This is a genomic window from Rhodococcoides fascians A44A, from assembly GCF_000760735.1.
Taxonomy (GTDB): Bacteria; Actinomycetota; Actinomycetes; order Mycobacteriales; family Mycobacteriaceae; genus Rhodococcoides; species Rhodococcoides fascians_E.
Genome location: NZ_JMEX01000008.1, coordinates 1,410,041 through 1,453,927, shown reverse-complemented (window position 1 = coordinate 1,453,927; position 43,887 = coordinate 1,410,041). Strand labels below are relative to the sequence as shown.

At 65.8% G+C, this 43,887-nt stretch carries 31 protein-coding genes (1 of these 31 running past the window's edge); 20 read left to right on the top strand and 11 right to left on the bottom strand.

The genetic code is table 11. From position 1 onward, the window contains the following. Positions 1–235 precede the first annotated feature (235 nt). Genes BH95_RS19110 through BH95_RS19100 form a run of 3 tightly spaced genes read left to right on the top strand, consistent with a single transcriptional unit; the run spans position 236 to position 16,670 of the window. Entirely contained in the window at positions 236–14,923 is a 14,688-nt protein-coding gene (locus BH95_RS19110) for a non-ribosomal peptide synthetase (protein WP_037183549.1), read from the top strand. A gap of 23 nt (positions 14,924–14,946) precedes the next feature. Continuing rightward, complete coding sequence (locus BH95_RS19105; RefSeq protein WP_037185224.1) at positions 14,947–15,921, top strand: alpha/beta hydrolase; 975 nt, start codon at positions 14,947–14,949, stop codon at positions 15,919–15,921. A gap of 44 nt (positions 15,922–15,965) precedes the next feature. Further along, entirely contained in the window at positions 15,966–16,670 is a 705-nt protein-coding gene (locus tag BH95_RS19100) for a glycoside hydrolase family 25 protein (RefSeq protein WP_037183547.1), read from the top strand. A 12-nt stretch (positions 16,671–16,682) separates the two neighbouring features. On the opposite strand, the gene ggh is transcribed toward BH95_RS19100, so the two are convergent. Beyond that, a complete protein-coding gene (gene ggh / locus BH95_RS19095; protein ID WP_019665105.1) occupies positions 16,683–18,020 on the bottom strand; it encodes a glucosylglycerate hydrolase in 1,338 nt (445 codons plus the stop codon). A 118-nt stretch (positions 18,021–18,138) separates the two neighbouring features. On the opposite strand from ggh, the gene BH95_RS19090 reads away from it, so the two are divergent. The 5 genes from BH95_RS19090 (at position 18,139) to BH95_RS19070 (ending at position 21,671) form a co-directional block, all read left to right on the top strand. Beyond that, positions 18,139–18,663 carry a DinB family protein gene (locus BH95_RS19090; protein ID WP_037183545.1) on the top strand — a complete coding sequence of 175 codons (525 nt, stop codon included), beginning with the start codon at positions 18,139–18,141 and terminating at the stop codon, positions 18,661–18,663. 94 nt (positions 18,664–18,757) lie between these two features. Next, positions 18,758–19,435 (top strand): SDR family oxidoreductase, encoded by a 678-nt coding sequence (locus BH95_RS19085; RefSeq protein WP_037183543.1) that lies wholly within the window; start codon positions 18,758–18,760, stop codon positions 19,433–19,435. Between the two features lie 42 nt (positions 19,436–19,477). Continuing rightward, positions 19,478–19,969, top strand: coding sequence for a GNAT family N-acetyltransferase (locus BH95_RS19080; RefSeq protein ID WP_033189475.1), 492 nt, complete (start codon positions 19,478–19,480; stop codon positions 19,967–19,969). An 18-nt stretch (positions 19,970–19,987) separates the two neighbouring features. Beyond that, a complete protein-coding gene (locus tag BH95_RS19075) occupies positions 19,988–20,413 on the top strand; it encodes a pyridoxamine 5'-phosphate oxidase family protein (protein ID WP_037183541.1) in 426 nt (141 codons plus the stop codon). Between the two features lie 19 nt (positions 20,414–20,432). Continuing rightward, on the top strand, positions 20,433–21,671 hold the full coding sequence (locus BH95_RS19070; RefSeq protein ID WP_019665100.1) for a glutaminase: 1,239 nt from the start codon (positions 20,433–20,435) through the stop codon (positions 21,669–21,671). Here BH95_RS19070 and BH95_RS19065 read toward each other — a convergent pair. Beyond that, positions 21,659–22,531, bottom strand: a complete 873-nt coding sequence (locus tag BH95_RS19065; protein WP_037160675.1) for a LysR family transcriptional regulator — start codon at positions 22,529–22,531, stop codon at positions 21,659–21,661. The genes BH95_RS19070 and BH95_RS19065 overlap by 13 nt on opposite strands. A gap of 31 nt (positions 22,532–22,562) precedes the next feature. Here BH95_RS19065 and BH95_RS19060 point away from each other — a divergent pair, with 31 nt between their 5' ends. Then, on the top strand, positions 22,563–23,867 hold the full coding sequence (locus BH95_RS19060) for an MFS transporter (protein ID WP_037183539.1): 1,305 nt from the start codon (positions 22,563–22,565) through the stop codon (positions 23,865–23,867). On the opposite strand, the gene BH95_RS19055 is transcribed toward BH95_RS19060, so the two are convergent. Both BH95_RS19055 and BH95_RS19050 read right to left on the bottom strand, forming a co-directional pair. Continuing rightward, a complete protein-coding gene (locus BH95_RS19055; RefSeq protein WP_019665097.1) occupies positions 23,798–24,439 on the bottom strand; it encodes an SGNH/GDSL hydrolase family protein in 642 nt (213 codons plus the stop codon). The genes BH95_RS19060 and BH95_RS19055 overlap by 70 nt on opposite strands. 25 nt (positions 24,440–24,464) lie before the next feature. Next, complete coding sequence (locus BH95_RS19050; protein ID WP_020112207.1) at positions 24,465–24,908, bottom strand: Lrp/AsnC family transcriptional regulator; 444 nt, start codon at positions 24,906–24,908, stop codon at positions 24,465–24,467. Between the two features lie 80 nt (positions 24,909–24,988). On the opposite strand from BH95_RS19050, the gene BH95_RS19045 reads away from it, so the two are divergent. The 3 genes from BH95_RS19045 (at position 24,989) to BH95_RS19035 (ending at position 26,904) form a co-directional block, all read left to right on the top strand. Next, a complete protein-coding gene (locus BH95_RS19045) occupies positions 24,989–25,663 on the top strand; it encodes an AzlC family ABC transporter permease (protein WP_037183537.1) in 675 nt (224 codons plus the stop codon). After that, complete coding sequence (locus BH95_RS19040) at positions 25,656–25,982, top strand: branched-chain amino acid transporter permease (protein ID WP_037109883.1); 327 nt, start codon at positions 25,656–25,658, stop codon at positions 25,980–25,982. Before BH95_RS19045 ends, BH95_RS19040 begins: the two co-directional genes overlap by 8 nt. A gap of 238 nt (positions 25,983–26,220) precedes the next feature. Further along, positions 26,221–26,904 carry a thioesterase domain-containing protein gene (locus tag BH95_RS19035; RefSeq protein ID WP_037183535.1) on the top strand — a complete coding sequence of 228 codons (684 nt, stop codon included), beginning with the start codon at positions 26,221–26,223 and terminating at the stop codon, positions 26,902–26,904. 15 nt (positions 26,905–26,919) lie between these two features. On the opposite strand, the gene BH95_RS19030 is transcribed toward BH95_RS19035, so the two are convergent. Then, entirely contained in the window at positions 26,920–28,734 is a 1,815-nt protein-coding gene (locus BH95_RS19030; RefSeq protein WP_037183533.1) for an AfsR/SARP family transcriptional regulator, read from the bottom strand. Between the two features lie 57 nt (positions 28,735–28,791). Between BH95_RS19030 and BH95_RS19025 the strand changes: the two genes are divergently transcribed. Then, positions 28,792–29,583: an SDR family NAD(P)-dependent oxidoreductase gene (locus BH95_RS19025; protein ID WP_244165038.1), complete on the top strand. Its 792-nt coding sequence runs from the start codon at positions 28,792–28,794 to the stop codon at positions 29,581–29,583. Here BH95_RS19025 and BH95_RS19020 read toward each other — a convergent pair. Together BH95_RS19020 and leuS are read right to left on the bottom strand one after the other, a co-directional pair. Further along, positions 29,580–30,842, bottom strand: a complete 1,263-nt coding sequence (locus tag BH95_RS19020; protein ID WP_033189467.1) for a lipase family protein — start codon at positions 30,840–30,842, stop codon at positions 29,580–29,582. The genes BH95_RS19025 and BH95_RS19020 overlap by 4 nt on opposite strands. A gap of 86 nt (positions 30,843–30,928) precedes the next feature. Beyond that, a complete protein-coding gene (gene leuS / locus BH95_RS19015; protein WP_371828064.1) occupies positions 30,929–33,739 on the bottom strand; it encodes a leucine--tRNA ligase in 2,811 nt (936 codons plus the stop codon). Positions 33,740–33,842: 103 nt separating this feature from the next. Between leuS and BH95_RS19010 the strand changes: the two genes are divergently transcribed. The 3 genes from BH95_RS19010 to BH95_RS19000 all read left to right on the top strand — a co-directional run bounded on the left by BH95_RS19010 (position 33,843) and on the right by BH95_RS19000 (position 36,481). Then, positions 33,843–34,244, top strand: coding sequence for an SdpI family protein (locus tag BH95_RS19010; RefSeq protein WP_019665088.1), 402 nt, complete (start codon positions 33,843–33,845; stop codon positions 34,242–34,244). Between the two features lie 22 nt (positions 34,245–34,266). Then, the gene (locus tag BH95_RS19005; RefSeq protein WP_371828063.1) at positions 34,267–35,238 is read left to right on the top strand and encodes a DUF1648 domain-containing protein; all 972 of its coding nucleotides are present in this window, start codon (positions 34,267–34,269) and stop codon (positions 35,236–35,238) included. Positions 35,239–35,395: 157 nt separating this feature from the next. Further along, complete coding sequence (locus tag BH95_RS19000; RefSeq protein WP_020112236.1) at positions 35,396–36,481, top strand: GGDEF domain-containing protein; 1,086 nt, start codon at positions 35,396–35,398, stop codon at positions 36,479–36,481. An 80-nt stretch (positions 36,482–36,561) separates the two neighbouring features. Here BH95_RS19000 and BH95_RS18995 read toward each other — a convergent pair whose 3' ends face one another. Next, complete coding sequence (locus tag BH95_RS18995) at positions 36,562–37,791, bottom strand: esterase/lipase family protein (protein WP_037183529.1); 1,230 nt, start codon at positions 37,789–37,791, stop codon at positions 36,562–36,564. Between the two features lie 201 nt (positions 37,792–37,992). Beyond that, positions 37,993–38,832, bottom strand: coding sequence for a LysR family transcriptional regulator (locus BH95_RS18990; RefSeq protein WP_033189461.1), 840 nt, complete (start codon positions 38,830–38,832; stop codon positions 37,993–37,995). 84 nt (positions 38,833–38,916) lie between these two features. On the opposite strand from BH95_RS18990, the gene BH95_RS18985 reads away from it, so the two are divergent. Together BH95_RS18985 and BH95_RS18980 are read left to right on the top strand one after the other, a co-directional pair. Further along, entirely contained in the window at positions 38,917–39,933 is a 1,017-nt protein-coding gene (locus tag BH95_RS18985) for a bile acid:sodium symporter family protein (protein WP_037183527.1), read from the top strand. 21 nt (positions 39,934–39,954) lie between these two features. Next, the gene (locus tag BH95_RS18980; protein ID WP_019665082.1) at positions 39,955–41,358 is read left to right on the top strand and encodes a glutamate decarboxylase; all 1,404 of its coding nucleotides are present in this window, start codon (positions 39,955–39,957) and stop codon (positions 41,356–41,358) included. Between the two features lie 23 nt (positions 41,359–41,381). On the opposite strand, the gene BH95_RS18975 is transcribed toward BH95_RS18980, so the two are convergent. Both BH95_RS18975 and BH95_RS18970 read right to left on the bottom strand, forming a co-directional pair. Beyond that, positions 41,382–41,990, bottom strand: a complete 609-nt coding sequence (locus tag BH95_RS18975; protein ID WP_019665081.1) for a YqgE/AlgH family protein — start codon at positions 41,988–41,990, stop codon at positions 41,382–41,384. A 47-nt stretch (positions 41,991–42,037) separates the two neighbouring features. Next, positions 42,038–42,745 carry a TetR/AcrR family transcriptional regulator gene (locus tag BH95_RS18970; protein ID WP_037183525.1) on the bottom strand — a complete coding sequence of 236 codons (708 nt, stop codon included), beginning with the start codon at positions 42,743–42,745 and terminating at the stop codon, positions 42,038–42,040. Positions 42,746–42,892: 147 nt separating this feature from the next. Between BH95_RS18970 and BH95_RS18965 the strand changes: the two genes are divergently transcribed. Both BH95_RS18965 and BH95_RS18960 read left to right on the top strand, forming a co-directional pair. Further along, entirely contained in the window at positions 42,893–43,825 is a 933-nt protein-coding gene (locus BH95_RS18965; protein WP_037160655.1) for an NAD-dependent epimerase/dehydratase family protein, read from the top strand. Between the two features lie 25 nt (positions 43,826–43,850). Next, positions 43,851–43,887, top strand: partial view of an MFS transporter gene (locus tag BH95_RS18960; RefSeq protein WP_019665078.1) — the start only. Its footprint extends 1,247 nt past the window's final position; the window shows 37 of its 1,284 coding nt (coding positions 1–37); its start codon is at positions 43,851–43,853; its stop codon lies off the right edge, out of view.

Below are 43,887 nucleotides of genomic sequence, written 5' to 3'. Positions count from 1 at the left end.
CCTTCCGCATTGTTAGGTCTCATTCAAAAAATTGACTGCATCTGTGAATTCTCTTCACAGTCCCGGCCAGGGGCGAGGTTCGGTTGACCTTGGGTAACGGTTGTGTAAACCTCGAATTCTCAGACCTAGCGGGTGGGACCTTCGTCACAGAGCGAGCGGCGTTTCGGGGCAGCGCACGCCACGTCCGGTTCCGAGCCTCCGCCAACCACGCTCCTTCGACCGAGAGAGCACTACTGTGGATTCGGCTGATTCAGTTGCGCTGAGCAGGACCGACACCGGGCACACTGTGACGTCCGCGCCGTTCCCGCTCACTGCTGCACAACGCGGGCTGTGGTTCGCCCAGCACTTGATGCCGGACGTTCCGATCACCATCGCGAACTACATCGACGTCCACGGCGAACTCGACGGTGACTTGATGCGTGGGGCGGTGGAGCAGGCTGCGGCCGAGCTCGGTGCGGGCTCGCTACGCCTGGTGGAAATCGACGGTGAACCACACCAGTACATCGACAAGTCGACCCGACACGAGTCGACGGATCTCGATTTCACTCAGGAACCCGACCCCGAGGCCGCGGCGATCGACTGGATGCAGGCCGCCTACTCCCGACCCATCGACATCATCGAGGGCCCGCTGATCCGAGCTGCGACGCTGCGCGTCGGCGCCGATCGAACGTTCTGGTACTCGCACGTCCATCACATCGCTCTCGACGGGTACGGCGCGGTCCGGCTGATGAACCGTGCCGCGGAGATCTACACGGCGGTTCAGGCCGGTGAGTCGCCGTCGGTCTCGAAGGCGGGCGCACTCGAGGACGTCTACGCAGCCGAGGACGACTACCGCTCTTCGTCGCGCTTCGACAAGGACCGCGAGTACTGGCGGGAGAAGACGAGCGCGCTGCCGGCTCCGGTGTCGCCGTCGGGCATCGTCGCCCCACCGGCATCGCGGTCGCGGATCTGCGGGGAGCCGCTACCGGAGACTCTCGAGAAGGCACTCACCCGCGCCGCGGACAGGCTCGGATCGGCGTTCGCACCGTTGGCCGTGTCCGCGGTCGCTGCGTTCCTGTCCCGTCTGACCGGCAACGACGACATCGTTCTGTCGCTGCCCGTTGCCGGACGCACGACGGCGGTGCTGCGACGCTCCGGCGGCATGGTGTCCAACGTCCTCCCGATCCGTGTGCGCATCGTGCCGGGGACGACCGTCGCGAGCCTCGTCGACGCTGTGCAGCTGGAACTGACCGGTGCTCTGCGGCATCAGCGTTACCGCGCCGAGGACATTCGACGCGACGCCGGTGCCAGCCAGGAGCATCGCGGGTTCTTCGGTACCGCCATCAACATCATGGCGTACGAACGTCAGGTGCAATTCGGGCGCGAAACGGGATACTTCAACGTCCTGTCCACGGGCCCGGTCGAGGATCTGTCGGTCAACATCTACCCACCTGTCGACGGCGGTGGCTCCCGTATCGACTTCGAGGCCAACCCCAACGTCTACAGCGCCGAGGCGACCGAGGACCTGTACCGCCGCTTCGTCCGGCTTCTCGCGCAGTTCCTCCACAGCGATCCGGACTTCGCAGTCACCGATCTCGACCTCCTCGATGACGCGGAGATCGACGCCGTGGTCCCCGCGCGCGGCGGACCGGATGCACCACCGATGCTGCTTCCGGACATCCTCGCGGCCGGTGTGGCACGGAACCCGGACGGAATCGCTCTCGTCGACGGCACCACCGAACTCTCCTACACCGAACTCGATCGGCGCAGCAACACCATCGCCCGGGCGCTGATCGCCCGCGGCGCGGGTCCGGACTCGGTGGTGGCCGTCGCGCTTCCGCGTTCCATCGACTCGGTGGTCGCGTTCTGGGCCGCCGCGAAGTCGGGTGCGGCCTTCGTGCCGATCGATCCGACGTATCCGCCCGAGCGGATCGGCCACATGGTCACCGATTCCGGTGTCCTGGTGGGCCTCAGCACCACAGCGTTGGCGGACTCTCTTCCCGACGCCGTGCACTGGCTCGGGATGGACGACCCGGGCTTCGCCAGCGAGCTCGGGACACGCTCCGACGCACCGATCTCCGACGCGGACAGGCGGTCTCGACTCGGTCTCGACCACACGGCCTACATGATCTACACGTCGGGATCGACGGGGACACCGAAGGGCGTGCTCGTCGGCCACCGCGGTCTCTCCGTGTTCACCGCCGCTCAGCGCCCGGAACTCGCCCTGACGACGGACTCCCGTGTCCTGCGGTTCTCGTCGGCCAGTTTCGACGCCTCGGTGTTCGAGATGCTCGCCGCGTTCGGGGCCGGTGCCACGATGGTCGTCGCGCCTGCGGATGTTCACGGCGGCAGCGAACTGACGGAGCTGCTCACGCAGCACGCCGTCACACACATCGTCACTGCTCCTGCATTGCTGTCCACCGTCGAGGTGGAGAAGGTCGAGTCGTTGACGTCCGTCGTCGTCGGCGGTGACGTCTGCCCCCCGGACCTGGTGGACAGGCTGCGGTCGCGAGCAGAGCTGCGGAACAGCTACGGCCCTACCGAATCGACCATCGTGATCACGATGACCGAACCCCAGAAGGATCCGCGGGCGATCACCATCGGCCGGCCCTTGCAGGGTGCGACCGCCGTGGTGCTCGATCGGTGGCTTCGACCCGTACCGGTCGGCTCGAGTGGTGAACTCTACGTCGGCGGACCAGGTCTGGCCCGCGGCTACCACAACCGTGAGGGGTTGACGTCGACCCGCTTCGTCGCGGATCCGTACGGCTCGGGTCAGCGCCTGTACCGCACCGGAGACGTGGTTCGGTGGCGTGGATCGGACACAGTGGGTGTGGATCTGGAGTTCCTCGGCCGCAGCGACTTCCAGGTGCAGCTTCACGGCCTGCGTATCGAACTCGGCGAAGTCGACGCCGTTCTGTCCTGGCATCAGTCCGTGGACTTCGTCGTCTCGACGATGGCCCAACGCGGCGACCGATCCACCCTCGTCGCCTACGTCAAGACCAAGGCCGGTCACGAGTTCGATCGCGACGCCCTCATCGCATTGGCATCGGAATTCCTTCCCCGGCAGTCGGTTCCCTCCCTTCTGGTCGAGATCGACTCGGTTCCGATCACACCGTCGGGCAAGGTAGATCGATCTGCTCTGCCGGATCCGCTCGCCCACGTCGAAGCCGCGCCGTTCCGCGCCGCGAGCGATCCTGTCCAACAGATCATCGCCGACGCGATGGCGGAGGTGCTCGGCAAGGACTCCGTCGGCGTCGACGACTCGTTCTTCGCTCTCGGCGGCGACAGTATCGTTGCCATTCAACTTGTTTCGCGCGCCAAGGCGTCCGGGGTGGTGTTCACACCGCGGGACGTCTTCGAGCGTCGCACGGTCGCCGGCCTCGCCGACGCCGCAGTCAGCGACACCGACCGAGTCCGGCTCGAGGAACTGCCCGGCGGCGGGGTCGGTGACCTGCCGCTGCTGCCCATCGCCGCGAGCGTCCTGGCGCGGGCCGAGCAGCCGTCGGACCTCGACAACTTTCATCAGGCTCTCGTGCTGGTCGCGCCGTCCGATCTGAACACCGAGGATCTGGTGGCCGCGCTGGCAGTGCTGATCGATCACCACGATGCGCTGCGGGCACGGCTCGTCGACGACGGTCTCGTGGTCGGGCCCACCGGATCCGTGGATGCTGCGGCCTTGGTGTCGACGGAGTGCTCGACTGTGGATTCGGGGGGCGAATCGGGGATCGATCTCGAGGGCATCATTGCTCGCGCCGGTGCGCGTCTGCGGCCGCGGGATGCAGTGATGCTCCAGGTGGTTCACGTCACCGACCCCGACTGCCCGCGGATCGTGCTGGTCGCCCATCACCTGGTCGTCGACGGTGTGTCGTGGCGGATTCTGCTCCCGGATCTCGTCACGGCGTACGCGCTGCGCGAGTCCGGACCGACCCTCCAGCCGGTGGAGACCTCGTTCCGCCGGTGGGCTCATGCTGTCGACGACCTCCCGTCGCACGGGGCCGACGCGTGGCGCGCACTGTTGAGCGGTGACAACGCCCTGCTCGGGTCACGTCCACTGGACGCACGGGACACCGGAGCCACGACCCAGGTCGCCCAACTGGCCGTGTCGTCCGACATCACTCAGGCGCTGTTGGAACAACTGCCGAACCGCTATCGGATGGGTCCCGAGGACGCCCTGCTCACCTCCCTGGCCATGGCCCTGCGGACGTGGAGGGACCCGGCGTCGCACCTGGTGTCGATCGAAAGCCATGGCCGCGATACCGATTCGGTTCTCGGTGCGGACCTCACCAGGACCGTCGGATGGTTCACCTCGACACATGCTGCGCGTATCGAGGCGCCGTCCGGTTCCGATGCAGCCTCGATCGTCAAGGCGGTCAAGGAACAGCTGCGGAGCATTCCCACCGAACCCCAGATGTTCGGTATCCTCTCTGCGCGTGGTGAATTCGTCGATTCCCCAGAGCCACGGATCAGCTTCAATTATCTGGGCAAGGTGCCGGGGGGATCGCTGGATCAACCGTGGACACCCGACCTGACCGTCGGTAACGACGTCGGCAGCGGATCTGCCCTGCGGACCGCGTACGAGCTGGACATCAACGCACTGGTCCGCGACGGCTCGTTGGTCGTGCGCATCGGATTCCCGACGGGTGTGCTCGACGCCGCCGATGTCCGTCGTCTCACCGATCTGTGGTCCGATGCCATCACCGAGCTCGCGGAGCACGGCCGGTCCGAGGGCGTGGGGGAGTTGACGCCGAGCGACGTCCCACTGGTGACCGTCGACCAGGCTCGACTGAACCTGTGGCACAGCGAATTCGGGAACGTCTCCGACGTGTGGCCGCTCACCCCGTTGCAGCGGGGACTGATGTTCCACGCCGATCTGATGCGCGACGGGGTGGATCCGTACACCGCGCAGATCGTCTTCGATCTGTCCGGCGTCGTCGACGGTGATCGACTCCATCGTGCCGCGCAGCGTCTGCTCGACCGTCACGAGAACTTACGCACCGCGTTCGTTCACGATGCCTCGGGTCTTCCTGTCCAGCTGGTGGTCGACGATGTGGTCGTCCCGTGGCAGGAGGTGCAGACGGACGATGTCGCTGCGACCGTCGCGGCGGAACGCAGCCGACGCTTCGATCTCGCTGACGCACCGCTCATCAGGTTCGCCCTGGTGCACGGGCCCGCGAGTACTCGCTTGGTGGTCACCAACCATCACATCCTGTTCGACGGTTGGTCCATGCCGATCCTGATCAAGGAACTGCTGGTCCTCTATGCAGCCGACACGCAGATCGGGATTCCGGTCCGTCGGTACCGGGACTTCCTGGCGTGGTCGAGTGCTCGTCGCTCCGACTCGGATGTCGACCGCTGGGCTGCGCACCTCGCAGGCGTCGACGGCCCGACGTTGCTCGCGGGCCCACACGTTCCCAGCGGTCGGTTGCCGGAGGACGTCGACGTCCGCATCGACGGCTCCGTCCTGGCGTCGATCGCACGTGCGTCGAACGTCACCGTCAACACCGTGGTGCAGGCCGCGTGGTCGATCGTGCTGTCCACCGTCCTCTCGCGCGACGACGTTGTGTTCGGTGCCACCGTGTCCGGCAGGCCAGGTGATCTCCCCGGTGCCACCGAGATGCTGGGGCTGTTCATCAACACACTGCCGCTCCGCGTCTCGATCGACGTGCAGGACACCGTCGAATCGCTGACCGAGCGGGTGCAGCGCGAGCAGGTGGAACTGTTGGACGTCCACCACGTCGGACTCGCCGAGATCCACGCGGCGGCCGGGCGGAGCGCGGACTTCGACACCCTCGTGGTGTTCGAGTCCTACCCCGTCGATCACAGCGCACTCGACGCCGCGACCGACATCGCGGGCATGGCGGTCCGCGGTATCGACGTCTCCGATTCCACGCACTATCCGCTCACTCTGGTGACCGTGCTCGAGCCGACTCCGACGATGACGTTGCGCTTCTCGCCCGACGCCTTCTCCCGCGGTCAGGTGGCGACGTTCGCCGACCGTCTCCAGCGGGCCATCCGGGCCATGGCCGAGCGGCCCGAGGGGCGCGTTCTGGACATCGACGTGCTCGGCGAACTGGAGCGTCAGGCCGTCACGTCGGACTGGGTGGCGACCGAGGTCGACTGCGGCACGGACACTCTCGTGGATCTGCTCGGCCGGTCCTCGACGGTGTACGGCTCGTCCACGTGCGTGGTGTACGACGGCCACTCGTTGACGTACGACAACTTCGCCGCCCGCGTGCACTGCCTGGCGCGCTACTTGATCCGGTGCGGAATCGGCGCCGAGTCCGTGGTCGCGGTGTCTCTACCGAGGTCGATGGACCAGCTCGTGGCGATCCATGCCGTCGTGCATGCCGGTGCGGCGTATCTGCCGCTCGACGACACCTTGCCCGCGTCGCGTATCGCCTACATGGTCGATACTGCCTCTCCTGCACTGATTCTCGGTACCGATATCGAGACATCGGTGCCCTGTGCAGACCCGCGCACCCTGGATCTGTCGGCGTTCGCCACCGGTCCCATCGCCCAGCACGAGCGCCCCACACCGGTTCGCCCGGGCAACACCGCGTACGTCCTGTTCACCTCCGGCTCGACCGGACGACCCAAGGGCGTCGCGGTCTCGCACGCGGCCATCGTCAATCGGTTGCTGTGGATGCAGGACACCTATCCGTTGGACACGTCCGACGCCGTCCTGCACAAGACCCCGGCCACGTTCGACGTGTCGGTGTGGGAACTGTTCTGGCCCCACATCACCGGGGCGAGGACGGTAATCGCCGAACCCGGTGGCCATCGCGACCCCAAGTACCTCTCGCGCCTCGTACGAGACGAGTCGGTCACCACCGCCCATTTCGTGCCGTCGATGCTCGACCTGTACCTCGACCACGGCGATCACGAGGACACCGGTTCACTGCGCCGGATCTTCGCCAGCGGTGAAGCGTTGAGCCGCCGAACCGTGCAGCGTTCCCACAGCACTCTGACCGCCGAACTGCACAATCTCTACGGTCCCACCGAGGCCGCCGTCGACGTCACCTACCACCGCACCGACGCCGCCGAGACCGGGCCGGTACCCATCGGGGTTCCGGTCTGGAACACCGGAGTCCGAGTGTTGGACCACGCGCTGCGGATCGTCCCGATCGGAGCTGTCGGTGAGCTCTACCTCTCCGGTGTGCAACTGGCACGCGGCTACACCGGCAGAGCAGCCCTGACCTCCGAACGGTTCGTCGCCGACCCGCACGGCGACGGCCGGTTGTACCGGACGGGCGACCTCGTCCGCTGGACCCTCGACGGTGAGCTGCACTATCTGGGCCGCAACGACTTCCAGGTCAAGCTTCGCGGTCAGCGCCTCGAACTCGGTGAGATCGAGGAAGCCCTGTTGCGCGCCGAAGGTGTCACGGCTGTCGTGGTCACCGTCCACGGCGAGGGGACCTCGGAGAAGCTGGTCGCCTACGTCTGCGGTGACGCCGAGACCGATGCCGTCCGGGCACACGCCGACGGCGAACTACCCGCGTTCATGGTTCCCACGGTGTACGTGCCACTGGCTCGTCTTCCCCTGGGCCGCAACGGAAAACTCGATCGGAGTGCGTTGCCCGAGCCGTCCGTCGGCCAGGCCGAGCACGTCGCACCCGACGGTGCAGCCGAGACGGCCGTCGCGCAGATCTTCGCCGACGTGCTGGGAGTCGACGGTGTCGGTGTGACGGCGAGCTGGTTCGAACTCGGCGGCAACTCGCTGACCGCCACGCAGGTGGTAGCGCGCATGAACGCGGAACTGCAGGGCGATCTCGGTGTCCGGGACCTGTTCGAGGAACCGACCGTGCGCGGCCTGACGACACGGCTGAACCGCCTCTCTCGCAACGGCGGTGGTGGTCCCGCGCTCGTCCGTCGGGATCGGCCGGCGCACGTTCCACTCGCCCCCAATCAGCACCGGATGTGGCTGCTCAATCGGTTCGACCCGGTGTCCGGTGCGTACAATATCGCCGGCGCCGTCCGGCTGACCGGTGTGCTCGACGCCGAGGCGCTCGTCGAGTCGGTGTTCGATGTCGTCGATCGTCACGAAGCGCTCCGAACGTTCTACCCCGACTCCGAGTCAGGGAAGACCACGGCGACGGACGGCCCACGTCAGGTCGTCGTCGACTCGGATTTTCTCGACGTGAGCATCACGACCACGACCGAGGCCGGGTTGCCGGGCGCCGTGGCCGGGCTCGCGGTCCGCGGCTTCGACGTCACCGAACGACCACCCGTGCGCGCGGCGATTCTGCGTCTCGCCGCAGACGATCACGTGCTCGTCGTCGTCACCCATCACATCGCGGCCGACGGATGGTCCATGCGGCCCCTGGCACGTGACGTGATGATCGCGTACACCGCACGTGCCGCAACAACTGCACACCGAAGCTCGACACCCCGAAGTTCAACACCCCGAAGTTCAACACCTAAGTGGCCGGCCCTCGAGGTTCAGTACACCGATTACGCGCTGTGGAAGATCGAGTCGCTCGGTTCCGAGCAGGATCCGGATTCCGTTGCTTCGCGTCAATTGTCCTTCTGGCGAGAGGAACTCGCCGGTGTCGCCGATCACTTGCCGCTACCGATCGATCGGCCTCGCCCGCCGACCGCGTCGCATCGAGGCGAGACGGTCACGTTCGCGGTGGCCCCCGACACCCGACGCGCACTGACCGAGCTTGCCCGGCACTCCGGTGCGACCGAGTTCATGGTTCTCCATGCAGCGTTGGCGATCATGCTCGCGAGAGTGTCCGGGACGTCCGACATCACCGTCGGAACACCGGTGGCAGGCCGTGGAGAACGCGCTCTGGACGATCTCGTCGGAATGTTCGTCGGCACGCTGACTCTGAGGTCGGACGTGGATCCGGCCGCACCGTTCACCGATCTGCTCGCGTCGGTACGCGACCGGGATCTGGCCGCCTACGGCAACGCCGACATCCCCTTCGATCGTGTCGTCGAGGAGCTCACCCCCGTCCGGTCCACCGCGCATCATCCGCTGTTCCAGGTGATGCTGTCGCTGGAGGATCCGGTACCGACGGTCGAGCTGCCCGAGCTGACGGTCGCACCTCTCGCTCCGGTGGGCGCCGTGGCGAAGTTCGATCTGCAGCTGGCGTTCGAGTCGGAAGATCTGACGGGAACCCTGACCTACGCAACGGATCTCTTCGACGCCGGTACCGCTCGGTCCTTCGCCGAGCTGTTCCGGACGGTCCTCGACGCGGTGGTCGCCGATCCTCGAACGATCGTCGGAGACATCGACCTGGTGTCCGTCGATCCGCTTCGCGGTACGCCGTCACTGCGACACCGCACCCTGCCCGACGCACTGTCCGCAGCCGTCGTCTCGTCCGCCGGCGGTACCGCGGTGGTCTCCGGCTCCGTCTCCATCGACTATCCGGCGCTCGACGACGCCTCGACCCGCATCGCCCGTCAGCTCATCGCGCGCGGAGCGGGCCCCGAGACCGCGGTGGCGATCGCGCTGCCGCGCGGAATCACCGCGATGACGATGCTGTGGGCGGTGGCCAAGACCGGCGCCGCGTTCGTGCCCGTCGACCCGCGCTACCCGCACGACCGGATTCTGCACATCATCACCGATTCCGGCGCACGGCTTGGCATTTCGGACATGAACGGTATCTCGGAAACATACGGAAGCTTCGGTTCGGAGTCGGTCGGTGTCGACTGGATTCATCCCGACGAACTCGACCCGACGCTCGGTTCAGCGTTTCCGATCACCGACCGCGAACGCAACGCCGCACTGAGCCCCCACCATCCGGCCTACGTCATCTACACCTCCGGGTCCACCGGAACACCGAAAGGTGTGTCGGTCACCCACGCCGGGTTTGCCGACCTCGGCGCAGAATTGGTCGAGCGCCTCGGTCTCCACAGAACCAGTCGAACACTGCATTTCGCGTCACCCAGCTTCGACGCGTCGATCCTCGAACTGCTCCTCGCGATCGGCAGCGGCAGCACGATGCACATCGCCGATCCCCAGATCTATGGTGGCGCCGAGCTCGCAGCGGCTTTCGACGGCGTCACCCACGCCTTCCTGACGCCCGCCGCTGCCGCAACGATCGACCCGGCGTCGGTACCGGACCTGCGTGTCCTCGTCGTCGGCGGGGAAGCTTGCGGTCCCGATCTGATCTCCACCTGGGCCGATCGGGTCTCGTTGTTCAACGCGTACGGACCGACGGAAAGCACCGTCGTCGCGACGATGTCCGATCCGATGACAGTCGGTGCGCCGATCCGAATCGGAGCACCCACCCGAGGAATCGACGCGTACGTGCTCGACGCGCGCCTGCACCCGGTACCGACGGGAGTCGTCGGCGAGCTCTACCTCGGCGGCGGCGCACTCGCCCGCGGATACCACGCTCACCCGGCAACGACGGCTGCGTCCTTCGTCGCCAACCCGTTCGACCCGCGCGGGCATCGGCTGTACCGCACCGGCGATCGGGTGCGGCGCGTCGGAGACGCCCTCGAGTACCACGGGCGAATCGACCACCAGGTCAAGATCCGCGGATTCCGCATCGAACTCGGTGAGGTCGACGCCGTCCTGACCCGCCACCCCGGCGTCGAACAGTCGGTGTCGATCGTGCACGCCGACAGCGTGGTGAGTTACGTCGTCGTCTCCGGCGCAGTGTCCGGAGGACATACAGAGCCATCCGAGATCATCGAGCACGCTCGGCGGTCGCTGCCGGCTCACATGGTGCCGCAGGCCGTCACGATCATCGACCGGGTGCCGCGCACGCCGACGGGCAAGACCGACCGGACCGCACTGCCGGCACCGGTGTTCGCGACCCGTGAGTTTCTCGCTCCTCGAACGCCCACGGAAACGGTGGTGTCCGAGGTGTTCGGGGCGGTGTTCGGCGCCGCACGCGTCGGTGTCGACGACGACTTCTTCGACCTTGGAGGCAATTCGCTCGTCGCCACTCGGGTCATGGCGCACGTCAACGAGCGGGTTGGCCGGGCACTGCCGGTGCGCGCGCTGTTCGAGGCTCCGACGCCTGCGCAGCTGGCCGTGGTCGTCGACGCCTCGGAATCGTCGGCGCTGCCTGCGCTGCGTCCAGGACCGCGGCCCGAGGTGATCCCGCTGTCCGCGGCGCAACGCCGAATGTGGTTGTTGAACCAGGCCGAACCGGCTTCGGCGGCCTACAACATCGCGTTCGCCGTGAGATTGAGCGGAGAACTCGATGCGGATGCCTTGGCCGCAGCCGTGCGTGACGTACTCGATCGGCACGAGTCACTTCGGACCGTCTACCCCGTCTCCGGCGACCCACATCAGGTGATCCTTCCGGCCGACGACGTCGAACTCGATCTCGCTCCGCAGGACATCGACGAATCGGCCGTTCTGGCCTCGGCTGCAGCGGTCCTCAATCGCGGATTCGACGTGACAGCAGCAGTACCGCTGCGCGGCAGTGTTCTTCGCACATCCCCGACCGACTACGTACTGCTTCTCGTCGTTCACCACATCGCTGCGGACGGGCTGTCCATGGGCCCGCTCGCCCGAGACGTCGTCACCGCGTACGCGGCCCGAACACACGGCGCACCGGCGCCGTGGGAACCGCTGCCGGTGCAGTACGCGGACTTCGCGCTGTGGCAGGCGAACGTTCTGGGTTCCGCGGACGATCCCGAGTCCGTCCTGTCCACGCAGCTCGACTACTGGCGTACCCGGCTGGACGGCCTTCCCGACGTGCTGGATCTGCCCACGGACCGGCCGCGGCCTGCTGTCTCGTCCCAACGCGGGGCCGAGGTGGCGTTCGATATCGGCCCGGCCGTCGCGTCGGCGATCAGGTCGCTTGCCCATCGCCACAGTGCCTCGGTGTTCATGGTCGCCGGCGCCGCTTACGCAGTCCTGCTGGCCCGGTTGTCCGGTACCACCGACATCCCGATCGGCACCACCGTGGCGGGTCGAAGCGCAGGCAGTCTCGACGACGTCGTCGGCATGTTCGTCGGAACCGTCGTTCTGCGCAACGAGATTCGGCCGGGGGAAAGCTTCGCCGATCTCCTCGACAGGGTGCGCAGCACCAACCTCGAAGCCCTGGAGAATGCCGACGTCCCGTTCGAGCAGGTCGTGGAAACACTGCGGCCGACACGCGCGACATCCCACTCCCCGCTGTTCCAGGCGCTGCTGGCGTTCGAACCGGATCGTCCGTCGACGCTCGAACTGCCCGGCCTCACGGTCTCGGAATTTCCGTACGAATCCGGCGTCACGCGATTCGATCTCGCTCTGACGCTGCGGGAAACAGCAGACGGCCTCGGTGGTTCCCTGCGCTACAGCACCGACCTGTTCGACGCCGCCACCATCGAGGGCTTCGTGGACCGGTTCACTCGGATTCTCACGGCAGCAGTGGAGAACCCGGCGCAGGCCGTCGGCGACATCGACATCCTCGCACCGTTCGAACGAGAACCCGTCCGCGGCCCGGACGCGGTCAGCCCCCGTACCCTCACTCAGTTGATCGGACAGGCCGTCGCGCAGAATCCCGACGGGGTCGCGATCCGCTGGAACGGGGAGGACCACACCTACCGCGAGGCCGACGACGCGTCGACCCGATTGGCTCGGGTACTGCTCGGATACGGAATCGGCCCCGAGACCGTCGTCGCGATCGGGCTTCCCCGCTCGGTGGATTCGGTTCTGACCGTGTGGGCCGTGACGAAGACCGGCGCCGCCTACGTGCCCGTAGACCCCGCATATCCGCAGGATCGACTGCAGCACATGGTCTCCGATTCCGGTGCAGTCATGGGCATCACGCTCACCTCGCACCGCAGTGCGCTGCCGGGCGACATCACCTGGCTCGAACTCGACGACCCGGAGATCCGCAGCGAAGTGGAGCGGGCACCGCGTCACGCCGTCGCAGCGGAAGAGCTGAACGGCGTCGCCGGACTCGACAGTGCGGCGTACATGATCTACACCTCCGGTTCCACCGGCCTGCCCAAGGGCGTCGTCGTCTCGCACCGGGGACTCGCGAACCTCGCCGAGTCCAGGCGCGAGGTGCACCGCATCGAACAGTCGTCGCGGTTCCTGCACAACACCTCACCGAGTTTCGACATGGCCGTCGGGGAAATGGTGTCCGCCCTGTCCGCAGCCGCAACACTGGTGGTGTCCCCACCGGAGATACTGGGCGGCGACGAACTGGCCGCGTTCCTGCGCGACGAGTCCGTCACCCACACGCTGACGACCCCCTCCACTCTGTCCACGCTCGATCCGAGCGGCCTGGACACCGTGCAGGTCGTCTGCGTCGGCGGCGAGGCGTGCAGCCCCGAACTGATCGCGCGGTGGGCGCCGGGCCGAATCATGGTGAACGGCTACGGACCCACGGAAGCCACGGACATATCGACACTCGGCGAGATCACCGCCGACGCCCCCATCGACATCGGCAGGCCCGTCGCCGGCCTCGTCGCTCACGTTCTCGACGGACGCCTCCACCCGGTGCCCGACGGCGCGCCCGGCGAACTGTACGTCGGCGGCCCCGCCGTCGCACGTGGCTATCACGGCCGGCCAGGGCTGACGTCGACACGATTCCTCGCGGATCCGATCAGCGGCGGCCGCATGTACCGGACCGGGGACATCGTCCGCCGCACACCCGACGGTCGGCTCCGATACAGCGGGCGCAGCGACACACAGATCAAGATCCGCGGGTTCCGCATCGAGCTCGGTGAGATCGACGCCGCACTGTCGACTCACCCCGGCGTCGACTTCGCGGTGACCGTCGGCCACGGCATGCCGTCGGGCGAGACGGTGCTCGTGTCCTACGTCCTCGGCAACCGAGACGCGGTGCAGGGTGACGCGGTGCAGGGTGACGCACTGCAGGGTGACGCACTGCGGAGCTACCTACGGAAACGGCTGCCCGGATACATGATTCCGGCGTCCGTCACATATCTGACGACCGTCCCCCGCACACCGACCGGAAAGCTCGACGCCGGTGCGCTTCCACCACCCGACTTCGGCCGCGACACCGGCCCGAACAGACTCCCGTCCACGGCGACCGAACGGCTCGTCACAGAAGCATTCTCGGAGGTACTGGCAGTGAACGACATCTCGGTGACAGACGACTTCTTCGACCGAGGCGGGTCCTCGCTCACGGCGATGCGGGTGCTCAGCAAGCTGAGGGCATCGACCGGCACGGCTCTGTCCCTGCAGGCACTGCTCGCCGAACCCACGCCGGAATCGATTGCGACACTGCTGGACTCCGGATCCGACGGCAGCTCGTCGTTCGACGTGGTGTTCCCGATCCGCACCACAGGCGACGGGGTACCACTGTTCTGCATCCACCCGATCGTCGGACTGTCCTGGTGCTACAACGGACTCGACAAGTACACCGACCGGCCGATCTACGGCATCCAGACCCCAGCGCCGTCCGACCTGCCGGACAGCCTGGACGCCCTCGCACAGCGCTACATCGACGAAATCGAGAAGATCCTCCCGGACGGCCCCTACCACCTGCTCGGATGGTCACTCGGCGGAACGATCGCCCACGCCATGGCCGTCCGCCTCCGGGCCCAGGGCAAAACCGTCGGATCCCTGGTGCTGCTGGACAGCCATGCAGTACAGAACCAGGACGTCTGGGAGACAGAGCTTCCCGCCGCGGACCTGCTCGACGCCGTCGGAATCACCATGCCCGGTATCGACGGATTCGGACCGGGCGGGGGGCAGCGCATCCGCCTCGATTCGCTCCCGTCGCTTGTCGCGGGATCGGGCATCATCGAGACGCACGAGGTGGAACGGCTGATCGCTGCCGCACGACACAACCACGAGTTGGCCGTCGGGCACACCCCCGGCGTCTACGACGGTGACGTCCTGTTCGTCAGCGCCGGGCACGAGGAACTGCACGGACTCGCGACGTGGCACCCGTACGTGACCGGCGATATCTCGAACTTCTCGGTGTCGCACACGCATTGGCAGATGACGTCGCCGTCGGCGCTACGCGCTGTCGGTCCGCTCGTGGCACGGCACCTCGAGGTCGGCGCGTGAGGGTGTCTCTCCGTCGGGCCCTCGTGGTCACCGCCGCCGCACTCCTGCTGGGACCGACCTCGGTCGCCGTCGCCCAACCGGAGACGCCCGGGGCGGTGAGCTCCGTCGACCACATCGACAAAATCAGCGATCGACGGTGGGACGTGCACGTCTACTCACCGTCGATGGATCGCGTGATCCCACTGCAGGTCCTCCGACCCGCGGACACCTCGGCACCGCGGCCGACGCTGTACATGCTCAACGGAGCCGGCGGCGGCGAGGACGGCGCAAACTGGCTGAAGCAGACCGACATGCCGGAGTTCTTCGCGGACAAGAACGTCAACGTCGTCATCCCCGTCGGCGGTTACCTCAGCTACTACACCGACTGGGAGCACGACGACCCCGGACTCGGGCGGAACAAGTGGCAGACCTTCCTGACCGAGGAACTGCCTCCCGTCCTCGACGACGCACTCGGGGCCAACGGCGTCAACGCGATCGGCGGCTTGTCCATGTCCGCCGGTAGCGTCCTCGATCTCGCGATCCAGGCACCCGGCCTCTACCGCGGGGTGGCGTCGTACAGCGGGTGTGCGCAGACGTCGGATCCAGTAGCACGCAATTTCATTCGCACTCTCATCGCCGTACGCGGCAAGGGCGACACCGACAACATGTGGGGTCCCGACGGTGATCCTCGCTGGGTCGAGCACGACCCGTACGTCAACGCCGAGGGGCTGCGCGGTCTGGAACTGTTCGTCTCCAACGCAACCGGTCTTCCCGGCCCGCACGAGCTGCCGAACGCCGTACGCCCGGTCGGTTCACCCCCACTGCAGGAGCAGATTCTGCTGGGCGGGGTGATCGAAGCCGTCGCCAACGGGTGCGCCGAACGGCTGCAGCAGCGGCTCGGCGAACTGGGTATTCCAGCGCAGTTCGACCTGGGACATCCAGGAACGCACTCGTGGCTGTACTGGCAGGACGCTCTCCGTGCATCCTGGCCGACCCTGGAGCGCGCGCTGGCCGGCTGACGCCCTTTCACGTGCAAAATACATATTCTACGAAAGCTGTGAGCATGACCCGTGCGTTGAAATCTCTCGTCATCGCCGGCGCACTGATCTGCGGCATGCCCGCAGTGGCGTCGGCCAACCCACAGACACTGGGCGCGCAGGGGCCGGACGTCTCCTCGTGGCAGCACATCGACGGCACCAAGATCGACTGGCACAGCGTGCGAAAGTCCGGCCACGACTTCGCGATGGTGAAGGCAACCGAAGGGCTCGACTACATCAACCCGTACTTCGTGCAGGACTGCCTCGTCATGCGAGCAGCCGGAGTGGCCCGCGGCGCGTATCACTATGCGGACGTGCGGCTTTCACCGGAAACGCAGGCCGCTTACTACTCGACGGTGGTGCTCGGAATCAACGGGCCCGGCGACCTGCCTCCGGTGCTGGACCTCGAACACTCGCACGGACTGCCGCCCGAGCACCTCATCGACTGGACCCACCGGTACCTGAACACGGTGCACCTGCTCACCGGACGTCAGCCGATCATCTACACCTATCCGAACTTCTGGCGCACCGCGATGGCGGACACCCACGAGTTCAACCACTACCCACTGTGGATCGCGGACTACAACGACACCCTCGGACCACTCCCCGGCGGGTGGACGAACTGGTTGTTCTGGCAGTACACCGACAGCGGCCGAATCCCCGGCATCGATGCACCGACGGACATCAACCACTACTCCGGCGACGACATCCGTCCGTTGGCGCGCTGGTAACCCCCATGTGAGTCAGCCGAGCCAGTCGAGAACTGCTGCAGCAGTCCAGGATTGCTGCATGCTGCCGAGTGGCTCACCCGTGAACGGCTCGTAGTACTCGGCGAACGTACCGTCGCTGGCCTGCCGCAAGCCTTCCTCACGCAGGTCCAGTGAACGCTCCGCCCAACCCCGGCGCGAGAACGCCCACGAGAACAACCACGTCATGACGGGCCACACCGGACCGCGCCAGTATTCGCGCGGGCGGAAATCTCGCGACACCGGCGACGTCGACGGCGGTACCGCGTAGCGAAGGTCGGGGTGCCCACAGAAACGTGTTCCCTCGAACAGCCGCAGCAGCGTCCGCTCCTGCTCACGCGGTAGTCCACCGCACAACAGCGGCGCGAACATCGCGATGGTGTCGGTGGTGATCCAGCGCCGAGCCCGCAGATCGTAATCTCGTGCCGCACCCGACCGGCTGTCCGTCGTGGCGATGACGCCTGTGCGAAACTTCTCGGCCCATCCACGCAACTCGCGCACATCGGAATTCGGTTTCGAATGCTCCTCGCCGATGGTCGCCAACACATCGCACGCCATGGCGAAGATCGCGCTGACGAACACGTCCTCGACCGCGAAGCTCATCTTCTCCTTGAGCGCAGCGTCGTCGTACCCCGCCTGCTTCATCTCCTCGACGAGCCAGATGTAGCGGTCGTACTCGATATTGCTCGGCCGCTGCGACGCGTCGGTCACGACCGTGTCGTCCTTGCGCACGTACGGCGGCATCTCCCCGGGCACGACACCCCGGTACGACGCGTCCCACCGCGGAGAGTTGTCCATCCCGGATTCCCAGCCGTGAAACAGGGTGACGCGGCCGTTGTCCGCGATGTCGCGCGCCTCGGCCAACCAGCGATGCCACCGCACCAGGTTGTCCCACCGGCGGTCGAGGAACTCCTCCGCGACCGCTCGGGTGGTGCGGCCGTGACGACGGGAATGATCGAGAATTCTCTGCACCGCGATCGCGTGGACGGGTGGCTGGGTGATGCCCGACGTCTGGGGCCCCAACGGAGCGTGCACCGCCAGTTCCGACGTCTCCCACCTCGCCGGACCGGGGAAGTACCCGTCGACACCGTTGGCGAACACGATGTGCGGAATCATCCCGTTCTTCCACTGCGCCGACAACAACGTGTCCAACTCGACGACCGCGCGTTCCACGCTCAGCGGCGCCAACCCGACCGACACGAACGCCGCGTCCCAGCTCCACATGTGCGGATACAGCTTCGGGGCGGCGCTCGTCATGGTGCCCAGGTCGTTGCCGCGCAGAAGGTAGGCAGCCCGCGCGGCCAACTGTGTCGAAGTGAATCCACGGTCGCCCATCCCTCTAGTTTGCGACCCTTCCGTACTTTCCGCCCATCGAGACTCGAGTTCTTTTCAGGACCGTAACTGTCCGCAATCGTCTCTACTGTCGTTCTCACCAGCAACGAAAGGGAACACCATGACTCTCACCGGTGAAAAAGCCGACATTGCGCGAATGCTCGCCGATCAGCGCAAGAACTTCCTGTACACCGTCACCGGCATCACCGACGACCAGGCCCGCACCCGAACCACCGTCAGCGAACTGACCCTCGGCGGCCTGCTCCACCACGTCGTCAGCAACGAGCGCGGCTGGATGAAAACCATCGCCGACATGGACGAGAACGCAGAATTCGACATGTCCCGTATGGGCACCGAATACGTCATGGGTCCCGACGAGACCGTTGCCGGACTGATCGCCGACCTCGCCCGCGTCGCCGCCGACACCGAAACAGCACTCGCCACCATGGACCTCGACGCCCAAATCCCACTCCCGACGGCACCCTGGGCTCCCGAACGCGCATGGCAATCGGCACGGTTCACCCTGCTGCACATCCTGCGCGAAATCGCCCAGCACGCCGGCCACGCCGACATCATCCGCGAATCCCTCGACGGCGCCAGCACCACCATGTCCATGGCCGCCGAAGCGGGCATGACATTCGACTGAGCCCGATCCGTCGGACCGAATGAACCGTTCGGTCACTCCAAGTGACCGAACGTCACGTTCGGTCCGGCACAGTGCACGGATCTAAGGTGGAAGCATGACATCCACTGCGCTGGTGACGGGTGCGAGCCGGGGACTCGGGGCGGAGATTGCCCGGGTATTGGCGTCGGATCACGAGGTTCGACTGGGCGGACGGTCGGCGGACTCGCTGGCGTCGATTGCGTCGGTACTGCCGGGTTCGACGCCGTGGCCGGTGGATCTTCTCGATCACGACGCTGTGGCCAGGGCGGCGGAGGGCATCGAGTCTCTCGATGTGCTGGTGCACAATGCAGGCGTTGCGGCGCTGGGGACGGTTGCCGAGTCCTCGATTGCGGATTGGCGCGCCCAGTACGAGTCGAACGTTCTCGCGGTCGTGTCCCTGACGAAGGCTCTTCTGCCGGCTTTGCGACGGGCAGGCGGCCACGTGGTACTCATCAATTCCGGGGCGGGTCTGCGTGTCAATCCAGGGTGGGGCGCGTACGCCGCGTCGAAGTTCGCGTTGAGGGCCTTCGGCGACGCGTTGCGCGCGGAGGAGCCGACGCTTCGGGTCACGTCGATTCACCCCGGACGCATCGACACGGACATGCAGAGGGCGATCGTCGAACACGAAGGGGATCACTACGAGCCGTCGCACTTCCTGCGGGCATCCACCGTCGCACAGGCAGTCCGCAATGCAGTCGACACACCGGCCGACGCTCATCCGACCGACATCGTGCTCAAGCCGATTCCCCGCTGAGCAATCGGAACACCGATGAACGGCAGCCATACTCGGGCGGTGATGATTCGACGCGAACGTCCAGCCGACCGCCCGGCCGTGCTCGGCGTCGTGCGGGCAGCATTCCGCCAGGACGACGCCGAACCTGTCGAAGTCGGGTTGACCGAGAAGCTGTTCGCCGACGGGTACGTCCCCGAGTTGTCGCTGGTCGCGGTCGTGGACGGGACAATCGCGGGGTACGTCATCGGTAGCCGCGGCGTCGACTTCGGGGTCGGGATCGGACCGCTCGCCGTGCTCCCGGAGTTCCAGGGCACCGGCGTCGGGAAAGCGTTGATGTACGCGCTGATCGGCGCGTCGGAGGCACTCGACATCCCGGTGCTGGCCCTGCTGGGCGACCCCGGTTACTACAGCCGGTTCGGGTTTCGCGCGGCCTTCGATGTCGGCGTCGAATCGCCCGACCCCGCGTGGGGCCACTTCTTCCAGGCCCTCCAGCTCGGTGCAGGCCCGGTGAACGGGAGCTTTCGGTATGCGAAACCCTTCGACGAGCTGGAGTGACGGACCTAAACTGAGCGCATGCCACTGTCGAAATCGGAACGAGAAGAGTTTCTGTCCGAGCCGCACATCGCGGCCCTGTCGGTCTTCGCCGGCAACGATCGAGGTCCACTGACCGTACCCATCTGGTACCAGTACACCCCCGGCGGCGAAGCCTGGGTGCTCACAGGGAAGACTTCCAAGAAGGCCGAGTTGATCCGTGCTGCAGGGCGATTCAGCTTGATGGTCGAGCAGGTCGAACCCAGCATCAAGTACGTCGCGGTCGACGGGCCTGTGCTTCGGGAGGAGCCCGGCACCCTCGAACAGCTTCGCGAGATGGCCGAGCGTTACCTCGCGCCCGACAAGGTGGAGGGATACCTCCAGTTCGCCGCGTCCGATCACGGAGACCAGGTTCGGTTCTCCCTGAGCACCGAGCACTGGATCGGCGCGGATCTGGGGTCGATCTGAACCAGGTACATTTCGTACCGTGAAGTCACCTGTTCCCGATTACCTGCGGGAAGTACTGGACAGCCTGTCGAGCAATACGGACGGCGAGGTCGCGGACTACATTCCCGATCTCGCGCATGCGAACCCCGACGTGTTCGGGATTGCGGTGACGACGGTCGACGGACGGACTCATTCCGTCGGCGACGACGAGACCGAGTTCTCGATCCAGTCGATTTCCAAGCCGTTCGCGTACGCGGCCGCGCTGACCGACCGGGGCTTCGACGCCGTGCTCGACACGGTCGGGGTGGAGCCGTCGGGCGAGGCGTTCAACGAGCTGTCCCTCGAAGGTGACACTCGCCGGCCGAAGAATCCGATGATCAACGCAGGCGCCATCGCCACACATTCTCTGCTGGGTTCGTCGGTCGAGGAAAGAACCTCTCGCGCACTGAGTTTCTTCTCGACCCTCGCCGGACGGCAGTTGTCCGTCGACGAGTCCGTCTGCCGGTCCGAGCTGGACACTGCGGACAGAAACCTCGCCATCGCGCACATGCTGCGCAACTACGGCATTCTGCCCGACGAGGCCCATGCCGTCGTCGAGGGCTACACGACGCAGTGCTCCATCAACGTCACGGTCCGAGACCTCTCGCTGATGGGAGCCACGCTGGCGTCCGGCGGGGTTCACCCGACGTCCGGCGAACAGGTCGTCAGCCGGGCGGTCGCCCGGCAGACCCTGTCGGTCATGGCAGGAGCGGGCATGTACGACGCCGCCGGCCACTGGTTGACGTCGGTGGGTATTCCCGCGAAAAGTGGTGTGGCGGGCGGTCTTCTGGGTTCGCTTCCGGGCCAGGTGGGTATCGGCGTCCTGTCACCGAGACTCGACTCGCACGGCAACAGCGTCCGCGGCGTGCAGGTCTTCGAGCGGCTGTCCGACGACATGGGCATGCATCTGATGGACGTCGAGCCCTACGGTTCGTCGGTCCTGCGGAGCATCCGCGAAGAGGACGGCGAATCGACGGTCGAGCTGCAGGGCGTCGTACAGTTCGGTGGTGCGGAGATGCTGCTCGACGCCTTGTCCCGCGACACATCGTCGGGCACAATCGTTTTCGACGTCTCCCGGGTGAACCGGTTCTCCGACGTCGGCCGACGAATGACTCTCGAGGGTATGCGACGCATCGCGCTCGATGGCCGAGACGTCGCGCTCATCGATCCCGACGGTGTTCTGCCGGACCCGAACCTGGGCGACGGCACTTACCCCCGGATCCGGACTCAGGACGCCTGATTCAGCAGGATCTCGGTGAATGCTGTTGTCACCGAAGTGATGTGCTCGGGGTGGGTGATCACCGAGACAGTGCGCGTCGGTGCGTCGACCACGTCGATCCGATGAAGCCGAGGAAACAACTCGGCCAGTGACGACGGCAGCAGTGTGACACCCAGCTGCGCCTCCGCCAGCCCGGTGACCAGTTCCGCCGAGTCCGCTTCGATGACCGGGCCCCGCTCGACGGACGACTGCGTGAACGCGTGATCGGTCTGCATGCGGGCTTCGCTCCCCGCGGGCCGGTCGATCATCGGCACTCCGCCCAGTTCGGCCAGGCGCACCGTCACCCTGCCTGCCCACTCGTGACGGGGGGAGACGAACAACGACAGCTTCTCCGTCCACAGCGCAGTCGACGTCAGACCGACGTGCGTCCGGCCCGGCGCGAGGCCGATGATCCCCAGGTCGAGGGAACCGTCGGCGACACCTGCGACGGTATCCGCGCTGCCCCTCGGCAACAGCGACACCGTCGTGTTGGGATGCGAGATTGCCAACGCGGCGACGGCCGCGACCACATCCACCCGAGTCAGGGGAACGATCATCCCGACGCGGAGGCGTCGGACTTCGGTGTTCGACGGCGAGACGTCCGAGACGAGGCGCGCCACCGCACCCAGCACGCCGTAGGCGCGTTCGAGGAAGATCTGGCCCGCCTTGGTGACGGTGACGCTACGGCTGGTGCGAGTGAACAGCTCGACGCCGAGCTCTCGCTCGAGGTCGCGGATCTGACTGCTCAGAGCGGATTGCGCGACGTGCAGGCGGGCGGCAGCTCGGCTGAAGTGCTGTTCCTCGGCCACCGCGACGGCGTATTGGATATGACGGAGTTCCACCCACTCAATCTATCGCTTAGCGCGATCGATGGTGCTGATCGATCTATTGGACAGCATGATCGATCAGGAGAAGGCTGTACCCGTGAACACGACAACGTCGAACAAAACCGGGATCGGGACTCCCGTCGTCGCCCTCATGGCGGTGGCAACGGGACTGAGCGCCGGCGGCAACTACCTCAACCAGCCACTGCTCGACCTCATCGCCGAACACTTCGGAGTCTCGCAGTCCGCGGCCGCAGTGTCGGTCACCGTCGCGCAGATCTCCTACGCACTCGGTCTGCTGTTCCTCGTTCCGCTCGGCGATGTGGTCGATCGACGGAAGCTCAGCGTCGGACTGATGGCGCTGGCTGCCGTCGGGCAGGCTCTCGCCGGCTTCTCGCCCGGACTCTCGTGGTTGCTCGTCGGGACCGCCATGGCCGGATTGTTCTCCGTTGCCGCGCAGGTCATCGTTCCGTTCGCAGCCTCGATGGCCGACCCGTCGGAGTCGGGCCGAGTCGTCGGAATCGTCATGGGCGGTTTGCTGACGGGAATTCTGCTGGCCCGCAGCATCTCCGGCCTACTGTCCGACGTGACCGGATGGCAGGGGGTGTACCGGCTGGCCTCGGTCCTGATGTTGATCGCGGCAGCGGGCTTGTGGCGGGTACTGCCGCGACACTCGGGGACAGCAGGTGTGTCCTACCTGCCCGCGCTGGCGTCGATGGGCGTGCTCGTCCGTCGGTACCCCCGGTTACGTGTTCGATCCGCCCTCGGTGCCTTGTCCTTCGCGTCGGTCAGCGCAGTGTTCGCCACGATGACGTTGCTGCTCACCACCGAATTCGGCTTCTCCGCAGCTCAGATCGGGCTGATCGGGCTCGCCGGCGTGGCCGGTGCGCTGATGGCGTCGGTCGCCGGCCGTCTGGCCGACCGCGGACTGGTTCAGTGGGGAACCGGAATCGGCGTCGTACTGCTGATCGCCGTGTGGCCGCTGTTCATGATCGGAAGCCACGTCTGGCTCGTGTTCGTGCTTGCCTTCGTCCTGGTCGATTTGGCACTGCAAGGCGTGCACGTCAGCAATCAGAACGTCGTCTACGCCTTGGAACCCGAAGCACGGGCGCGCATCAACTCGATCTACATGACGACGTACTTCGTCGGAGCTTCGGTGGGGTCCGCCGTCGGCACGCTCGCCTGGAAGCACTACGGCTGGACCGGAGTCTGCGTCACCGGAGTGGTGTTCGCCGGTCTGTCGCTGCTGGTGTGGCTGCGCGATCTACACCTCGGCCGTACCGATCACCCGCAACTACCGCCGACGCCGAGGCCGGACAGCGCGGAGAACAGTCGGTCCGCCAATCGAGCGTGACCACCGTCGTTCGGGTGAATTCCGTCGGGCGCGTAGTCGGTGGCCGGGTTCAACCATCGCTCCGCCTTCGGATCCAGGAACGTCACGCCTGCCACCCCGGCCGCATCGCGGAGGTGGCGTCGGATCTCGTCGATGTTGCCGTGTTTGGCATTGGGGGCACCGGTAGGCCCGACGACGATGATCCGCGCTTGGGGTGCCACCACGCGATAAGTGAGATACAGGCCGGTGGCCGCCGCGAACAACCTGCCGTCGCCGCGGTCGTTTCCGCTGCCCTGCACGATGATCACGTCCGGAAGCGACGTCGCGACGGCCGCTACCCGCGGGACACTGACGAACGGGTCGGTGCTTGCCGCGTACCCACTGCCGGACCGCGCCACCAGATTCAGATCCCAGCAACCCCTGGCCCCGAGCAGAGTGGCGTAGCCGCCGTAGCCGCTGCTCGCGCCGATGCCCGCGCTGAAGGAATCGCCGACGATCGCCACCCTCAACGGACGTGGTTGCGCGTGCGCGGGAACGTTCCCGACGAGCAGTGCGGCAACGACGATCGCACACAACGCAATCAGCTTTCTCACGAGAACGATGGTAAGTCAGCGAGACTCACGGAGCATCGGTCTTGAGAATTTTCATGGTGATGCGCGAGTCCACCCGCGCGATGGCCGGATCACCCATAAGTTGTGTCGTGAGCCATTTTTCGAACGCTGCAAGGTCCGCCACACGAACACGAATGAAATAGTCGGGGATGCCGAACATCCTGCGCAACTCCGCGACCTCCGACATCCCGGCCATGCGTTCCTCGAACGCGGCCACCGTCCGGAAGTCCTTCGCGACGAGGTCGGCATGAATGATGACTTCGAACCCCCGCCCCATGCGTGTTCGGTCGACTATCGCGGAGTAACCGGTGATGACGCCGTCCTCCTCCAACTTGCGGACGCGCCTCAGGCACGGCGCAGGCGTGAGCCCCACCTGCGCAGCCAGCTCTTGATTGGTCAACCGGCCGTTCTCCTGCAGCAGCAACAAAATGTGCTCATCGATGGCATCCACATCTCTGATATTGCGCGCATCTCGGGCTTTACACAAGAAGCGGCAACAAAATCGCGCGACGTATTTCCTATCATTGCCGCATGACCACGCTCGCCCCCACCCAGCTACGCTCCCCGTTCCGCGACGCCACCCGATCAGCAGGCGTCGTATGGCTCGGATTGTTCGTTCTGGGAATCGGTTTCGGGGTGATCGTCACCGCACACGATCTCCCGTGGTGGCTCGCGCCCATCATCTCCGGCGTCCTCTTCGCCGGCTCCGTCGAATTCATTCTGGTCGGGCTCCTGGCCGCATCCGCGCCCCTCGCCGCGATCGCCATCACCACACTGCTGGTCAACTCACGGCACCTGTTCTACGGTCTCACCTTTCCCCTGCAACGCGTCGACGGCCGAATGGCCAAGCTGTACAGCATCTTCGCGCTCTGCGACGAAGCCTTCGCCCTCGCATCCGCCCGACTACGAGGCCGACAGATCCTGTGGACCCAGTTCGGCCTGCACTCGTCGTGGATGGTCGGATCCCTCGTCGGCGCCGGTGTGGGCAGCTCCCTGCTCGCCGGACTCGAAGGACTCGACTTCGTTCTCACCGCACTGTTCGTCGTGCTGTTCCTCGACGTCTACCGCGAAAATCCCGACCGGGTGACGCTGATGTTGGCCGTCGGCGCCGGGATTATCGGGTGGGTGCTCGCACCTGGATCCATGCTGGTCGTGGCAATGTGCGTGTTCACCGCAGCCCTGATCATCAGGCACCGGCGTGGTTGACTACTGGTACATCGCCGCAGCCCTGGCCGTCGCCGTCGGAATCACATTCTCGCTGAGAGCAATTCCGTTCCTCGTCCGATCGTCCCTGCGAGAATCCGCCCTCCTCGACTCACTCGGTAAATGGATGCCCCTCGGCGCCGTCGCCATCCTCGCCGTCTACGCCCTGTCCTCCATCGACCTCACCGGCGCCGCCCACGGCATTCCGCCCCTCGCCGGCGTCACCGTCACCATCGGCCTGCACCTCTGGCGCCGCAACATCGCCCTCAGCATCCTCGGCGGCACCGTCACCTGCGTCGTCCTGCAGAACTGGGTGTTCTGAACCCGTCGAATTCGCACTTGTGCAGGTCCTCACCGGCGTGTCGTCTGCACAAGTGCGAACTCGAGATGGACTGGATGAATCCCGAATCCCACCAGTGTCATTCCGGGGCTCGACCGAATCGTAATATAACGAGTCTGTGACGCGGGTAACAGTGTTGGTTGAATGCGCGACATACTCCTCAGGCGGCACAAGAGACCCACTGAAGACATTCCGACAGACTCGACCCTGGAGGCACCGCATGACCGTAGTGAACGATTACTCGAAGTTGGCCTTCACCGATTACGCCGACACTGCGGTCACCAACTACGCAACGCCTGCGGTTCTACCCATTCGCACCACCGGCACCCAGGCTCCAGTATTCTGCATCCACCCGATCGAGGGGCTGACCAGCTGCTACGCCGAGCTCGTGGAGCATGTCGGCGAAGATCGGCCCGTCTACGGGGTTCAGGCCATCAGCACCACGGCCGAGTCCCTGACATCGCTCGCCGCGCTCTACGCCGACGAGATCGTGGCGGTCCAGGCGTCGGGCACCGTGCATCTTCTCGGTGTCTCCTTCGGCGGCGTTCTCGCCCACGCGATAGCCGTCGAGCTCCAGCGCCGGGGCGTGAGCGTCGGGCAGCTCATTCTGGTGTCGGCCGAACCACGTCCGCAGGCCGCCGACACGGGCCGCGAACTCCTGGCACGAATGGGCGACGTCATCGACCGCAGCCGCGCCGAGGAACTCCTGGCCATCGCCGCACACAACGGCACACTGGCGGCTCGGCATTTCCCCGGCGTGTTCGTCGGGCAAGCAGTGGTAGTTGCCGACGAGTTCGGCGGCGGCGCCTGGCACCCGTTCATCAGCGGAACGGTCACCAAGTACCTGATTCCCGACGCACGCGATCTCTCCCTCGTCGGCGAATTGGCCGACCGCTTCTTCTGACCGCGAACCGCGGAGTCACTCCAACGCCGTGATCAACGGGCCGATCGGGCCGAGATCGAGTGCTCCGGACCCCGCCGCGCGCTCGTCGACTGCAGGGAGCAGGGCCGTGTGTGCGCGTCGAGCAGCGCCGTGATGCCCGACGCGGAGGGCAGCTGTACCGACCAGGTACCAACAGATTTCGGCCATCAGATCGTGCGGCGGATCGGGGACCGTCTCGAGCATGCCCGACGCCTCCGCGTCGGTCGCGAGGAGCGGTTGGGCCCACGGCGCATAGGGGCCGAAGTCTCCCCTGGGTAGTGCAGTGTCGTTCCGCAGAGCCGTGGTCAGCGCGGACATGGCGGTCAATCCGGTTCGGAATCCAGGCATTTCGTCACCGTCCGGTGGAGGTGGTCCGCCGGTGAAGGTGTAGCGGAACCACGCGGTGAACACCGACGCGAGGGGGCGATCGAATCTGGCGGCGATTCCGTCCACGAGGTCTGCCTCCATCGAGGCTTCGTCGATGTCGTCGAGCGCGCACAACGCTTGCATGCGGATCAGTCGACCGGCGATGTCGAAGGTGGGCAACTCGGATGCCACGGCGATGTCGATGATGTCGGCACCGATGCGTTCACGATCGCGGGCCAGGCCGGTCCTCCGACACGTCTGCAGATAGCGTGCGCTCAGCGCGAGGCAGAGTAGCGCCGGGTCGGCGAGGGTCCGCGCCAGCCGCTCGGCCTCTCGTGCCTCGTCCATCCGGCTGTCCACGCCACGAGATTCCATCGCGATCGTCGCCAGCAGACGGGCCCGTACCCGGGTCGATGCCGTCGGCGGGAGGATCGCCAGAGTCCGGTCGGCGGCCTCGACGATGGCCGCTGATTTCGCCGGATCGTCGGACCGCGTCCAGACTCCCGGAACGTCGTAGCCCACGATGACGCGTGCCGTCAGCTCCGGATCACCGAATTGCTCGGCAGCGCGGATCGTCGCCACGCGCTGCTCGGTGGCGGCGTCGACCGATCCGGACTGGGCAAGAAGCGGCAGAAGCGCTGTAGCACTTTCGATCTGCGATCGCGCTCCGCCGCGAGCCTGCGCTGCCGCAGTCTGCATCAGGACAGAGCTACCGTGAGAGAGCAGCCCAGAATCCCGCGTCAGAATACGCTGTTCCAGACTTGCCAGGCGATCACTCGGATCGAGGCCCAGCCCACGAACGAACGTCTCGCGAGCACGCCGCAGAACCTCGAGCGCGTCACCCTGCCGACCCGCCCCGTACAACGCGACAGCCAACAGACGCCACCCCTCCTCACGCCACGGGTGCTCGTCGACGTGGCGGTCGAGTGACGCAATGATGCTGTCCCCCTTGCCCTCGGCGATCCGCGCCTCCGCACGTCGCTCCACGGCACCGGCCCTGAGCTCTGCGATTCGCGCGCGTTCTCCCGTTGCCCACGCACGATCCGCGAACTCCTCGAACGTATGTCCGCTCCACTGCTCGAGTGCATGCTCGGGCTCGTCGTCCCGAACCAACTGCTCCGCGCGCCACAGATCCACCGCGTCGGCGGCCAGAACGAGTGCGTATCCGGCACCCCTGGTCACCAACGTCGTCGGGGGAGTGCGCGCCGGCCTGCCAGGCTCCAGGATCTTCCGAAGCTCACCCACGAAGGTCTGCACGATGCCGAGTGCACCCGCAGGTGCGTCCTCCCACAGATCGTCGACGAGACTCGACGTGCGCACCGTCCTACCGCGAGCGATCACCAGCAGGCAGAGCATCTCGCGTAGCCGCGGCTTCGAGATGCGCACCGGCATACCGTCGATCTCCACCTCCACCGGGCCGAGAACGCGGATCCGAAGCTCGCTCACGCTGCGATTCTAGTTCGCGCTGATCGGCCGCTGATCGACGTGCACGACGATCGACGCATGTACATGAACCTCACCGGAAAATCGGCATTCGTCAGCGGTTCCACCGAAGGAATCGGATACGCCGTCGCGCGGGCGCTGCTCGCCGAAGGCGTCGACGTGACGATCAACGGCCGCGACACCGCGCGGCTCGATCGTGCCGTCGAATCACTGCAACACCACGCCCCCGACGCCACCGTCCGCGGAATCGTCGCCGACTTCGCCGTGGCCACCGACGTCGAACTCCTTCTCGACCGGCTCGGGGACGTCGACATCCTCGTGAACAACGTCGGTCTGTTCGAACTCACACCCTTCACCGACATCTCCGACGACGACTGGCAGCGATACTTCGACGTCAACGTCATGAGCGGAGTGCGTCTGGCCCGACGCCTCATGCCCGGCATGCTGGGGCGTGGCTGGGGACGAATCCTGTTCGTCAGCAGTGAATCCGGAGTCGACGTGCCGCCCGACATGATCCACTACGGCACGACCAAGACCGCGATGCTGTCCCTGGGGAACGGGTTGGCCAAGCTCACGAAAGGCACTGCTGTGACCGTCAATTCGGTCCTCGGTGGCCCCACCTACTCCGACGGAGTCGCACGGACCGTCGACGCTCTCGCCGCGGCGCGGTCCATCCCCGTCGACGACCTGAAATCTGCCATCGCGAGCTCCAACACGACGTCCCTGCTGCAACGTTTCATCGAACCGGCCGAAATCGCGAACATGGTGACGTTCCTGGCCAGCCCGGTCGCCTCGGCCACCAACGGCGCAGCGGTCAGAGTCGACGGGGGAGTCCTACCCACGCTGCTCTAGGGCACCGGCGTCGGCGCGAGGCTGTTGCCCGGGGGAATCGTGGCGCAATTGCTGTGCGTCGGAGCCCCCGAGAAACGCTCGGTCATGAACAGCAGCCCCTGGGCCTCGAACGGCGGAAAAGCCTCGCCGTGCGTCAACCCGTCGTACTGCGAGTACTGGACGTCGACGCCCTGGCTGCAGTACTGGTGTGCAAGCGCCTGAACGTCGGCAGTGATCATGATGGTGTCACCGATCGGATCCGCGTGGCCAACGGCCAAGAACATCGGAACACGCGGTGTACCTGCGGTGCCCATGATGTTGTCGTTGATCGCCTCGACTACCTCCGGCACATCCAGAAGTGACGTGTACGGCGCCTTCACCATGTCTGCATCGGTGAGGGTGGGGTAGTCGTCGGCGAACTGCGCGATGCACTCCTGATCCACCTGGTCCATCACCTGCAGCCCGTAGTCCGAGACGAATTCGCTCGTGTTCAGTCCGTACGCCCGCTGGTACGCGACGATGAGTGCCGGAATCACACCCGCCCACTGCGCGCTTCCGCTGACGTAAGGAAGATTGTGCGCGAGGTCGACCGGGAGACCACCCGCCGCGACGCCGACAAGGTTGAGCTCCGGAGCGTAACTCGGTGCAACCTCGGCACCCCACTGCGTCGGAACCGAGCCACCCGAGTATCCGATCATCCCAACGGGAGTCGACGTCGGCACCTGCAGGAACTGCTCGGCCGCGCGAATACCGTCCAGCGCCGCGTATCCGGACTGTCGTCCGATCGTCCACTCTAGTTCTTCACCTTCGTAATCCGGCGCGACGACGGTGTATCCCGCAGCGAGGTAACCCGCGATCACTGCCTGCTCCGCCTCGGCAATAGGACTCGTCGCACCACCGCTGAGGGTGTAGGACGGGTCGCACTGCGATCCGAGAGCGTCGTACGCCATGTGGTACGAGACGATCTTGGTCGGGCCGGGAATCAGCGGTCGGAGAACGGCCGCCGCGGTGACCGCGCCGCGACCCTGTTGATCGGTGGTGCGGAACAGCACCTGATCCCCGGTGATCGGCGTGGTCAGGGTCGGCGTTGCGAACACCATCGGCCGACTCCGCAGCACCGTGCCCGGCGCAACGTCGAGAGACCCGTCGTAGCTGTAGAACGGATCGTTCGCCGGAATGGGCGACCCGGGCCCCGGATCCGCCTGGGCAACGAACGCACTCGACCCGACGACCACGGCAGCGACCACGCCGACCAAGAAGCCTTTACCAACTCGTGACATGAGACAGATTAAAGCGCACCCATGCCCCCTGTGGCACCGCTGATCGCAAGTCTCATCCTCAAAGGATGGGTCCACTCGGTAGGGGATTACTTCAGAACGATATTGACCATGCGCCCCGGAATGACGATGACCTTCGTCGGCGCCTTTCCGTCCAGCAGGGCTGCGATCTTCTCGTCCTCCAACGCGATTTTCTCGACGTCGGCCGGAGCTGAATCGGCAGGTACGGAGACACGGCTACGGACCTTGCCGTTGACCTGGATCGGATAGTCGACGGTATCCGCGACGAGCCACTTCTTCTCCACCCGCGGGAACGGCCCGTGGGCGAGAGAACGATCGTGGCCAAGCAGCTTCCACAGCTCCTCGGACAGATGCGGAGCCATCGGCGCGAGCATCAGGACCAGCGGCTCCACGACACCGCGCGGTGCACCGTCCGGATACGCCTTCGTGAGATGGTTGGTGAGCTCGATGAGCTTGGCACCGGCCGTATTGTCGCGCAGCGCAGTGTAATCCGCCTCCACACCGTCGATCACCCGGTTGAGGACGCGCAACGTGTCCTCGGTGGGCTTGTCGTCGGTGACGCGCACAGCGCCGGTCTCCTCGTCGAGCACCAGACGCCACACACGCTGCAGGAAACGCTGCGCGCCGACGACGTCCTTGGTCGCCCACGGACGCGAGGTGTCCAGCGGACCCATCGACATCTCGTACACACGCAGGGTGTCGGCACCGTACTCGGTGAAGATGTCGTCGGGCGAGACCGAGTTCTTCAGGCTCTTGCCCATCTTCCCGTACTCGCGGTTGACGGGTTCGCCCTGGTAGAAGTACCCGCCGTCGCGTTCTTCGACCTCCTCGGCCGGAACGTAGACGCCACGCGCATCGGTGAACGCATAGGCCTGGATGTAGCCCTGGTTGTAGAGGCGACGGTACGGCTCGCTCGAGCTGACATGCCCCAGATCGAACAGCACCTTGTGCCAGAACCGCGAGTACAGCAGGTGCAGCACCGCATGCTCGACGCCGCCGACGTACAGATCGACGCCGCCCGGATCGTTCGGGCCGTGGATCTCCGGACGCGGCCCCGTCCAGTACTTCTCGTTCTCCGGGTCCGCGAACGTCTCCGAGTTGGTCGGATCGATGTACCGCAGCTGGTACCACGAGCTACCCGCCCACTGCGGCATCACATTGGTGTCGCGGCGGTACGTCTGCAGCCCGTCACCGAGATCCAGCTCCACCTCCACCCAATCCGACGCCTTCGCCAGGGGCGGGGACGGCTCGGAGCTTGCGTCGTCCGGGTCGAAGGAGACCGGTGCGTAGTCTTCGACCTCGGGAAGCTGAACGGGGAGCACACTGTCCGGGAGTGCGTGGGCATTGCCGTCGGCGTCGTAGACGATGGGGAACGGTTCGCCCCAGTACCGCTGACGGGCGAACAGCCAGTCCCGCAGCTTGTACTGGATCTTGCCGGTGCCCGTGCCGTCGGCTTCCAGCTTCTTCACGATGGCGGCCTTGGCGTCGTCGACCGAAAGCCCGTCCAGGAAGCCGGAGTTCACCAACGGGCCGTCGCCGGTGTATGCGGCTTCGGTGACATCTCCGCCCGAGATGACCTCGCGGATGGGCAGCCCGAACTTCGTGGCGAATTCCCAGTCGCGTTGGTCGTGGGACGGCACCGCCATGATCGCGCCCGTGCCGTAGCCGGTGAGGACGTAGTCCGCGATGAACACCGGGACCTGTTCACCGTTGACGGGATTGACGGCGTAGGAGCCGGTGAAGACACCGGTCTTCTCCTTGTTCTCCTGACGCTCCAGGTCGGACTTCGCGGCGATCGAAGAGCGGTACGCTGCAACGGCTTCCGCGGGAGTCGCGGCGCCGCCGGTCCAGATCTCCGACACACCGTCGGGCCACGAAGCAGCCACCAGACCGTCGACCAAGTCGTGTTCGGGCGCGAGCACCACGTAACTGGCACCGAACAGCGTGTCCGGCCGCGTCGTGAACACCGTGATGTCACCGAACGACACCTCGGCGCCGCGCGATCGACCGATCCAGTTGCGTTGCATCGTCTTGACCTTGTCCGGCCAATCGAGGTACTCGAGGTCGTCGATCAAGCGGTCCGAGTACGCAGTGATACGCATCATCCACTGCTTCAGGTTCTTTCGGAACACCGGGAAGTTGCCACGGTCGCTGCGACCGTCGGCCGTGACCTCCTCGTTCGCCAGCACCGTACCCAAGCCGGGGCACCAGTTGACCAGCGAATTGGACTCGTACACGAGGCGGAACGAATCCAGCACCGCAGCCTTCTCCGCCGCCGACAGAGCCGACCACTCCCGGCCGTCCTCGAGCGCCCGCGAGCCGTCGGCGAACGACGATTCCAGCTCCGAGATGGGGCGCGCCTTCTGCTGCTCCTCGTCGTACCAGGAGTTGAAGATCTGCAGGAAGATCCACTGCGTCCAGTGATAGAAGTCGACATCCGTCGTCGCCAGGGATCGACGCCGGTCATGACCGAGGCCGAGGCGTCCCAGCTGGCGACGCATGTTCGCGATGTTCGCCTCCGTCGTCGTCCGCGGATGCGTACCCGTCTGGACGGCGTACTGCTCCGCAGGCAGACCGAAGGCGTCGTATCCGAGCGCGTGCAGAACGTTGCGTCCGTGCATGCGGTGGAAGCGCGCGAACACGTCCGTCGCGATGTACCCGAGCGGGTGACCGACGTGAAGGCCACTGCCCGACGGGTACGGGAACATGTCCTGAACGAAGAGCTTGTCCTTCGGGACGTCACCGGCAAGCGCACCGACCGGGTTGGGAGCGTCGAACGTGCCCTGCTCTTCCCACAGGTCTTGCCATTGCTTCTCGATGCGCGCGGCCACATCCGCGGTGTAGCGGTGCTGGGGCGTTGCGTCCACTGGAACAGTCACCCACGCAGTTTAGTCGTAGCCACCTGCTGCCCTTGTGAGCGGGAATCCGCCCAGCTCAGATGCGCGTACTACGGGCGCGCGCAGAAGACGTATCCTTACCAGCGTGATCGTCGTGTCCATACTCATGTTCGTCCTCGCGCTCGTCGTCGGCTCCGTTGCCACGGCCTCGCTGACAGGCAAGCTCCCCCGCAACCGGTGGGCGGGAGTCCGAACGGCGGAGTCCATGCGCGACGACGAGACCTTCGTCATGGCCAACAAAGTCGCAGGCCCCACCACGGCAGCGTCAGCGCTACTGCTGCTCATCGGCGGTGCAGCGGCACTGATGCTCGGCGGCGCATTCTCGGTCATCGCCGTCGTCGCATGCCTGGTCGCCGCGTTCGTCACCGCCGGTGTCGGCGGATCCATCGGTGCGCGTGCGGCCGCCGCCACACCTGCCCCGGAGACGGGTGGGTGCGGTCACTCCTGCATCTCGTGCAGCCTCAAGGACGCGTGCGCCCCGAGCTGAGCTCAGGAGCGGAGCCTGCGGAGTGACCAGACCGACAGCAGTGAAGCAGCGGACGTTCGACCCGGCTGGAGTGATCTTCGGCGTTGTCGTGCCGATCGCTGCGGCCGCACTCGGACTCGTGGCCGTGCAGGTCTGGCGCACCCGGCTTCCGGATCAGATCGCCACCCACTGGTCGGGCACCGAACCGGACGGATTCATGAGTCCGTCGACGAGCGCCTGGACTCTCGCGATCGTCATCGTGCTCGTCGGCGGTGGATGCAGCGCCGTTGCAGCGCTGTCCCACGCCCTGCTCATCCTGCGCCGGACGATGCTGATGATCGGCCTCACCGTCGTCGGCCTCATCACCGTCCTGCAACTGGCGATACTCGCCAAGCAACTCGATGTCACGACCGTCACCAACGTCGAGATCCCCGGCTGGGCGATCGGAGTGGGAACGCTCGTCGGATTCGCCGTCGGACTCCTCGGCGCGACCCAGCTGCGTGACTACCGAGACCGTGTCGACGCCACTTCACCGCCGCCGGCGACGTTGCCGCGCGCGAGGGCCGAACTCCCCATCGTCGAACCCATCGGCGCGAGCCGCACATCCATCGCGATCGTGTTCACCATCCTGGCCGCGGCAGCCGCACTGACCTGCTGGCTGTCCGAGTCCTGGTGGCCGGTCGCCGTCTTCGCACCGATCGCGGCGTTCACCTCGTCGCTCATGCGGTACGAGCTGATCGTCGACAAACTCGGCATCCACGTCCGCAGCCTCGGCATGCCCGCCTTCGAATACTCCATCGGCGAAGTCACCGGGGCCTCGGTTCGCGAGGTGGACCCGTTCTCGGACTTCGGCGGATGGGGCCTCCGCGTCAAAGGCCGCGGCAACTACGCGGTGGCCACCCGTAAAGGTCCCGCCGTATTCCTCACCTTCGCGAACGGACAGAAACTGACCGTCACGGTCGACGGCGCGGACGCAATCGCGGGTACCGTCAACTCGCTGGCGTCCGAGCGTTGAATTGCGCTGAAACAAACCGATCGCCGCTTTTTACATCTAGGCTGTGATCGTAAAGGGGTAAGGGCTGGAGGCCGGCACGGACGACACACGATCATCAGCGGACGACAAGCCCGGATCGGTCCGCACCGGCAACCACAGGAAGCCGTCGACCGATACCGTGTGGACCACGCTGCAGGAGTGGTATCAGCAGCCGTTCGATTACGAGTGGATCATTCACCACCGCTCCACGCGGGGCCTGCACCGATCGCTTCAGAACATGTTCGGCGCGGCCACACTGCTGTACGCGGCCGCGTCGATCCTCATGCTGTTCAGCTCACGCGGACCACAGGGACTCTTCGCCCAAGCCTGGGTCGGCCTCGTTCTGCTCCTTCAGGTCGCCGTCGCACTGCGCTGGTTCTTCGGCCCGCTGCCCACACGCCGAGACTTCATCGCCTTCGCCATCTTCGGTGACGTCGGCCTGACGTCCGTGCTCGTGCTGTACGAGCCGTTCGGTGCACTCATCGGATCCGGCTTGTTCGTCGTCACCGGCGCATTGTGCACCTACTTCCTCAGCCAACGCTGGCTGCTCGCCCACCTCGCCTGGTGCGTCGTGTTCGTCTCCATCACGGCCGTCAGAGCAATGTTCACGGGGTCCGAGGACGTACCGACAGCCCTGGCCGGCGGACTCGTCGCCATCGCCATCAACTCCGCGATACCCCTGCTCGCCCACATCGCGTGGACCGCGATCGGCCGAGATGCCCGACGCTCGCTGCTCGACCCACTGACCGAACTGCTCAACCGTCGCGGCGTCGACGACGCGGCCCTGACCCTGATGTCGCGCAGCCACGCACGAGGTCACTGCCTGGTGGTCGTCGTCGTGGACATCGACCGATTCAAAGCCGTCAACGACTACTTCGGCCACGATGCAGGCGACGACGTCATCGTCACCGTCGCCCACCGTCTACGAGAACTCTTCGAGGACGACGGCGTCGTCGCCCGCACCGGGGGCGAGGAATTCCTCGTCGTGTTCACCGGCACGATCGAACATGCCCACGACATGGTGCACCGAATCGGCCACAGCCTTTACCGCGGCGACGATCGGATCCCCATCACGGTGAGCGTCGGAGCCGCCGTGGTGTCGAGCCCGTCGGACCTGTGGAACGACAATGCCGCCACCATCACCAAGGCCACCCGGGCCGCCGACTCGATGATGTATCGAGCCAAGTACGACGGCGGCAACCGCACCGCCTCGATTCAACTCTGACACCCCGAACCCGGACGACCCCCGCAGAGAGCCCGGACTTCACCGTGGAAGCCCGGGCTCGGTTCTGATTGCCGGCCGGCCTAGCCTCCCGTGACCGGAGCGTTCCACACGCACGGGACGTCACCGACCGGGAAGCCGTCCGGGTCGAGTGCGTTCTTGATGTACCCGATGGTCCGCGGGGACACCGACATCGACAGATGATCGGACAAGTCGACGCCGCAGCCGTCCTGCAACAGAACGTTGTTCACCGTTGCATCGGGTCCGGCTTCGAGGAACGTCGTCCGGAACGGAGTCACCACCTCGTCGAACCGAGTGGCGATGGCCGTGTAGTCGACACCGCGCTCGGTGTCACCGCCCGCCGTCAATGCCTTGATGAGGTCGGAGTCGACGACCTGGTCCGACGCCGCGGGCCCGGCGACAGCACCCACGAGCCCGAGCACGTTCAAGCCGAGATTGTTGATGGTCCGCCCCAGAGTTCCGATTCCGACGAGGGTCGTCCCGTGATTGGACCCACCGAGGCTGACGATTCTGCCGACCTTGTTCTTGCTCGGATCCGACGGATCGGCACCGCCTTCGAATCGCATGTACTGACGAGACGCCAGGCTGCCCTGGGAATGACCGACGATGTCGACCTGTTCCGCGCCGGTCCGTTCGAGGACCGCATCGATGTAGAAGGCGATCTCCTTGGCGCTCTCGGTGATCGGGCCCGTGCCTCGCAGTGCCTTCACGTGTCCGAGTGCGCTCGAATCCTTGTCACCGGTGTTCGGCGCGAAGACACAGTAGCCCTCCGCCTTCAGTGCCGGGGAGATTCGAGCGAAGTTGTTGTATGCGTTCTCCCATGTTCCGTGCAGCAGGACAACGGGATTGGGGTGCTCCTTGGTCGGCTTGCAGTTCCAATCGTTGGCACCCGGCGGTGCGACATCCGGCTTGACGATGCTGTAGAGGAAACCGGCGAGGAAGTTCTTCTGCTCGGGCCCGTACCCGATGGTCTCGGTCTCGGGACCGTCGGTCACCCGCGCCGGCGCGGCGTCGGCGACATCGGGTTTCTCGATGCCCTGCTCTTCCGCCTTCGGCCGCTCCGCCTCCGACCCCTCGGGAGGAATCACCTCCGTGCCGTCGTCGCTGATCGTCGCGGGCAGCGCCGACGCGGAGGGCCCGGTGGGCTCGCTCGGCTCGGCGGGTTGCGCGGACGCAACCGACATCCCGGCGAACACGACCGCCGCGGACAACGCCGCGAGGGTCGCCGTCCGTCGTGCTCTGCCCCGTACTCGTGAATGGTCGATCGACGTCGACCGAAGCTGTTGAACCATGCGCGTCCCTCTTCTTCTTCGGCATCGCTGACGAGAAGGTCGTGACTCGGTTACAGCGCGATGCTGTTCGCTGAACCACAGCAGACGGTAGAAGTGACACCGATCACTTACCACACCCGCGCCACACGTCTGGAAACGTGGTCGTCCGACGGCAGCGACATTTGGGTCCAGTCACAACCCAGCAACAGCCGTCCGCGCCGATCAGCGGCCGAGACGCGTCATGATCGCGTCACGCAACGCTCCACGAGGCGACCGGGCCGTGTCCTTCGTCAGCAGCACGAACTCGATACCTCCGAGCTCCGGAAGATCCTGGCCGTCCAGCGCGACCACGCCGTCGGGAAGCGTCGACTCCGCATGCACCAGGTAGCCGAGGCCCGCCTGAACGGCTGCACGCAACCCCAGCTCGCTGTCCGTGACGCAGGTGAACCGCCAGCCCCTACCCTCCCGACCGAGTGCAGCCAACGCCGCGGACCGCGTGATGCTCGGTGGTGGATACGTCACGAACGGCACCGGGCCCGGTTCCACCCGCGTTCCCGGAATACCTGCCCAGACCAACCGATCCGCCCACACCAGATCACCGTGCGTCTCACCTGGGCGACGCTTGCCGAACACCAGGTCCAGCTCGCCGCCGTCGAACTTGGACCGCAATGTCTCGCTCAACCCGACGGTCAGCTCGAGGTCCACGCCGGGATGCGCCCGACGGAAGTCGTAGAGCACGTGCGGCAACTCGGTCGAGACCAGGTCGTCGGACACCCCGAGCCGGAGCCTGCCCGCCAACGGGGCTTCGGCGAAGTAGTGCTCCGCCTCCGCGGTGGCGTCGAGGATGGAGCGAGCGAATCCGATCATCGCGGTGCCGTCGGCCGTCAGCTCCATGTTTCTGGTGTCCCGGAGGAACAACTCGCGCCCGACGGCCTTCTCCAGCCGCGTGATGTGACCGCTGACCGTCGACTGACGCAGCCCCAGCAGCTCGCCGCCTGCGGTGAAGCCGCCTTCCCGTTCGACAGCGAGGAAGGTTCGAAGCAGAATCGGATCAAGATTCACCCGTCTTTCCTATCACGATTCACGTTCACAGTTAACGCAGCTATCGACTTTCGCGATCAATCGCCGACCGATATCGTGAGTTCAGTGAACTTTCTGCGGCAGATCCGGCCCGACGGCTTCGTCCTGAGCATCATCGCGATCGCGGTACTGGCCAGCATCTTCCCGGCGTCGGGTACCTCGGAAACCGTCCTCACCTGGGTCACCCGAATCGCCATCGGACTGCTGTTCCTGATCTACGGCGCCCGCCTGTCGCCGCAGGAAGCATGGCAAGGCGTCAAACACTGGCGGCTCCACTCCGTCGTGCTGGCCACCACGTACCTCGTGTTCCCCCTCGTCGGACTCGGCCTCCGCGTCCTCGAACCGACAGTCGTCACAGCGGACCTCTACACCGGCATCCTGTTCCTGTGCCTCGTGCCGTCGACGGTTCAGTCCTCCATCGCCTTCACCTCGATCGCACGCGGCAACGTCGCCGGAGCAGTCGTCAGCGCCTCGTTCTCCAACATCATCGGCGTGTTCGTGACACCGCTGCTGGTGATTCTGTTGATGAACACCACCGGGGACGCGCACGTCGACGCATCGTCGATCCTGAGCATCTGCGCTCAGCTGCTCCTGCCCTTCCTCCTCGGGCAGGCCCTCCGACCGCTCGTGAAAGGCTGGCTCACCCGACATTCCGGGCCGACGAAAATCGTCGACCGCGGCTCGATCCTGCTGGTGGTCTACGCCGCCTTCAGCGAAAGCATGAATCAGAACGTCTGGTCGTCCGTGACGCCCCTGCAGATCGTCGCGGTCGTCCTCGTCTGCATCGTCGTCCTCGCGCTGATTCTGGCGTTCACGTACTGGATCGGCCGCGCCATCGGCTTTTCCGTCGAAGACCGCATCGTCCTCCTGTTCTGCGGCTCCAAGAAGAGCCTCGCGAGTGGACTACCCATGGCCTCGGTCCTCTTCGTCGGCGGGCCCGTCGGCCTGATCGTCCTTCCTCTGCTTCTGTTCCACCAGATCCAACTGATGGTGTGCGCCGTACTCGCCCAGCGATACGCGCGCCGAGCCGAAGCCCGGCTATCGCCTGACAAGGATGATGCGCAATCCGCCCTGGCGGATTAGCGTCGGCACCACAGACGACGAATGTGGAGGATCGACGTGCGGAAAGAGTTGTCGAAGCCAGGCAAACACCCAGGCGGAGTCATCGCCGCGGCATACACCGGGAGACTCGCCACCGATCCCATCCCCGCACTTCGGCTCCCCGACGAGCAACTCGACCCCGAAGCCGCGTACCGCTTCATCCACGACGAACTGATGCTCGACGGCTCCTCTCGCCTCAACCTCGCGACGTTCGTCACGACCTGGATGGACCCGCAGGCCGAGAAGTTGATGGCCGAGACGTTCGACAAGAACATGATCGACAAGGACGAGTACCCGGCGACGGCGTCGATCGAGGAACGCTGCGTCAACATGGTCGCGGACCTGTTCCACGCGCCCGGACTCGACCCGGAGGATTCCAAGTCCGCGACGGGAGTGTCGACGATCGGATCGAGCGAAGCGGTCATGCTCGCAGGCCTCGCCCTGAAATGGCGTTGGCGCGAAGGCCGCAGCGACACCTCGCGTCCCAATCTGGTTCTCGGAAGCAATGTTCAGGTCGTATGGGAGAAGTTCTGCCGCTACTTCGACGTCGAACCCAAGTACCTGCCCGTCGAACCGGGGCGGTACGTCATCACCCCGGAGCAGGTTCGAGATGCCGTCGACGACAACACCATCGGCGTCGTGGCCATCCTCGGAACCACCTTCACCGGCGAACTCGAGCCCGTGGCGGAGATCTGCGCGATGCTCGATTCCGTCGCCGCGTCCGGTGGACCCGACGTCCCCGTCCACGTCGACGCGGCCAGCGGCGGGTTCGTCGTACCGTTCCTTCATCCCCACCTCGAATGGGACTTCCGCCTACCGCGGGTGAAATCCATCAACGCCAGCGGTCACAAGTACGGATTGACCTATCCCGGAATCGGTTTCGCGGTGTGGCGGACACGCGAGGACCTACCCGAGGACCTGGTGTTCCGGGTGAACTACCTCGGCGGCGACATGCCGACCTTCACCCTCAACTTCTCACGCCCCGGCAACCAGGTGATCGGCCAGTACTACAACTTCCTCCGGCTCGGACGCTCCGGATACAGCGACATCATGCACGCACTGCGCGACACCGCCGTTCGCGTCGCCGGTCACCTGTCCGAGCATCCCGCGTTCCACGTCATCACCGACGGCAGCGCCATCCCCGTCGTCGCGTTCGAACTCGCCGGCGATCGCGAGTACACCGTGTTCGACATCTCCCACGAACTACGCGCACGCGGCTGGCAGGTTCCCGCGTACACGATGCCGGACAACGCCACCGGAGTAGCGGTGCTCCGGATCGTCGTGCGAGAGGGATTCAGCGCAGACCTCGGCAGGCTGCTGTGCGGCGCCATCACCGAGGTGATCGATCAACTCGACGCATCGGCCGCAGGAGGTGGGCACTCGTCGGCCACCCACTTCGCGCACTGAGTCCTCAGTTGCACCCTGGGACCTCAGTTGCGGTCGACGTCGATCGGGTGAGAGGCGAGCATCGCCAGCGGCAGGGGTTGACGACGCAGCACGTGGGCCCACAGGTCGATCTTCGGTGGACCGATGACATCGGAGGCGAGGGCGGAGACGACCATCCAGTCGTCCCGCTCCAGCTCGCCCTCCAGCTGCCCGAGCGTCCAGCCGGAATACCCCGCGAAGATGCGAACCCCCTCGACGTGCGGCGCGATGTCGGCCGGATCCGAATCCAGATCCACCATGACGACCCGACCGTCGACGCGGCGCACCCCGGCAATCCCGTCGATGTCCACCCCCGTCCTCACCGTCGCCAGACAGAGAGCGGAATCCCTCTTCACCGGACCGCCCACGTACAGGGCCTTCGGACGGGCCGCGAGGTCGGTCCACTGCGGTAACACGTTCTGGACCGCGGTGTCGCTCGGACGATTGATCACGACACCGAGGCTGCCTGCGTCGTTGTGCTCGATGACGTACACGACTGTGCGCCGGAACGTGGGCTCGACCAGCTCGATCGACGACACCAGCAAGCTCCCCGGTCGCACCGATTGCGGGGCCGGTGCCGTCTGGTCTTCGGGTTCTTCCGCATGCGCCGCCATGCAAGACATTGTGGCACCGCGCACCTACGGATGTAACGCAAGGAAGCTCAGGTGTTGTTCGGCGCCCCATCGAACCCCGAGAGCTCGGCCAGGCTCGCCAATTGGTACTCGAACAACGCATCTCGGCTGCTGAAGGTGTCCGAACCGTACTGATCGAACACATCGAAGCTGACGGCACCGAACAGTGCCGCCCACACCAGAACTCCGCGAGCGATCACCTCGTCGGACATTTCCGTTCCCATTTCGTTACGAACGTCCGTGAAATTCCGGCTCAGCGCAGCCAGCGACACCGGCTCCGTACGTTCCGCCAGCGTTCCCGCGGTCCACGCCTGATCGAAAATCGACACCAGCTTGACGATCACCCTCGTACCAGGACCGGTCGTCTGCTCGGCCGGAGCGTTGTATCCGGGCACCGGTCTTCCGAACAACAGCGCATACCGCGCCGGTTCCCGCAGCCCCCACCCACGGACCGCCCGACCGAGCGCGAGGAACTTCTCGACGGGACCGGCGACCTCGTCGACAGCCTCGTCCACGACGTCGCCGAGCTCGGTGTACGCGTCGACGACGAGCAGGGTCAGCAGCTCGTCCCGGCTCTTGACGTACCGGTACACCGCCGAGGACACGACACCCAGATCCCTGGCGACTGCGCGCAGAGACAACGCCGCGGCACCGTCGGCAGCCAGATGCTCCCGTCCGATACGGGTGATGTCGGCGAGGGTCTGCTGTCTCGCTCGAGCGCGGGGCGTGGTCGGCATGGATTCACAGTATCGGCCCGGCCGACAGTACCCAGCGGCGAAACCGTCCCGCCAGAAACGAGAGCACTGCTCTTGCTTTTCCCAGCCGACGAGTGCACACTGGAGAGAACAGAGAGCAGTGCTCACATTTCGAACGAGGGAGACACCATGAACCAGCTACACGTCGTCATCGGAGCCGGACCGGTGGGCTGGACCGTTGCAGAACAGCTTGCTGCACAGGGACATTCGGTACGGATCCTCACCAGGTCCGGATCGGGCCCGGATCACCCGGCCGTCGAACGTCACCGAGTGGACATCGAGACCGACGACCTGACCGACGAATTCGCCGGTGCCACCGCCATTTATCTCTGCACTCACGTCGCCTACCAGAACAAGGTCTGGCGCGAGAAGCTCCCCGCGATGGAACAACGGGTGCTCGACGCCGCCGCCGGAACCGTCGTCGTCTTCCCCGAAAGTCTGTACTCCTACGGCAAGGTCGACGGCCCCATCCGAGAGGACAGCCCACGCACGGCGACACACCGCAAACTGGGCGTCCGAACCCTCCTGTTGGCCGCCCGCGACGCCCACCGCACCCCGACCGTCAGCGTCGCCGCATCGGACTTCTACGGTCCTCGCGTGAGGACGTCGCACATGGGCGAACGAATCGTCCCCAAGGTCACGGCAGGCAAATCCGTCAGCGTCATCGCGAAGGCCGACGTACCCCACTCCTTCACCTACATACCGGACTTCGCCGCAGCGATGATCGCCGCCGGAGCAAGGAAAGACCTGTGGAACACGTTCCTGCACGCCCCCACCGCACCTGCCGTCACGCAACGACGCATGATCGAACTCTTGGCCGACGCCGCCCGAGTACCCGCACCCACCGTCACCGCGATCCCGGCATGGATCGTCCGAGCGCTGGGCGTCGTACCCGGGCAGATGAAAGAACTGGGCGACACGCTGTACCAGTTCCAGTACCCCTACGTCCTGGACAGCACGCGCAGCGACACACTCCTCGGCCTTCACCCGACCCCGCTCGACGACGGCACCGCAGCCACCGTCGCATGGTGGAACGCCGAGGAGCTGACTCCGACCTCGTAAAGTACGTCAGGCTAAAGTTCAGCGAGTGAGCGAGACGACATTCCTGGCGCGATTGCGCGATT

Excerpts from the sequence above, each read along its gene's own strand:
- BH95_RS19025 (WP_244165038.1), top strand. The coding sequence starts at position 28,792 with ATGTACATGAACCTCACCGGAAAATCGGCATTCGTCAGCGGTTCCACC.
- BH95_RS19085 (WP_037183543.1), top strand. The coding sequence starts at position 18,758 with ATGACATCCACTGCGCTGGTGACGGGTGCGAGCCGGGGACTCGGGGCG.
- BH95_RS19100 (WP_037183547.1), top strand. The coding sequence starts at position 15,966 with ATGACCCGTGCGTTGAAATCTCTCGTCATCGCCGGCGCACTGATCTGC.
- BH95_RS19080 (WP_033189475.1), top strand. The coding sequence starts at position 19,478 with ATGATTCGACGCGAACGTCCAGCCGACCGCCCGGCCGTGCTCGGCGTC.
- BH95_RS18980 (WP_019665082.1), top strand. The coding sequence starts at position 39,955 with ATGTGGAGGATCGACGTGCGGAAAGAGTTGTCGAAGCCAGGCAAACAC.
- ggh (WP_019665105.1), bottom strand. The coding sequence starts at position 18,020 with ATGGGCGACCGTGGATTCACTTCGACACAGTTGGCCGCGCGGGCTGCC.
- BH95_RS18995 (WP_037183529.1), bottom strand. The coding sequence starts at position 37,791 with ATGGTTCAACAGCTTCGGTCGACGTCGATCGACCATTCACGAGTACGG.
- BH95_RS18965 (WP_037160655.1), top strand. The coding sequence starts at position 42,893 with ATGAACCAGCTACACGTCGTCATCGGAGCCGGACCGGTGGGCTGGACC.
- BH95_RS19035 (WP_037183535.1), top strand. The coding sequence starts at position 26,221 with ATGACCGTAGTGAACGATTACTCGAAGTTGGCCTTCACCGATTACGCC.
- BH95_RS19075 (WP_037183541.1), top strand. The coding sequence starts at position 19,988 with ATGCCACTGTCGAAATCGGAACGAGAAGAGTTTCTGTCCGAGCCGCAC.
- BH95_RS19020 (WP_033189467.1), bottom strand. The coding sequence starts at position 30,842 with ATGTCACGAGTTGGTAAAGGCTTCTTGGTCGGCGTGGTCGCTGCCGTG.
- BH95_RS19090 (WP_037183545.1), top strand. The coding sequence starts at position 18,139 with ATGACTCTCACCGGTGAAAAAGCCGACATTGCGCGAATGCTCGCCGAT.
- BH95_RS18970 (WP_037183525.1), bottom strand. The coding sequence starts at position 42,745 with ATGCCGACCACGCCCCGCGCTCGAGCGAGACAGCAGACCCTCGCCGAC.
- BH95_RS19045 (WP_037183537.1), top strand. The coding sequence starts at position 24,989 with ATGACCACGCTCGCCCCCACCCAGCTACGCTCCCCGTTCCGCGACGCC.
- BH95_RS18975 (WP_019665081.1), bottom strand. The coding sequence starts at position 41,990 with ATGGCGGCGCATGCGGAAGAACCCGAAGACCAGACGGCACCGGCCCCG.